Origin of the sequence: Cronobacter sp. EKM101R (assembly GCF_963888145.1) — a bacterium.
GTDB classification, from domain to species: Bacteria; Pseudomonadota; Gammaproteobacteria; order Enterobacterales; family Enterobacteriaceae; genus Cronobacter; species Cronobacter turicensis.
Map to the genome: position 1 here is coordinate 112,552 of NZ_CAWPHW010000012.1, position 57,671 is coordinate 170,222.

A 57,671-nucleotide genomic window follows, 5' to 3' on the forward strand; every position below is an offset into this window, starting at 1 on the left:
CCGAACTGCATCGCGAGATAGAGGCTGGTGGGCGTTTTGCCGCAGCGCGAGACGCCAAGCAGGATCACCTGCGCCTGATCGAGATTGCGCATGGAAATACCGTCGTCGTGCGCCAGGGTGTAATCAATCGCCGCGATGCGCGCGTCATATTTAATGATATTGGCAGGGTTCAGGCCGTGGGTGCGGTGGGCGACCGGCGTCGGGTCGAGCCGCAGTTCTTGCTGGAGCGGCGCCACCAGCGCCTGGACGATATCCTGGCAAAACCCCTGGCTTTGGAGAATTATCTCGCGGACTTCGGGCAGCACGATCGAGTAGAACACCAGCGGGCGCACGCCGGTTTGCTGAAAGATGGCGTCGATCTGTTCTTTCACCGCTTTGGCCCGGCTTTCGTTCTCGACAAACGGCAGGGTAATGCTGTTGATGCTGACCGGAAATTGCGACATCACCGCATGGCCTAATACTTCCGCGGTGATAGCGGTTCCGTCGGAAATATAAAAAACCTGGCGATCGACAACATTATCCATTGTATCTGTCCTTAATTCAGGTTGAGTATCATCTCAAGCATAAAATAATGTTCATGAAGCGCGCATGGCACTTCTCTCATTTTCAATAATGAAACACTGTTTTTATTTTAAATGAATGCAGTGTTTCACTTTTGAAATATCACTGTAAATCATAGTCCAAAAGAGTAAGCCAGCCTAATCAAGCAGTTACCAAATCCGGAATTTATCTGAAAATTTGAAATTTTCAATTTGCTTGAACGATTCACCGTTTTTCCCGCGGCGTTTTCTATGCCAGGCTAAAACGGCTGTCAGGTGTTTCTTAATCCCGTTCAAATATCATAAAAGGATTGCTTCGATGTCCAACAATGGCTCGTCATCGCTCATACTTTGGTATAACCAGCTCGGCATGAATGATGTAGACAGAGTTGGGGGCAAAAACGCCTCCCTCGGTGAAATGATTACTAACCTGTCCGGTATGGGCGTTTCTGTGCCTAACGGGTTTGCGACCACTGCCGTGGCGTTTAATCAGTTCCTCGAAAGCCGTGGCGTTAACCAGCGTATCTATGAACTGCTGGATAAAACCGATATCGACGACGTAACTGAGCTGGCGAAAGCTGGCGCGCAGATCCGCCAGTGGATTATTGACACCCCCTTCCAGCCGGAGCTGGAGCAGGCTATCCGCGAGGCCTATGAGCAGCTCTCCGCCGATGACGCCGAAGCCTCCTTTGCGGTGCGTTCTTCCGCCACTGCCGAAGATATGCCGGATGCATCTTTCGCCGGCCAGCAGGAAACCTTCCTGAACGTGCAGGGCATTGATGCCGTCATGGTGGCGGTGAAACATGTGTTCGCGTCGCTGTTTAACGACCGCGCCATCTCGTACCGCGTGCATCAGGGATACGATCACCGCGGCGTCGCGCTCTCGGCAGGCGTGCAGCGCATGGTGCGCTCCGATCTCGCCGCCTCAGGCGTCATGTTCTCCATCGACACCGAGTCGGGCTTCGATCAGGTGGTGTTCATCACCTCCGCCTACGGCCTGGGCGAGATGGTGGTGCAGGGCGCGGTCAACCCTGACGAATTCTACGTGCATAAACCGGGTCTGGCGGAAGGCCGTCCGGCGATTGTGCGTCGTACCATGGGTTCGAAAAAAATCCGTATGGTCTACGCCGACACCCAGGAGCACGGCAAGCAGGTGCGCATCGAAGATGTGTCGCAGGCCGAACGCGATCGCTTCTCCATCACGCCGGAAGAGGTGCAGGAGCTGGCGAAACAGGCCGTACAGATTGAGAAACACTATGGCCGCCCGATGGATATCGAATGGGCTAAAGATGGCCACACCGGCAAGTTGTTTATCGTGCAGGCGCGCCCGGAAACCGTGCGTTCGCGCGGTCAGGTGATGGAGCGCTACACGCTGCATTCCCAGGGCAAAGTCGTGGCGGAAGGCCGCGCTATCGGCCACCGCATCGGCGCGGGCACCGTGAAGGTGATTCACGACATCAGCGAGATGAACCGTATTCAGCCGGGCGATGTGCTGGTCACCGACATGACCGACCCGGACTGGGAACCTATCATGAAAAAAGCGGCAGCGATTGTGACCAACCGTGGCGGGCGTACCTGTCACGCGGCGATTATCGCGCGTGAGCTGGGCATTCCGGCGGTCGTCGGCTGCGGCGACGCTACCGATCGTATCAAGGATGACGAGAAAGTGACCGTCTCCTGCGCCGAAGGGGACACCGGCTACGTCTATGCCGATCTCCTCGATTTCAGCGTGAAAAGCTCAAGCGTGGATACCATGCCGGATCTGCCGCTGAAGGTGATGATGAACGTCGGCAACCCGGACCGCGCGTTTGACTTCGCCTGCCTGCCGAATGAAGGCGTGGGCCTGGCGCGTCTCGAATTCATCATCAACCGCATGATTGGCGTGCACCCGCGCGCGCTGCTGGAGTTCGACCAGCAGGAGCCGGCGCTGCAAAACCAGATCCGCGAGATGATGAAAGGCTTCGACAATCCGGTGGAATTCTACGTGGGCCGCCTGACGGAAGGCATCGCGACCCTCGGCGCCGCGTTCTGGCCGAAGCGCGTCATCGTGCGTCTGTCTGACTTTAAATCTAACGAGTACGCCAATCTGGTGGGCGGCGAGCGTTACGAGCCGCATGAAGAGAACCCGATGCTCGGCTTCCGTGGCGCAGGCCGTTATGTCGCGGATAATTTCCGTGACTGCTTTGCGCTGGAGTGCGAGGCGGTAAAACGCGTGCGTAATGAAATGGGCCTTACCAACGTCGAGATCATGATCCCGTTCGTACGTACCGTGGATCAGGCGAAAGCGGTAGTGGATGAGCTGGCGCGCCAGGGGCTTAAGCGCGGCGAGAACGGGCTGAAAGTGATTATGATGTGCGAAATTCCGTCCAACGCCCTGCTGGCCGAGCAGTTCCTTGAGCACTTCGACGGCTTCTCGATCGGCTCTAACGACATGACGCAGCTCGCGCTCGGCCTCGACCGCGATTCCGGCGTGGTCTCCGAGCTGTTTGACGAGCGCAACGATGCCGTCAAAGCGCTGCTGTCGATGGCGATCCGCGCCGCGAAAAAGCAGGGCAAATATGTCGGCATCTGTGGGCAAGGCCCGTCGGATCACGAGGATTTCGCCGCCTGGTTAATGGAGGAGGGGATCGATTCGCTCTCGCTCAATCCGGATACCGTGGTGCAAACCTGGCTCAGTCTGGCAGAGCTTAATAAATAACCTTCGATATATTTTAAAAACCCGCCTGATGGCGGGTTTTTTATTTGTAACGGGTAATTTGCACCGCATCACAAATACGGGAAAAAGCAAAAAATCATAAACTGGCTGTGGATTTCTGCAATTGTTGGCGGGCGGTGCGTTCACAATACTTAGGCCTGAAATCGCACCCGTGGTTTGCGTGCGACAAACACGCTTTCTAACGTTGATAAGGCCAATAATAATGAACCTCACCTCTGCTCTTACGACAAAAGATAAAATAGGATACGGCTTAGGCGATATGGCGAGCGCGCTGGTCTGGCAAACCGCCACGCTATTTCTCGCCTATTTCTATACCGATGTTTTCGGCCTGCCCGCCGCGATTATGGGCACCATGTTTTTACTGGTCAGGGCGATAGACGCCTTTGTCGACCCGTGCATCGGCGCGCTGGTCGACCGCACCCGCACCCGGTATGGCCGTTTTCGCCCGTGGCTGCTCTGGTTCGCTATTCCTTTTGGCGTCAGCTGTCTGATTACCTTTTACGTACCGCAGGCGGGCGAAACCACCAAAATCATTTACGCCTGCGTCACTTACAGCCTATTGAGCCTGGTTTATTCCGCCATTAACGTGCCTTATTGCGCTATGCCAGGCTCGCTGACCATGGACCCACGCGAGCGCCATTCACTGCAATCCTGGCGCTTTGGACTTTCGTTTATCGGCGGGCTTATCGTCACCGTTATCGCCCTGCCGATGGTCGACTGGCTCGGCAGCGGCAACCCGCAGAAAGGCTATTTTTACGCGATGGGGCTGATGGGACTGCTGGGCGTGGTGCTCTTTTTCTGCTGTTTTTTCATGACGCGCGAGCGGTATCTGCCTGCGAATGACGCCAATAGCTCAATGCTTAAAGATTTAAAACTGCTGGCGGCCAACAGCCAATGGCGCATCATATTTTTGTTCAATATTTTGTTATTAACGGCAGTGGTCACACGCGGCTCTGCAACGATGTATTACGTGAAATACGTTCTGCTGCGCCCGGATCTGGTGTTTGTATTTATTGTCTCCGGTATGGTGGCGAATCTTACCGGTGCGTTATTATCAGAGCGCCTGCTCGGCAAATATGACCGGGTACGATCCTACCAGTGGACGATTATTAGCTTCGTGGTGCTCGCGGCGCTGATCTTCTTTATTCCCCCAACCGCCGTCTGGTTAATTTTCGCCATCAATATTGTCTTTAGCTTTATTCAGAACCTGACCACGCCGCTGCAGTGGACCATGTTTTCCGACGTGGTGGATTACGAAGAGCACCGCAGCGGACGCCGCCTCGACGGCCTGGTGTTCTCCACGGCGCTGTTCGCCATCAAGCTGGGCCTGGCCCTCGGCGGCGCGGTGGTGGGCTGGATCCTCGGCATGGTCGATTACCTGCCCAATCAGGCCACCCAGAGCGCCAGCGTGCTGACCACCATTAATTCGCTGTTCACGCTTATCCCCTGCGCGCTCTTTTTACTGATGGCGTTGCTGCTCTGCTTCTATCAGCTCAGCAGCCGCCGTGTTGCCGCTATCGCCGCGGAGCTGGTGCAAAAACGCCAGTTACGCGAAGACACCGCTTCTCTCAAGCCTGCCATTCAGGAGTAACCGATGACTATTTATAAGGACCCAACCCGTCCGGTGGCTGAACGCGTCGCCGATTTGCTCGCCCGTATGACGCCGGAGGAGAAATTCGCCCAGATGCACGCTTACTGGCTGGTGCTGTCGCCGGACGGCGATCACCGGGAGCGTACCGATCTGAGCGATGAGTTTTCCGGCGCCACGCAGCAGGCGGCGCTGGCGGAGCGTCTGAAACGCGGCGCAGGGCAGATAACCCGTCCGCTCGGCACCCATATTGTCGCGCCCCGCGAGGGCGTGCGCGCCGCCAACCGGCTCCAGCGGATGCTGGTGGAAGAGACCCGGCTCGGCATTCCCGCCATGTTCCATGAAGAGTGTCTGGTGGGGCTTTTGTGTAAAGACGCGACGCTGTTTCCGTCGTCGCTCAACTACGGCTCGACCTGGGACCCGGCACTGGTGGAGCAGGCCGCGCAGGCGATTGGCTTGGAGGCGCGCGCCGTCGGTTGCCATCAGGGGCTGGCGCCGGTGCTGGACGTGTCCCGCGACGTGCGCTGGGGCCGTACGGAAGAGACCTTCGGCGAAGATCCGTGGCTGGTAGGCCTGATGGCGACGCACTACGTAAAAGGCCTGCAGGGGCCGCAGCGCGATCTGCTGGCGACGCTTAAACATTATGTCGGCCACTCCTTCAGCGAGGGCGCGCGCAACCATGCGCCGGTGCATCTGGGGTATTGCGAGCTCAGCGATACCTTCCTGCTGCCGTTTGAGATGGCGGTGAAGCTGGCGCACGCACGCTCGGTGATGCCCGCTTATCATGATATCGACAACGTGCCGACCCACGCGGATGATTTCCTGCTCACTACGGTGCTGCGCGAACAGTGGGGCTTCGACGGCATTATCGTCGCCGACTACGGCGGCGTGAGCCTGCTGCACCAGCATCACGGCGTGGCGCAGGACGCGGCGCACTCGGCGGCGCTGGCCTTTAACGCGGGTCTGGATATCGAACTGCCGAAAGATGATTGCGCGCGCCATCTGGCGCAGGCGCTGGAGCGCGGGCTTATCACGATGGAAAAAGTCGATGAGATTGTCGCCCGCGTGCTGGGGGAGAAATTCCGTCTCGGGCTGTTTGAACATCCTTACGCCGATGAGAACGACATTATGCTGCAAAGCGACGAGACGCGGCGCATCGCCCGCGAGGTGGCGGCGCGCTCACTGACGCTGCTCGAAAACAACGGCGTGCTGCCGCTTCAGGGTGCGCCGCGCGTGGCGGTCGTCGGGCCGACGGCGGACGATCCGCTGGCGCTGCTGAGCGGCTACAGCTTCCCGGTGCATCTCATCATCAGCGACATGCTGGAGCAGACCAGCCAGGTGACGACGCCGCTGGCAGCGCTTCGCGAACAGCTCGGCAGCGCGATGACCGGTTACGCCCGGGGGTGCCATATCATTGAAAAACGTATGGCGGGCGCGCCGGTCTTCCCGGGGGACAGCGGCGAAAAACCGATGCAGCAGTCGCCCGTCTCCGATGACCTGTCGCTGATCCCGCAGGCAGTGACGCTCGCAACGGAAAGCGACGTGGTGCTGGCGTTTGTCGGCGATCTCTCGGGGCTCTTCCAGAGCGGCACCGTGGGCGAAGGCTCCGACACCGACAGCCTGCAACTGCCGGGCGTTCAGCAGCAGTTGCTGGAAGCGCTGGTGGAGACGGGCAAGCCGGTGGTGGTCGTCATGACCGGCGGTCGGCCGTATCACCTGGGCGGGCTGGAGTCGCGCGTGGCGGCGTGGGTGATGGCCTGGGCGCCAGGGCAGGAGGGCGGTCACGCCATTGCGGATCTGCTTACCGGCAACATTGAGCCGCAGGGGCGGCTGGTCGTGTCGGTGCCGAAAAGCGCGGGCGCGATGCCTTACTATTACAACCACAAGCTCAAGAGCGGCGGCACGCCTTACGCGTTTCATTTCGGTTCACGCTACCCGTTCGGTTACGGCAAAACCTGGACGACGTTCCGCTATGGAGAACTGGACATCGCGCAGACGCACGTGCCGATGGACGGCGTGGTAGAGGCATCCGTGACGGTCACCAACAGCGGCACGCAGCCGGGCAGCGAGGTGGTGCAGCTGTATGTGCGCGATAAGGTGGCGTCTTTGGTGCGACCCGTGCAGGAGCTGAAGGCCTTCGGTCGGGTGACGCTGGCGCCAGGCGAGCGCGCGCGCGTGACGTTCCGCGTGCCGGTGGATATGCTCAATTTCACCCGCCGTGACGGTGTTCGTATCGTGGAGCCTGGCGAGTTTGAAATACGCGTCGGGGCAAACAGCGGCGATATCCGCAGCCGGGGTACGGTGACGGTCGAAGGAGAAACGCACGTGCTCGGACACCACTGGCAAATGCTGAGCGAATGCCGGGTTGAGCAATAATTAATCAGCGGCAGAATAAAAAAAAGCCCATCGTGGGAGATGGGCAAAGACTACACACAGCAATTCTTTGTTTCACTCAGGGGATTTCCATGTTTATAAATCAAGGCGTTGATTTATAACCGTGGATTAATAGTAGGCTTATCCATTTTTTGCGTCGATCAGATTCGTCTCAATAGTTCAGCGTTAATGAATTATTAAGGACTCAAAGGACGGGATTTACGATAAATCACGGGTCTGACCAGTAGGGGAGTGAAATAATTAATAAGGAATACTTAAGTAAAAGGCGGGTTTCCCCGCCTGCATTTAATTTTTTACTTTTTCTTCTTCGCTCTCTTCCAGCGCCTCGATCACAGTTTCTGAATTCTCTTCCGGCAGCGGCGCTTCACTCACCCAGACGGAGAACAATCGCCAGGAAACGGCCAACAGTACCGGACCGATAAACAAGCCAATCATACCGAACGCAATCAACCCGCCGATAACGCCTGAGAGGATCAGCACCATCGGCAGATCGGCGCCCATACGAATAAGCATCGGACGGATAATGTTATCGAGCGTGCCGACCACGGCGCTCCAGACCAGCAGTACGGTGCCCCAGGTGGCGTCGCCGCTCCAGTAGAGCCAGATGATCGCCGGCACCAGCACCGGCAGCGGGCCAAGCTGCACCAGACAGCTTAAGATCATCACCACCGTCAGCAGCGTCGCGTAAGGAATGCCGGAAATCGCAAGCCCGATACCGCCAAGCACGCCCTGCACCAGCGCGGTTACCACTACACCGAGCGCCACGGCGCGGATCGCCTGGCCTGCCAGCACTACCGCCGCATCGCCGCGCTTCGAGGCAAGACGAATGGCGAAGTGACGGATCCCCAACGCGACCTGTTCGCCGCGCCAGTACAGCAGGGCGCTAAACAACAGCATCAGGCCGCAGTGCATCAGCAGTCTGCCAAGATGCGCCGCCTGGCCGATAAACCAGCCGGTCGTCGTGCCAAGATACGGGCGCACTTTCGCCATAATGGCCGAGCCGCCGCTCTCCACGAGGTTATGCCAGCCGAGATAAAGTTTATCGCCGATATACGGGATGCTGTGAAGCCAGGCCAGATCCGGGATCGTCATCTGGCCGGAGGTCAGCCAGTGAATAAACGGACCGCTGCTGTCCACGAGACTGTTAACCAGCAGCGCCACCGGGATAACAAACAGCATGATAAGAATGAGCACCATCACCAGCACGGCAAGTGAGCGTTTGCCCCACAGCATCTTCTGCAGCCGCAGCAACAGCGGCCAGGTGGCGATGACCACCGTGCCTGCCCAGGCGAACCCCAGAATAAAGGGCTGCACAATCCACAGGCAGGCGATGATCATGACCGAGAGAAACAACACGGACAGCAGAATTTGCGGCACGTCCATGGGCTGTCGAAGTTTTACCATAAACCACATTCACCTTTTGTCATTCGCGTTACGCCCCAACGAGCGTTCCCGCCCCTCTCGGGGCGCTCTTATGATGAGTGATTTCCGGTCATTTGGATAGCCGCACCCCTGGAGCATTTCTGGCGGGCGCGACATATAAAAATGTGATACAACCTTGAATGCACAACGCAAACGATAACTTCCAACATCTACATGTCAGGCAGGGTCAAGATCGATGATCCCACAAATTTCTCAGGCGCCAGGGCTGGTACAGACGGTGCTGAATTTTTTGCAGGCACTGGAGCAACAGGGTTTTACCGGCGATACCGCCACCAACTACGCCGATCGCCTCACGATGGCGACCGACAACAGTATCTACCAGCTCCTTCCCGATGCGGTGATTTTCCCCCGCTCAACGGCTGATGTGGCGCTCATGGCGCGCCTCGCCGCCGAACCCCGTTTTAAATCGCTGATTTTTACCCCCCGCGGCGGCGGTACCGGCACTAACGGCCAGGCCCTGAATCAGGGGATCGTCGTCGATATGTCGCGCTACATGAACCGTATTATCGAGATAAACCCGGAGCAGGGCTGGGTGCGCGTCGAAGCGGGTGTCATCAAAGATCAGCTTAACGAATACCTGAAGCCCTACGGCTACTTCTTTTCGCCGGAGCTCTCCACCAGCAACCGCGCCACGCTTGGCGGGATGATCAATACCGACGCCTCCGGGCAGGGCTCGCTGGTGTATGGCAAAACGTCCGATCACGTGCTCGGCGTGCGGGCCATTCTGCTGGGCGGCGATATCCTCGATACCCAGGCGATGCCGACTGCGCTGGCTGAAGAGCTGGGCCGCGCCCAGACGTCGCTCGGGCGCGTTTATCACACCGTACTTGAGCGCTGCCGTGAGCAGCGCGCGCTGATCCTGGAGAAGTTTCCGAAGCTCAACCGCTTCCTGACCGGCTACGACCTGCGCCACGTCTTTAACGACTCACTTTCAGAATTCGACCTGACCCGCATTCTGTGCGGATCGGAAGGCACGCTGGCGTTTATTACCGAAGCGCGGCTCGATATTACGCCGCTGCCGAAAGTGCGCCGCCTGGTGAACGTCAAATATGACTCGTTCGACTCGGCGCTGCGCAGCGCGCCGTTTATGGTCGAGGCGCAGGCGCTGTCCGTTGAAACTGTGGATTCACGGGTGCTGAACCTGGCCCGTGAAGATATCGTCTGGCATTCAGTGAACGAGCTGATTACCGACGTGCCGGATAAAACGATGCTCGGTCTTAATATTGTTGAATTCGCAGGCGACGACGAAGCGCTGATCGACCAGCGCGTTGAGGCATTGTGCGCGCGGCTTGATGAATTCATGGCGCAGGCGCAGGGCGGCATCATCGGCTGGCAGGTCTGCCGGGATCTCGCGGGCGTTGAGCGCATTTACGCGATGCGTAAAAAAGCGGTGGGGCTGCTGGGTAATGCCAAAGGGCTCGCCAAGCCGATTCCCTTTGCCGAAGACACCTGCGTACCGCCGGAGCATCTCGCTGATTACATTGCAGAGTTCCGCGCGCTGCTGGATGGCCACGGGCTGAGCTACGGCATGTTCGGTCACGTGGATGCGGGCGTACTTCACGTGCGCCCGGCGCTGGATATGTGCGATCCGCAGCAGGAAGTCCTGATGAAGCGCATCTCCGATGAGGTCGTGGCGCTTACCGCCCGCTACGGCGGCTTGTTGTGGGGCGAGCACGGCAAAGGCTTTCGCGCGGAATATAGCCCGGCGTTTTTCGGCGAAACGCTCTATGACGAACTGCGGCGCATCAAGGCGGCGTTCGACCCGGACAACCGCCTGAACCCCGGTAAAATCTGCGCGCCGTATGGCCTCGACGCGCCAATGATGAAAGTGGACGCGGTAAAACGCGGCACGTTTGATCGCCAGATCCCGCTCGCGGTGCGCACCTCCTGGCGCGGCGCGATGGAGTGTAACGGCAACGGGCTGTGCTTTAACTTCGATGTGAAAAGCCCGATGTGCCCGTCGATGAAAATCACCAGCAACCGCATTCACTCGCCGAAAGGGCGCGCGACGCTGGTGCGCGAGTGGCTGCGGCTGCTCTCCGATCGCGGCGTTGACCCGCTGGCGCTCGAAAAAGCGCTGCCGCAAAAACGCGCCAGCCTGCGCTCGCTCATTGAGCGCACCCGCAACAGCTGGCATGCCGATCGCGGCGAATATGATTTCTCGCACGAGGTGAAAGAGGCGATGAGCGGCTGTCTCGCCTGTAAAGCCTGTTCCACCCAGTGCCCGATTAAAATCGACGTGCCGGAATTCCGCTCGCGCTTTTTGCAGCTCTACCACACGCGCTATCTGCGCCCTGTGCGCGATCACCTGATAGCGACGGTGGAAAGCTACGCGCCGCTGATGGCCCGCGCGCCGAAAACCTTTAACTTCTTTATGAGCCAGCCGTGGGTGCGCACGCTCTCAGAACGGCATATCGGCATGGTCGACCTGCCGCTGCTCTCCACGCCGACGCTGCAACAGCAGCTGGTGGGGCACCGTAGCGCCGGCATGACGCTGGAGGAGCTGGAGCAGCTGCCGGAGGCCGAAAAAGCCCGCACGGTGCTGGTGGTGCAGGATCCCTTCACCAGCTATTACGATGCGCAGGTGGTGGCCGATTTCGTGCGGCTGTGCGAAAAGCTCGGATTCCAGCCGGTGGTGCTGCCGTTCTCGCCGAACGGCAAAGCGCAGCACATCAAAGGTTTTCTCCAGCGCTTCGCCCGCACCGCGCGGAAAACCGCCGATTTCTTAAACCGCGTGGCGGCGCTCGGCATGCCGCTGGTAGGCGTCGACCCGGCGCTGGTGCTGTGCTATCGCGATGAATATAAACAGACGCTCGGCGAGGCGCGCGGCGAGTTTCACGTGCAACTGGTGCACGAGTGGCTCACCACGGCGCTGGCGGAGCGTCCGGCCGCGCCGGTGGGCGGCGAGTCATGGTATCTGTTTGGTCACTGTACGGAAGTGACGGCGCTGCCAGGCACCGCCGGACAGTGGGCGGCGATTTTCGCGAAATTCGGCGCGAAGCTCGAAGGCGTTAACGTCGGCTGCTGCGGCATGGCGGGGACTTACGGGCATGAGGTGAAAAATCACGCCAACTCGCTCGGTATCTATGAGCTGTCGTGGCATCAGGCGATGCAGCGGCTGCCGCGCGCCCGCTGTCTTGCAACCGGCTATTCGTGCCGCAGCCAGGTGAAACGCATCGAGGGCAGCGGCGTGCGCCACCCGTTACAGGCGCTACTGGGGATGATTGTATGATCTGGCAACGTACCGCGACGCTTGACGCGCTGAACGCCATGGGCGCGAACAATATGGTCGGACTGCTCGATATCCGCTTCACCCGACTGGATGACAATGAAATCGAAGCTACCATGCCGGTGGACCACCGTACGCATCAGCCGTTCGGGCTGCTGCACGGCGGCGCGTCGGTGGTGCTGGCGGAAACGCTCGGCTCGGTGGCGGGTTATCTCTGCACCGAGGGCGAGCAGAACGTCGTCGGGCTTGAAGTCAACGCGAACCACCTGCGCAGCGTGCGTAGCGGCCGGGTGCGCGGCGTCTGCCGCGCGGTCCACGTCGGGCGACGCCATCAGGTGTGGCAGATAGAAATTTTCGATGAGCAAGACCGCCTCTGCTGTTCATCACGCCTGACGACGGCGGTGGTGTAGTTTTCTCACTGGTAAATAAAGCGCCATCGCTGGCGCTTTATTTTCAGTCTTTCTTGACCCGCCTGTCGATTTTTTCCTGATCGCTTTCACTGTTATATACATTTTTTAATTTATCTTTTGATTATGACCTGTGGGTTTCATTTTTATAGTGAAATTCTATTAAACATGTTATTTCACCTTTTTATTTCTATATAAATTTATCAAGGCGTTAGTTAAATCACGCGCGCCGATTTTCTCAGAGGGTTAGATAAATATTTAATCCGGAATAATCCAGCATTGCGATTATTGAGAGTGGTGAATAATAGCGAGGCAGGGCAGGTCATTATCTTACTCTCTTATGCAAGGCGACCCACTGGAAAAGTGGCATGCCAGGCAGGCTTATGTGATAAAATGACAAGGTGATAATGCCTGTCTTCGCTATTTATGGTTCATTAACTATAAGGTTGGCTGACAATGAATACGCTATTTTTTCAATTGTTAATCTTTATTTTCATGCTTGGTTCTTTCCCATTACATGCGGAAGTGTCTGATGAAATGAAGCTTGAACGCGTTGTGATAGTCAGTCGCCACGGAGTAAGAGCGCCAACGAAGTTCACGCCGTTAATGCAGGAAGTTACACCTTACCCCTGGCCTCAATGGGATGTTCCGCTGGGCTGGTTGACGACTCGGGGCGGTGAACTCGTCACCGAATTGGGGCGATATCAAAAAAGCGTATTCGTCGATAAAGGTATTCTGGAAGGTAACGAATGTCCTTCCCCAGAGCAGGTGGCCGTTATTGCAGATACCGATCAGCGCACGCGTAAAACCGGTGAGGCATTTCTGGCTGGATTTGCGCCGGGATGTCAAAATAAGGTTCATTATCAAAAAGAGCACGATAAGAAAGATCCCCTGTTTAATCCAGTAAAAACGGGTCTGTGCTCGTTTAATGTCTCACAGACTCAGGACGCGATTCTGACGCGAGCTGGAGGAAACATTGAACGGTACACCCAGCGTTATGACTCTGCATTCCGTACTCTGGAACAGGTTCTCAATTTCTCACAGTCAGCAGCATGTAAATCAACAAGACAGCCGGGTTGTACACTTCCGGGAGCCTTACCTTCAGAACTCAAAATTTCTTCAGATAACGTATCCTTATCTGGCGCATGGAGTCTGTCTTCTATGCTGACGGAAATATTTCTATTGCAAGAGGCGCAGGGAATGCCAGAGGTCGCGTGGGGGCGAATTCACGGGGAGAAAGAATGGACAGAACTATTAAGTCTGCATAATGCTCAGTTTGACCTTTTGCAAAGAACGCCTGAAGTTGCACGTACCAGAGCAACACCGCTACTTGATTTGATAAGCCGGGCATTAGTCAGTAATGGGTCAACAGAAAATCATTACGGCATTAAATTGCCCGTCTCGTTATTATTTATTGCGGGTCATGATACCAATCTTGCAAATCTCAGCGGGGCATTCGATCTTAACTGGTCTTTACCCGGGCAGCCTGATAATACCCCTCCTGGCGGGGAACTGGTTTTCGAAAGATGGAAGAGAGTAAGTGATAATACAGACTGGATTCAAGTTTCTTTTGTTTATCAGACCCTTCAACAAATGCGAGAGTTTAAGCCTTCTTCATCGTCTCCTTCACCACATAAGACTGTGCTTACGTTGCCCTCATGTCAGGATAAAAATCCTGAGGGGATGTGTTCATTGAAAGGCTTTAATGACATTGTGCAGACAGTACGTGTTCCACAATGTGCGGTAATGGCTGATATAAACCGATAAACAGAATGCGCAGGGCATTCGGAGATTAAGGGCGGTTGTGACAGCCAGGTGAACGTTTAAAAGCAAATTCGGGGGATTTCACGTGTGCATTTTGGGGCAACATAGTCTCAGGAGAGCGTTGACGACGAAATAATGTCCGCATCAGTCCGTATTTGTCCGCAACATCATTTCACTCACCCGCTGAAAAAAATATAAGCATTTGATTTATCCGTATCTATTAAATCTATAACATAAATAGGTATAAACGATACATCTTTTGTTCAGGTGTGGAGTTAACGTGATAATCTCTTCGTTTCGCTTGTTAATGTATTGATAAATCATCGCTTTCGACCGCGATTTTTGCCCGCTGCAGGCTCTCCGGTAGGGTCTATGCTTAATGAAAGTGTTCAAAAAGTGCCGTTTAGGGTAATACCCCTGATCCGCAGAGGTTGAAGTGAGAATTATTACCACTAACATAGCGTTATCGCCCTAAAGGCACTCACTCCAGGAGACAGACCTATGGAATCACAAACCGGTACGTTCAATCCCGCCGAGTTTAACTGGCAGGGCCTGACGATGACCCCAGACGCGGCCAAACATATTCGCGACTTAATGGCGCAGAAACCGGGTCTGCTGGGTGTGCGTCTTAGCGTCAAACAGAGCGGCTGCGCCGGATTTGGCTATGTGCTCGATACGGTCAGCGAGCCGAAAGACGAAGACCTCGTGTTCGAGGCCGATGGCGCGCGGCTTTACGTTCCGCTACAGGCGATGCCGTTTATCGACGGCACCGAAGTGGATTACGTGCGCGAAGGCTTAAACCAGATTTTTAAATTCAATAACCCTAAAGCGCAGCACGCGTGCGGCTGCGGTGAAAGTTTTGGGGTCCAGGCGGAGTAATTATGTCCCGTAACAGTGAAGCAACTGACGATGTGAACACCTGGAGCGGTCCCCTTAACTATAAAGAGGGCTTCTTTACCCGGCTTCAGACCGATGAACTGGCGAACGGCATCAACGAAGAGGTTGTGCGCGCCATTTCAGCCAAACGCAACGAGCCCGAGTGGATGCTCGAATTTCGCCTGAGCGCTTACCGCGCCTGGCTTGAGATGGAAGAGCCGCACTGGCTGCATGCGCATTACGACAAACTGAACTATCAGGATTACAGCTACTACTCAGCGCCCTCATGCGGCCATTGCGACGACGCCTGCGCCTCACAGCCGGGCGCGGTGCAGCAGCCGGGCGGCAATAATAACAGCTACCTGACGCAGGAAGTGGAAGAGGCGTTTAACCAGCTCGGCGTCCCGGTGCGCGAAGGCCGTGAAGTGGCGGTAGACGCCATTTTCGACTCCGTTTCCGTCGCCACGACCTACCGCGACAAGCTGGCGGAGCAGGGCATTATTTTCTGCTCGTTCGGCGAGGCAATCCACGACCACCCGGAGCTGGTGAAGAAATACATCGGCACCGTCGTGCCGTCGAACGATAACTTCTTCGCTGCGCTGAATGCCGCGGTCGCCTCCGACGGCACCTTTATCTACGTGCCGAAAGGCGTGCGCTGTCCGATGGAGCTTTCCACCTACTTCCGTATCAACGCCGAGAAAACCGGCCAGTTTGAACGCACCATTCTGGTGGCGGATGAAGGCAGCTACGTAAGCTATATCGAAGGTTGTTCCGCGCCGGTGCGCGACAGCTATCAGCTCCACGCGGCGGTGGTGGAAGTCATCATCCATAAAGACGCCGAAGTGAAATACTCGACGGTGCAGAACTGGTTCCCTGGCGATAACAACACCGGCGGCATCCTGAACTTCGTGACCAAGCGCGCGCTGTGCGAAGGCGAAAATAGCAAGATGTCCTGGACGCAGTCAGAAACCGGCTCGGCCATCACCTGGAAATACCCGAGCGTTATCCTGCGCGGCGACAACTCCATCGGCGAGTTCTACTCCGTGGCGCTGACCAGCGGTCATCAGCAGGCGGATACCGGCACCAAGATGATCCACATCGGCAAAAACACCAAATCGACCATCATCTCCAAAGGCATCTCCGCCGGGAAAAGCCAGAACAGCTACCGCGGGCTGGTGAAAATCATGCCGACCGCCACTAACGCCCGTAACTTCACGCAGTGTGATTCGATGCTGATTGGCCCCGACTGCGGCGCGCATACCTTCCCGTATGTGGAGTGTCGCAACAATAGCGCCCAGCTTGAGCACGAGGCGACCACCTCGCGTATCGGCGAAGACCAGCTGTTCTACTGCCTGCAGCGCGGGATCAGCGAAGAAGACGCTATCTCGATGATCGTTAACGGCTTCTGTAAGGATGTCTTCTCAGAGCTGCCGCTGGAATTCGCGGTCGAAGCACAAAAATTATTAGCCATTAGCCTTGAGCACAGCGTCGGCTAAGGTAAGAAAAAGGATAAGACATGTTAAGCATCAAAGATTTACAGGTCAGCGTGGAAGAGAAGGCGATCCTGCGCGGTTTAAACCTTGAAATAAAACCCGGTGAAGTGCATGCCATCATGGGGCCGAACGGCTCCGGGAAAAGTACCCTTTCCGCGACGCTTGCCGGGCGCGAAGATTATGAAATCACCGGCGGCGAAGTGCGTTTTAAAGGCAAAGATCTGCTGGAGCTGTCGCCGGAAGAGCGCGCGGGCGAAGGCATCTTTATGGCGTTCCAGTATCCTGTGGAAATTCCGGGCGTCAGTAATCAGTTCTTCCTGCAAACCGCGCTTAACGCGGTGCGCGAATACCGCGGCCAGGACGAGCTTGACCGCTTTGACTTCCAGGATCTGATGGAAGAGAAAATCAAGCTGCTGCAAATGCCGGAAGACTTGCTGACCCGTTCGGTTAACGTCGGCTTCTCCGGCGGTGAGAAAAAGCGTAACGATATTCTGCAGATGGCGGTGCTGGAGCCGGAGCTGTGCATTCTTGATGAAACCGACTCGGGCCTGGATATTGACGCACTGAAAATCGTTTCCGAAGGGGTTAACGCGCTGCGCGACGGCAAGCGTTCGTTCATCATCGTCACCCACTACCAGCGCATTCTGGACTACATCAAGCCGGATTTCGTCCATGTGCTGTATCAGGGGCGGATCGTGAAGTCTGGCGACTTCTCTCTGGTCAAACAGCTGGAGGAGCAGGGCTATGGCTGGCTTACCGAACAGCAGTAACGCGCTGCAACAGTGGCATCGCCTGTTTGAAGCGCAGGGCGGGGAACGTTCGCAGGAGGCACGCGAGCATCTGCAACAGCTGCTGCGCCTTGGCCTGCCGACCCGTAAGCATGAAGACTGGAAATACACGCCGCTCGACGGCCTGCTGAAGCACGATTTCGTCGCACCGGCCGCCGCCGCGCTGAGCCGTGAAGAACTCACCGCGCTGGCGTTGCCCGTCGATGCGCTGCGCCTGGTGTTCATCGATGGCCGCTTTGCGCCGGATCTGAGCGATGCGACCGATAACAGCGGCTTTGAGATTAGCGTCAACGACAGCCGCAGCGGGCTTCCCGCGCCGGTGCAGCCGGAGGCGTTTTTACACCTCACCGAAAGCCTGGCGCAGAGCGTGACGCATATTCGCGTGGCGCGTAATCAGCAGCCGTCAAAAGCGCTGTTGCTGATGCATATCAGCGCGGGCCGCGCGGGCGATGAAATCAACACCGTGCATTACCGTCATCACCTGGATCTCGACGAAGGCGCGCAGGCGACGGTTATTGAACATTACGTCAGCCGTGACGCGCAGCCGCACTTTACCGGCGCGCGACTGACCATGCAGGTAGGCGCTAATGCGCAGCTTAATCACTACAAACTCGCGTTTGAAAACCCGGTGAGCTGGCATTTCGCGCATAACGATCTGGTGGTTTCTCAGGACGCGCACGCCGCCAGCAGCAGCTATCTGCTGGGCGCGGGCGTACTGCGCCATAACACCAGCACGCAGTTGAACGGCGAGAATATTACGCTGCGCGTCAACAGCCTGGCGCTGCCGGTAAATAACGAAGTGTGCGACACCCGCACCTGGCTTGAGCACAACAAAGGCTACTGCAACAGCCGTCAGCTGCATAAAACCATTGTGCGCGACAAAGGCCGCGCGGTCTTTAACGGGCTTATCAAAGTAGCGCAGCACGCCATTAAAACCGACGGGCAGATGACCAACAACAATCTGCTGCTCGGCAGGCTGGCGGAAGTGGACACCAAACCGCAGCTGGAAATCTACGCCGATGACGTGAAATGCAGCCACGGCGCCACCGTGGGCCGTATCGATGACGAACAGATGTTCTATCTGCGCTCGCGCGGTATTAACGAACAGGCGGCGCAGCAGATGATCATTTACGCGTTCGCCGCGGAGCTGACCGAAAGCATCCACGACGAAGCGCTTAAACAGCAGGTGCTGGCGCGTATCGGCCAGCGCTTCGCAGGGGGAGAGGCATGAGTTTTTCTCTACAGCAGATCCGCAGCGATTTTCCGGTGCTGACGCGCGAGGTTAACGGTCAGCCGCTGGTCTATCTCGACAGCGCCGCCAGCGCACAGAAGCCGACGGCGGTGATTGAGGCCGAGGCGGAGTTCTACCGCCACGGCTACGCGGCGGTGCATCGCGGAATCCACACCCTGAGCGCAGACGCGACCCAGCGCATGGAAGCCGTGCGCACTCGCGCGGCGCAGTTTATTAACGCGCGCCTGCCGGAAGAGATTGTGTTTGTGCGCGGCACCACGGAGGGGATTAACCTCGTGGCGAACAGCTGGGGCAACAGCCAGCTGCGCACGGGCGATAACCTGATCGTTACCGCAATGGAGCACCACGCCAATATCGTGCCCTGGCAGATGCTCTGCGCGCGTACCGGGGCTGAGCTTCGCGTGTTGCCGATTAACCAGGATGGCACGCTACAGGTCGACAAACTGCCGTCGCTGATGGACGAGCGCACCCGCCTGCTGGCGGTCACGCATGTCTCTAACGTGCTCGGCACTGAAAACCCGGTCGCTGACCTCATCGCGACGGCGCATCAGGCGGGCGTTAAAGTGCTGGTGGACGGCGCGCAGGCGGTGATGCACCACAAGGTTGACGTACAGGCGCTGGACTGCGATTTCTATCTCTTCTCCGGCCATAAACTCTATGGGCCGACCGGGATCGGCATTCTGTACGCTAAAGAAGATATTCTCCAGGCGATGCCGCCGTGGGAAGGGGGCGGGGCGATGATCGCGACCGTCAGCCTGACCGAAGGCACTACCTGGGCCGCGGCGCCGTGGCGGTTTGAAGCCGGGACGCCCAACACGGGCGGCATCATCGCCCTTGGCGCGGCGATGGATTATGTCGACGCCATTGGCCTTGATAATATCCATGACTATGAGCGCACGCTGATGGCGTACGCGCTGCGCGAGCTACAGGCGGTGCCGGACTTGCAGATTTATGGCCCGGCGGAGCGCCTTGGCGTTATCACGTTCAACCTTGGCAAACATCACGCCTATGACGTGGGCAGTTTTCTGGATAATTACGGTATTGCGGTACGTACCGGCCACCACTGCGCGATGCCGCTGATGGAATTTTACGGCGTGCCTGCGATGTGCCGCGCGTCGCTCGCGATGTACAATACCGAAGATGAAGTGGACCGGCTGGTGGCCGGGCTTATCCGCATTCATCGTTTGTTAGGCTAAAAGGAGCGAGAATGGCTGGTTTGCCGGAGAAAGAAAAACTGCTGCGTAACTTTAACCGCTGCGCCAACTGGGAAGAAAAGTATCTTTATATCATCGAGCTGGGCCAGCGGCTGGCGCCGCTTGATGACGCCGAACGCACCCCCGCGCACCGCATTCAGGGTTGCCAGAGCCAGGTCTGGATTGTCATGACGCCGGGCGACAATGGCGTGATGGAGATGCGCGGCGACAGCGATGCGGCTATCGTCAAAGGGCTTATCGCCGTGGTCTTCGCGCTCTACCAGCAGATGACCGCGCAGGACATCGTGAACTTCGACGTGCGCCCGTGGTTTGAAGAGATGTCGCTGACCCAGCATCTCACCCCGTCCCGCTCTCAGGGTTTAGAAGCCATGATCCGCGCTATTCGCGCGAAAGCGGCCGACCTGAGCTAATCTTAAAGCACGGCTTTCTCCTGTCACGCGCGGCCCTTGCGGGCTTCGCGGATGTTCAGCATTCCGGCCACGCCGGTGAAAACAGGTCGTGCTTATGAAACAGATCTTTTCCTTTCCGCTGCTCGCGCTGCTGCTGATGGGCGCGACGCAGGCATCGGCCGTTGATTACCCGCTCCCGCCGCCCGGCAGCCGTCTGATTGGCCAGAACCAGACGTATCTTGTGCCTGCAAACAGTCAAAATCTGGAGAAAATCGCCGAGCAATACCAGACCGGCGTGCTGTTGCTGCTGGAGGCGAATAATACGGTTGACCCTTATCTGCCGATGCCGGGCAGCGAACTGACGATCCCCACGCAGATGCTGCTGCCTGACACGCCGCGCGAAGGCATTGTGGTTAACCTCGCTGAGCTACGTCTTTATTACTATCCGCCCGGTGAGAACCGCGTGGAGGTATATCCAATAGGCATCGGCCTGACGGGGCGCGAAACGCCGGTGATGACGACGCGTATCATCCAGAAGATCCCTAATCCGACCTGGACGCCGACGGCCGCCATGCGCGCCCGCTCACAGGCGCACGGCGTAACGCTGCCTGCCGTAATACCCGCCGGGCCGAATAACCCGCTGGGGCGTTTTGCGCTGCGTTTACAGCAGGGCGGCGGCGAGTATCTCATTCACGGCACCAATGCCCGCAGCAGTATCGGGCTGCGCGCCAGCTCCGGTTGCATCCGCATGCGCGCGGCGGATATCAAAGCGCTGTTTACCGAGGTGGCGTGGGGAACGCGGGTGCAGATAATCAATGAGCCGGTGAAATACGCCAGCGAGCCGGACGGCAGACGCTACGTGGAAGTGCATCAGCCGCTCTCGCGCAGCGATGCCGACAACCCACAGACGATGCCGGTGGCGATTAACGCTGCTTTCGGACAGTTCATCGACGATGCGGGCACTGACGCGATGGCGGTCGATAACGCGCTGACGCGCCGTGCGGGTTATCCGGTAGCCGTAGACGCGCACAGCGCGCTGCCAGCGCCCGTCAAGACGATACAGAGCGTCAGGGCCGCAGTGACGTCGTCAGGCGGCGAGACGCTCTCTGAGAGCATGAATGCCTCTTCAACGCGTGTAACCGTGCAATAACGCAGTCTCATAACGAGGAATGGCATGTCGCGCCGGAAGGGGAGCGTACGAACAGAGAGAAAAGGTGCGGGGCAGAGGGATGAAAACAGGCAAAAAAAATGGCGCACAATGTGCGCCATTTTTCTTTCACACGGTACTATTACTTACGGTATTTAGTAGCCATGTTGTCCAGACGCTGGTTAGCGCGAGCTGCGTCGTCTTTAGCAGCCTGAACGTCGGAACGCATTGCGTTCACGTCGTTGCTCAGCTGGTCAACTTTAGCGTTCAGAGTCTGAACGTCAGAAGACAGCTGATCGATTTTAGCGTTGCTGGAGCAACCAGCCAGCAGAGTAGAACCCAGGATTACCGCGCCCAGTACCAGTTTAGTACGATTCATTATTAATACCCTCTAGATTGAGTTAATCTCCATGTAGCGTTACAAGTATTACACAAAGTTTTTTATGTTGAGAATATTTTTTTGATGGGAATACGCTTAATTTTGATCGTTCGCTCAAAGAAGCATCGACATTGCGCGGATCATTAAAAAAAATGAAGGAAAACAGGAAACTTTCATCGGATTCATCTTAGAAAAAAACAAACTTAAATAGTGAAATCCGATTTGCTTTTCTATTCACAGCGTCTATTTAAGCCAAATTAAAAGGCGCCTTTCGGCGCCTTTTTAATCATATCTAAAAAAGGGTGGATATTATTACAGGACGTGAACGGACGCTGTATTGGTGGTACCGCTCGGTACCAGCGCGCCAGACACCATCACCACCACATCGCCTTTCTTCGCCAGACCGCTTTCCAGCGCGGCGTCTTTGCCCAGACGGTAGAAATCGTCGGTAGAGGAGATTTCTTTCACCAGCTGCGGCACCACGCCTTTGCTCAGCACCAACTGACGGGCTGTCAGTTCGTTGGTGGTCAGCGCAAGGATAGTGGCATCCGGGAAGTATTTACGCACGGACTTCGCCGATTTACCGCCTTCGGTCGCTACAACGATCAGCGGCGCTTCCAGTTTCTCAGCGGTTTCTACCGCGCCGCGGCAGACAGCTTCGGTGATGCGCAGTTTACGGCTGTCGTTGTTGAACTCCAGACGGCTGGTCATCACGCGGTCGGTACGCTCGCAGATGGTCGCCATGATAGTCACGGCTTCCAGCGGGTATTTCCCTTTCGCGGATTCACCAGACAGCATTACCGCATCGGTGCCGTCGAGGATGGCGTTCGCCACGTCGCCAGCTTCAGCGCGGGTCGGACGCGGGTTCTTGATCATGGAATCCAGCATCTGGGTCGCGGTGATAACCACTTTGCGCGCGCGGATACATTTCTCGATCATCATCTTCTGCGCGAAGATCACTTCTTCAACCGGGATTTCTACGCCCAGGTCGCCACGCGCCACCATGATGCCGTCAGACGCTTCGAGAATTTCGTCGAAGTTGTTCAGGCCTTCCTGGTTTTCGATTTTGGAGATGATCTGGATGTGTTCGCCGCCGTGCGCTTTCAGGTGCTGGCGAATCTCTTCGACGTCAGAGCGCTTACGGATAAAGGATGCCGCCACAAAGTCGACGCCCTGCTCGCAGCCGAAGATCAGGTCTTTTTTGTCTTTTTCAGCCAGTGCCGGCAGCGCGATGGAAACGCCCGGCAGGTTAACGCCTTTGTTTTCGCCGAGGTCGCCGTTGTTCAGCACTTTACAGATCACTTTATCGCCTTCGATGGCGGTGACTTCCATGCCGATCAGGCCGTCATCCACCAGCACGGTGTTGCCGACGGAGAGATCTTTGGTGAAGCCTTCATAGGTCACCGCAACGGTTTCGCTGTTGCCGACAACGGATTTGTCGGTGGTGAAGGTAAAGGTCTGGCCCGCTTTCAGGGAGACGTCGTTGCCGCCTTCCAGTTTGATGGTGCGGATTTCCGGGCCTTTGGTGTCCAGCAGGATAGCGGCCTGTTTGCCGGTTTTCGCCAGAACGTTGCGCAGGTTTTTAATGCGCTGACCGTGTTCTTCGTAATCGCCATGAGAGAAGTTAAGGCGCATCACGTTCATGCCCGCGTCGAGCATTTTGGTCAGCATTTCTTCGGATTCGGTTTTTGGGCCGATGGTGCAAACAATTTTCGTCTTTTTCATGACAGTCTTAATCTTTAGTTGAAGGATATGGAAATCATGCCCGGCGGCGTGCTCTGCCGTTTGGGTAAACTTGTGTTGCGAAAGTTGTGATGCCACAGCCTAAGGATAGGTGACATCAAAAAAGCGTGCAGGAGAAAGTGTGCTTGTGGTTCAGCCAGGGGGCGGGTGAGCGATTGTTCGACGGTAAAGGCGATATCCAATGTGCTGAAACCATTCAAGTTAGAATGCCCGCATTATAGCTTCCACACGCGCAGAAAGGAATTAAAAACGCTGTTTCATAATGGAAAACCTGTCACCGCTTCGTTTCTGTTGCTTATCCGTTAAGGAAGGATGACAAAACGTTATCCTCACGCCTTTATTGTACAACCCACCTGTGAGGGCGCTCGCAAATATAGATAAAATCGCCCGAAATATATTCATCAAGCCAAAACGTTTCGGGATCTCTATTATTGTTTATTAGCGAACCCAAAGAATAATTATTTTCATTTAAATCGGCTTGCTGGGTGTTTAATTTTTATTCATTAATAAACTCGCTGCGCCGGCAATGCCCTACTAATATTTGGCATGAGAAAGAACGCATCGCTTCCATTTTTCCTATTGAAAATAAACAAAGAGTATGTTTTCAGCGTCTCGCTTACCGCCGCTAAATATATTCTTCCCGCCCTCAAATAGCCTGATTTGCGTATTGCAAGGTAAGGATAATCCTAAAAGAGTGTCTCTATAGGAGAGCTAAATGCTTGTAAAGTTTAGCTTTAGTGAAAAGTCACTTAGAGTTACATTTCGTCATACCTTTGATTTATAAGGAAATTTATATTTGGTAAAAATTTGCAATAAGTAACGATGTAGCTACACTAAAACCATCATTCGGACGGCTCAATGGATGGGCAAGATGTCAGATAAATAACTGTCTCGGATAACACATGTCCGAGAATTGACGTGTGCCTAAAACGCGTCGGGTTAATTATTTAATAGCAGCATAACCCTGATACTGATAATTAAGGTAGGTATGGCGATGACGCTTTCTTCATCTGCCAGTAATGGCTACGCCTTTATTTTACCCCCGGAAATACCCACGCAGCAGGGTCCGGAAGGCATTTTGTACGATTTTAACGACGGCGCGAGGCTCCTGCTTCCGGCAGGTGACTGGCGCGTCGAAATAAGCGATGACGAAACGGGGAATATACTTTTTGCGAGTGATATCGCCGAAGGTTGGGTGATTAGCACCAAAAAATACTATGTGCCGTTTCGTTTGCAGGTCTGGAAGAAAGGGCAGAGCGAACCGCTGTTCGATCACGCGCTGGATATGCGCGACAAACCGGTGTTGATCTCCTTTCCCACCGGCACGCTGGGCGACCTCGTGGGATGGGTGCCTTACGCCGAACGCTTCCGTCAGACGTATGGCTGCCAGGTGGAATGCACCATGGCGCAGCCGATTATCGATCTTTTCGCGCCAGTCTACCCGGAACTGCAGTTTTACGCGCCGGAGCGCTGGGCGAGCCAGCGCACCCACCGTGAGCCGCCTTACGCCACCTGGCGCGTCGGGCTTTTCTTTCAGGGCGATCTCGACAAACAGCCGTTTGATTTTCGCGCCGTCGGCCTGCACCGCACGGCCGGGCATATTCTCGGCGTCGACCCGAGTGAAATCGTCCCCGATCTGCGCGTGAATTCCCCGCGCCAGATAGCCGAACCCTACGTCTGCATCGCCACGCAATCCACCAGCCAGGCCAAATTCTGGAATAACGGCAGCGGCTGGCATGAGGTGATCGACTTTCTGAAAGCGCAGGGCTATCGCGTCCTGTGTATCGACAAAGAGCGCGTCGTCGGGCGCGGCTACGTCTGGAACAAAATTCCCCACGGCGTGGAGGATTTCACCGGCAACCTGCCGCTGCGCGACCGCGTGGCGCTGCTTGAGCATGCGGAATTTTTCATCGGTCTTGGCAGCGGGCTCTCCTGGCTTGCCTGGGGCTGCCGCATTCCGGTGGTGCTGATAAGCGGTTTCAGCCTGCCGGCCAGCGAGTTTTACACCCCCTGGCGCGTCATCAACACCCACGTCTGCAACGGCTGCTGGGATGACGTGCGGCTTAATTTTGACCATCAGGACTATTTCTGGTGTCCGCGCCACAAAGGCACGGACCGGCAGTACGAGTGTACGCGTTTTATCACGGGTAAACAGGTGATTGGCCATTTACGTCGGCTTATCTCTCTGAAAAGCAACCCATTCGACATCAAAACAACAGCATTGGCAGACCCAAATCAGCACGCCGCATAGCGGCGACTGAGCGGGTTTCGAGGGCATCAACATGAAGAGAAGTCTTAATTGCAGTTACCGGCTGGTGTGGAGTGAAGTCCAGCGCGCGTTTATCGTGGTCTCCGAGCTCACGCGAGCGAAGGGCAAACGCGCCAGCGGGGCGGTGTTGTTGACGGCAGCGGTAGGAAGCGCGCTTGCCAGCGGCGGAGCGTTCGCGTTCACGCCCGATGTCACCTCGTCGGTGCAGGATGAGCTGGTGCAGAACGGCACCCAGCAGGTTCTGGTCGGCGGGACGACGACAAATCATACTATCGGCGCGCTGGGCAATCAGATTGTCGCAGGCGGCCTTGCACAGAAAACCACGTTAAACGACGGCGGCGTACAGGTTGTTCGCCAGCAGGGCGTGGCGACCGGCACCCTCATCAACGACGGTTTGCAGGTGGTTGAAAAAGACGGCCAGGCGCAGAGAACGGTCATTCTGGACGGCGGCGTGCAACAGGTGGATGGTTCCGCCGTGCATACCGTGGTCGGTAATGGCGGCGAACAGCATGTCCTTGCCAGTGGCACCGCGACTACCACGCTTATTAACAACGGCGGCACGCAGTCTGTTGATGGCACCTCTATCTCCGCCGTCGTCAACGACGGCGGCCATCAGCTGGTTGAGCGCGGCGGTTACGCCCGCAACACCACCGTCAATAACGGCGGCGTCCAGTACGTCAGCGCGGGCGGTTCATCCTCCGATGGCGTGATTTTCGGCGGCGGCATTCAGCAGGTTTCCGGCACCGCGTCCGGCACCAGCATCAACGACGGCGGCAGCCAGCAGGTACAGGTCGGCGGCCAGTCCCGCGATGCGCAAATCAATAACCGCGGCACCCAGGCGGTGGACGGCACGGCTATCTCCGCTATCGTCAAAGACGGCGGCACCCAGCTCGTTAACCGTGGCGGGCTGGCGAAAAACACCCAGGTCAACAGCGGCGGCCTGCAGCATGTGTCGGTAGGCGGAGCGTCTGCTGACGCGCACCTTTACGGCGGCACGCAGCAGCTGGCGGGCACGGCGTCCAATACCCAGATCGATTCCGGCGCCGAACAGCATATCGAGGCGACCGGCCTCTCTGTGAGCGCGACCGTGAACAGCGGCGGCCTGCAGAATGTCGACGGCACCGCGAACTACGCGACCGTTAACGACGGCGGCACGCAGCTGGTGCAGGTCGGCGGCCATGCCAACAGCACCGTAGTGCGCGACGGCGGCATCCAGGACGTGGCCCTCGGCGGCTCGGCGTCTGATTCTATTCTTCTCGGCGGCACCCAGCAGCTCGCGGGCAACGCGGGCGGCACCATCATCGGCGACGGCGGCGTACAGCATGTGAAAACCGGCGGTTCGGCTTTCGGCTCGCTGATTAACGCAGGCGGCCTGCAGAATGTCGACGGCACCGCGACAAACACCACCATCAACGACAAAGGCACCCAGCTGGTTAACAGCGGCGGCCTCGCGGACAACACCGCCATCCACAGCGGCGGCCTGCAATACATCGCCCAGGGCGGCGCGGCGTCAGAAGGCGTTATCTTCGGCGGCGGCATCCAGCAGGTGTCCGGCATGGCGTCCGGCACCAGCGTCAATGAAGGCGGCTCCCAGCAGGTTCAGGTGACCGGCAAAGCGATCGGCACCCAGATCAACAACCGCGGCACCCAGGCCGTTGACGGCACGGCTATCTCCGCCATCGTCAAAGACGGCGGCACCCAGCTGGTGAACAGCGGCGGTCTGGCGAAAGACACCCAGGTCAACAGCGGCGGTTTGCAGCATGTATCGGTAGGCGGGGCATCCGCTGACGCGCACCTCTACGGCGGCGTTCAGCAGCTCGCGGGCACGGCGTCCAACACCCAGATCGATGCGGGCGCAGAACAGCATATCGAAGCGACCGGTAAATCCGTCAGCGCGACCGTCAACAGCGGCGGCCTGCAAAACGTCGACGGCACCGCGAATTTCGCGACCGTTAACGACGGCGGCACCCAGTTGGTGCAGGTCGGCGGCCACGCCAACAGCACCGTGGTGCGCAACGGCGGCGTTCAGGACGTGAAACTCGGCGGCGCGGCCTCTGGCTCCATCCTCCTTGGCGGCACGCAGGAACTGGCGGGCACCGCAGGCGACACCATCATCGGCGACGGCGGCGTGCAGCATGTTCAGGTGGGCGCGAATGCCTCCGGTACGCTGATTAACGCAGGCGGTTTACAGCGTGTTGACGGCACCGCGAAAAGCACGACCATCAATGACAAAGGCATCCAGCTGGTCAACCGCGGCGGTAAAGCGGACAGCACGGCCATCAACAGCGGCGGCCTGCAGTATGTCGCGGAAGGCGCTTCCGCTTCTGACAGCGTCGTCTTCGGCGGCGGCATCCAGCAGGTTTCCGGCAACGCGTCCGGCACCAGCGTGAATGACGGCGGCTCGCAGCAGGTTCAGGTCAGCGGTCAGGCGACCGGCACCCAGATTAACAACCGCGGCACCCAGGCCGTTGACGGCACGGCAATCTCTGCCATCGTCAAAGACGGCGGCACTCAGCTGGTGAACAGCGGCGGTCTGGCGAAAAACACGCAGGTCAACAGCGGCGGTCTGCAACACGTCTCTGTAGGCGGCGCCTCTGCCGACGCGCACCTCTACGGCGGCGTTCAGCAGCTCGCGGGCACCGCGTCCAACACCCAGATTGATTCCGGCGCGGAACAGCATATCGAAGCGACCGGTAAATCCGTCAGCGCAACCGTCAACAGCGGCGGTCTGCAGAATGTGGACGGCACCGCGAACTACGCCACCATCAACGACGGCGGCGTACAGCTGGTGCAAAACGGCGGTCACGCCAACAGCACTGTGGTGCGCGACGGCGGCGTTCAGGATGTGAAACTGGGCGGCGCGGCGTCTGACTCCGTTCTGCTTGGCGGTACTCAGTCCGTTTCCGGCACCGCGGGCCGTACCATCATCGGCAATGACGCTATCCAGCATGTGAAAACCGGCGGTCTGGCTTTCGCTTCGCAGATTAACGCGGGCGGTCTGCAACGCGTCGATGGCACAGCGACCTCGACCATCGTGAAAAACGACGGCATCCAGCTCGTCAACAGCGGCGGTCTGGCGCGCGCCACCACGGTCAACAGCGGCGGCCTGGAGCATATTAACTTCGGCGGCGCGTCTTCCGACGGCGTTATCTTCGGCGGCGGCGTGCAGGTAGTTGCGGGTATGGCGTCCGGCACCAGCATCAGCGACGGCGGTCTCCAGCTCGTCACCAAAACCGGTATGGCGAACGATACCCACGTGAACCGCGGCGGCGTACAGAGCGTTGACGGTACCGTGACGTCCGCGGTCGTGAAAGACGGCGGTACGCAGATAATCAACAACGGCGGTCTGGCGCGCGGCTCTATCGTGACCGACGGCGGCTTGCAACACATCAACAAAGGCGGCGCATCGTCTACCGCGAAAATCTTCGCAGGCGGCACCCAGGTGGTGGCCGGTACAGCTTCCGGCACCAGCATCGGCGACCGTGGCACGCAGCTCGTGCAGGAAACCGGTAAAGCGGTAGACGCGCAGATTAACCAGGGCGGCACCCAGGCGGTTGACGGCACGGCTATCTCGGCGGTCATCAACGACGGCGGCCTGCAACTTGTTAACGTCGGCGGTCTGGCGGCAGGCTCTATCGTTCACAGCGGCGGCGTCCAGCATGTGAAACTGGGCGGCGCGGCGTCTGACGGCACCGTCTTTGGCGGCGGCACGCAGCTGGTTGAAGGCACCGCGTCCGGCACCAGCATCAGCGACGGCGGCGTGCAGCTCATCATGGCGAGCGGCCAGGCGAAAGGCACGCTGGTCAACAGCGGCGGCGTACAGCGCGTAGACGGCCAGTCCTTCGATGCGGTAGTCAACAATGGCGGCCAGCAGATTGTCGACCCGTACGGCTGGTCGCGCAGCACCGTGATTAACGCCGGCGGCTCACAGATCCTGAGCAACTCGGCAGTGGCTATCTCTACCGTGATGAACGGCGGCGAGCAGCACGTTAACAACGGCGCGCAGGCGCTGGCGACCCGTCTGCTGGGCGGCACGCAGAATATCGGCAGCGGCGGCAAGGCCTTCGACACCCGCGTCGAGAAAGGCGGCGTGCAGAATGTTAATTCCGGCGGCTACACCTACGGCGGAACCATCTCCACCGGCGGCAGACAAAACGTCTTTACCGGCGGCACTACCGATTTCACCTTCGTGGATGGCGGCCTGCAGGTCGTTGACGGCACCTCTATTGTCAGCATCGTTAAAAATGGCGGGCGTCAGATAGTCAACAAAAATGCCAACGCTGAAGTCTCGATTGTTATTGATGGCGGCGTGCAGGATGTTTATGGCACCACCACGGGCTCGGAAATCACCAGGGCGGAGCAGCGCGTGTATGAAGGCGCGAACGTCACCTCAACCTGGCTTAACGACAATGCGAAGCAGACCGTCTACAACGGCGCGGTGGTTACCGAAACGCGTAACCGCGGCGGCGAACAAAACCTGCTGAGCGGCGCTCGCGCCGTCAACACGGTGATGGAAACTGGCGCGGTTCAGAACATCGCCGCAGGCGCGACGGCGGTTAACACGTCGCTGATTAACGGCTCCGTGCAAAACGTGCGTGGTACCGCAGACGGCGCAGATTTCTCAGCCAACACGGTGCAGAACGTTTACCGCGGCGGGGTAGCGAAAAACACCGGCCTCTATTCCACCGGTGTGCAGAACATCTACAACGGCGGCCAGACCTTCAATACCAACATTGAGAACGGCGGCATTCAGAACGTGCTGACCGGCGGTACGGCGACCAGCACCACCATCAACCTGGGCGGTACGCAGAACGTCAACAGCGGCGGTACGGTGATTTCGACCATCATCAAGGCGGGCGGGATCCAGAACGTCAATGACGGCGGGATTGTTATCGACAACACCGTGGTCGGCGATCAGGTCGTCAACAACGGCGGTACGGTGGCCTCGTCTACGGTCAGCGAAAACGGCAGCCAGAGCGTGACGCTGGGCGGTACGGCTATCGCGACCACCGTCACCAAAGGCGGCGTACAGTTTATCCGTAAGGGCGGCGTGGCCGACCAGACCATCATTCAGCAGGGCGGTATGCTGGCGGTGGCGGATGCCGCTGAGGCGACCAACATCGACCTCAACAGCGGCGCGGGCATTGTCGCCAGCACCGACACCACCGTTAACGGCACCAACGCGCAGGGTCAGTTCTCCATCGCCAACAAGCTGGCGGACAGCCTGCTGCTGGAAAGCGGCGGCGCGCTCACGGTCGCGGCGGACGGTATCGCCAACAACACCGTGGTGCAGAACGGCGGTAAACTCAGCGTGACGGATGGCGGTATTCTGACCGGCACCACCGAGCTGAAAGACGGCTCCTCCATCGCGGGCAACGTCACCAACACCGGCAAGCTGAGCGTGACCACCGATGAGAGCGACAACACCATTGCCGCGAACATCAACGGTACCGGCAGCCTGTATAAAGAAGGCGACGGCAAACTGACCGTCAGCGGTGTTCTGAACCAGACCGGCGGCACCTGGCTGCAGAGCGGCACGCTGGTGTTTAGCGGCCTGGAAGCGGTGACTGACGTTATTGCGCAGCTTGGCACCTCGCTGCAACTGACCAACGGCACCTCGCTCACCGGTATGATTGACCCGACCGATCTGACGGTAGATGCAGGCTCCACCTGGCTGATGACCGGCAGCTCGCTGCTGGACGACCTGACGCTGGGCGGCACCATCGATTACCAGGCACCGACAGGCGCCTTCGTACCGAAAACCCTGACGGTCACTAATCTGACGGGCAACGGCGGCACTATCACCCTGAACACGCTGTTCCAGGGCGGTACGGCGACTACCGACAGCCTGATCCTTGACGGCGGCACGGCGACCGGCAACACCCGCATCGCCATCCGTAACCAGGGCGGTCTGGGCGCGCGCACGACCGGCGACGGTATCCAGGTGGTGAATGCCATTAATGGCGCGACGACCACTGACGATGCCTTCAGCCTTGCCAACAACCTGCAGGCGGGGGCGTATAACTACAGCCTGCGTCAGGGCGCTGGCAGCGAAAGCTGGTATCTGACCACGGCGTCCGGCAGCGGCAACGAAAACGGCCCGCAGAACTACCGTTCGGCCATGTACCTCTACAGCTCGCTCTATGCACAGGCGATGGACTACGACAGCGCGCTGCTTGGCTCGCTCGACAGCCGTCGTTACGCGGCGCGCAGCCCGTCTGAGGATGGCAGCAACGTGTGGGCGCGCTTCCAGGCAGGCCAGCTGAACCATGAGCATGGCGGTTCGGATCTGCGTAACGGCAACACGCCGGAAAGCAAAGGCGGCTATACCTTCCTGCAGATCGGTAGCGACCTGTGGAGAGGCCAGGCGTCCTCCATGGAATGGGGTGTCGGCATCTACGGTGCGGCAGGTCTTTCCGCCATCGACGTTCAGCGCAGCGAGAAATCGAAAGCGGGTACGGTACGTGACGACGCATACAGCGCCGGTCTGTATGTCAACGGCGTGCATGAGAGCGGCTGGTGGGTGGATGTGGTGGCGCAGGGTACGCGTCATAACTTCGATACCAACCCGCGCGACGGCGACGGTATGAAGACGCACGGCTGGGGTTATGTCGGCTCCTTCGAAACCGGTCTGCCGTTTGATATCGGCAGCGGCCTGGTGCTCGAACCGCAGGTGCAATACCAGTACCGCGGCGTGAACCTGAAAGATGGTGGCGACGATGCCGCTGACGTGCAGTTCGGCGACGGTCACAGCCAGCAGGTACGTGCCGGTCTGCGCTTTGGCAACAACGCGACGCTGAAAGAGAGCGGCAACCCGCCGCCGGTGAGCTGGTGGGTGCGTCCGTCCTTTATCCAGACGTTTGACTCCAAAGGCGACGTGAACGTGAGCGCGCCGGGCGTGGCAGGCAGCGAAGTTTCCTTCAGTCCGGATCAGGACGGCACCGCCGCCGCGCTGGATGTGGGTCTCGACGGCCAGATCCGCGACAACGTGACGCTGGGCGTTCGCGCCGGCTACACCAAAACCATCGACGACGCCGGCACCGGCGGCTACGGTGGCCAGGTGACGCTGAAAGTCAGCTTCTGATAACAGGTAGTAAGAACAGCCGCCCCATACGGGGCGGTTTTTTTTTGCGTGTAATAAAGGAAGAGGGGGAGTGGATGTGATTTTTGCCCGCATTGACGGATGGCGGGTGCGCTCCGCTTACCCGCCCTACAAATAAAAGAAACGCTGAGTGTTTTGTAGGGTGGGTAAGCGAAGCGCACCCACCGTTTTTTTTCCGATCGCAAAGTGGACGGTCAGGTGGATGGTTTTGCTCCGGCTAAAAAAAATCGGCCCAAGAGGGCCGATTTTCCGCCGGGAGCCGGGATTGCAAAGGGGGCGGCGGCGAGCCCCCTTTGCACGTTCGCGTGAAACGAGCATCCATATAAAGGGAACATTATGGCGAACGGAACGTGTTCACCGCTCTGGTATATGTCACCCGGCCTAGGCGTTCTCCATAATGCTGGATGGCGGGTGCGCGTTGCTTACCCGCCCTACGATATTGGGCCGCACGTAAGATGTAGGGTGGGTAAGCGAAGCGCACCCACCGTATCAATTACACTCTCACCATAACCATCACACGCCCAGCCGATCGCGCAGGCTGTAATACGCCGCACCCATCGCGGTAAACGGGATCTGGAACGAACGCCCGCCGGGGAACGGATAATGCGGCAGCGTCGCGAACGCGTCGAAACGCTCGGCGTCGCCGCGCAACGCCTCGGCGATAAGCCTGCCCGCGAGATGCGTACACGTCACCCCGTGACCGCTGTCGCCCTGCATATAATAGATGTTGTTCTCAAGCCGCCCGAACTGCGGCATCCGCGAGAGCGTCAGCAGGAAATTGCCTGTCCAGCGGTAATCAATCTTCACGCCTTTAAGCTGCGGGAACGTCTTCAGCAGCTTCGGCATAATCAGCCGGTCGATATCATCCGGGTCGCGCGCGCCGTACACCACGCCGCCGCCGTAAAGCAGCCGGTTATCCGCCGTCAGCCGGTAATAATCGAGCAGATAATTACAATCCTCGACGCAATAATTATTCGGCAACAGCGACGCCGCCACCTCCGGGGCCAGCGGCTCGGTCGTCACCACCTGGGTGCCGCACGGCATACTGCGCCGCGCGAGCGCAGGCTCAAGACGCGTGCCGAGATAGGCGTTGCCCGCCACAATCACATAGCGCGCCGTCACCTGGCCCTGCGCGGTTTTCACCACGGCAGGCTGGCCGTGCGTAATGCTCACCGCCGCCGACTGCTCGAAAATCTTGCCGCCCAGCGAGCGAATCGCTTCCGCCTCGCCGAGCGCCAGGTTCAGCGGATGAATATGGCCGCCGTTGCGATCGAGCAGCGCGCCGGTGTAACGACGGCTCGCGATCTCCCCGCGCACCGCGTCGGCGTCCAGCAGCTCAAGGCCGCGATTGCCGTAGCGCTCCCAACTGGCTTTCTGCTCCATCAGGCCGAGATACTGCTTACGGTTCAGCGCCACAAACATCCCGCCGGGACGGTAATCGCACTGAATATCGTAACGCGTAATGCGCTCGCGGATGATCTCGCCGCCTTCAAACATCATGCTGCCGAGCATCCGCGCCGTGTCCACACCGTAACGCGCTTCGATAACGTCGATATCGCGGCTGTAGGAGTTCACCACCTGGCCGCCGTTACGCCCGCTCGCGCCAAACCCAATCCGCGCGGCCTCCAGCAGCACCACGTCATAACCTTGCTCCACCAGATGCAGCGCCGATGAAAGCCCGGTATAACCGCCGCCGACAATACAGACATCGCACTGGAGCGACTCCGTAAGCGTCGGGAAGGGCGCGTGCGGATTGGCGCTTGCGGCGTAGTAGCTGTTTACATGTTCAGTCATGATCTTGCTCCAGGCTCATCCAGATGGTTTTCAGTTCGGTGAATTTTTCCAGCGCGTGCAGCGATTTATCGCGCCCGTTGCCGCTCTGCTTATAACCGCCGAACGGCACTGTCATATCGCCGTCGTTATAGTTATTGATAAACACCGAACCGGCCTTCAGACGGCGAGCCATGCGGTGGGCGCGGGAGAGCGAACGGGTCCAGACGGCGGCGCCAAGCCCGTAGTCGCTGTCGTTGGCAAGCTGCAACGCCTCCTGCTCGCGGGTAAAGGACGTCACCGCCAGCACCGGGCCGAAAATCTCCTCGCGGGCGACGCGCATCTGGTTATCCACGTCGGTAAAAATCGTCGGGCCGACGCAGGCCGGGTGCGCCTGTGCGCGGCCATCCAGCCACAGCGTCGCGCCCTGTTCCTGGCCGAGCTCAATATAGCGGCGCACACTGGCGGCGTGGTCGTCATCAATCAGCGTGCCCATGGTGGTCTGCGGATCGAGCGGATCGCCGGGCGTGAAGCTTTGCGCATGCGCTTCCAGGCGCGCCAGGAACGCCTCTTTAATGGACGCCTCCACTAACAGGCGCGTACCGGCGATGCAGACCTGGCCCTGGTTATAGAAGATCCCGGCGGCGGTCGCCGCGGCGGCCTGGTCGAGATCCGGGCAGTCGGCGAAGACGATATTGGCGCTTTTGCCGCCTGCTTCGAGCCAGACGCGCTTCATGTTCGATTCACCCGCGTCTTTAAGAAGCTGTTTGCCGGTGCGGGTGGAGCCGGTAAAGGTCATCACATCCACATCGGGGTGCAGCGAGAGGGCCTGTCCCGCCTCGTGCCCAAAGCCCGGTATCACGTTCAGCACGCCGTCCGGCAGCCCCGCTTCACGCGCAAGCCCGGCAAGCCGTAGCGCCGAGAGCGGCGATTTCTCAGACGGTTTGAGCACCACGCTGTTACCGGCGGCAAGCGCCGGGCCGAGCTTCCAGCAGGCGAGCAGCAGCGGGAAATTCCACGGCACCACGGCCGCCACCACGCCGACCGGTTCGCGCACGATCATCGCGAGCGACGCGCTATCCGTGGGCGCCACCTCGCCATACAGTTTATCGACCGCTTCGGCGTACCAGCGCAGCGCGCGGGCGGAGCCTGGAATATCATCACGCAGGCTATGGCGAATCGGTTTGCCGGTGTCGAGCGACTCCAGCAACGCCAGCTCCTCGTGATGCTGCTCCATTAGCGCGGCCATACGCATCAGTACCGCTTTGCGCGTGGCGGGGGCGGCCTGCGACCAGTCGCCGCGCTCGAACACCGCGCGGGCGCTCGCCACCGCGGCGTCGACGTCACGCTTCGCGCCGCGCGCCACCTCAGCAAGCGGCTGTCCGGTGGCAGGGTTGACCACGGTAAAGGTGTCGCCGCTCGCGGCCTGGCGGTAGTCGCCCTGATAAAATAACCGGCCTTCAATGGACAGCTGCGCCGCCTTATCCTGCCAGTAGCGTAAATGATGAAATTCCATAGCCTCTCCTGTCATAACAAAGGGTTAGCGCGTGTAAGGCGGCGGTTCCGCCTGAATTTTCGACGCAGAAGCCCGCAGGCGAAAAAAGCCCGTTTAGCTCAGGTCAGATGCGGCCCGTGTCAGGCGCGCCCGGCGTCTTCTTCTAACCGAACGCGCTGAACGGTTATCAGAAGGTGGTGGGCGTATGCGCGCTGATGATGCGGCAGATCCCGGCCGAGGTATTGCTGAAGCTGTGAGGTATGCCGGTGTTGATGGCATAGCTCTGGCCTGCGGTCAGGTGGAACGTCTGGCCGTTGACGGTCAGCACGATTTCCCCTTCCAGCAGGGTGCCAATCTCTTCACCCTGATGTTTAATCCTCTCCCCGGTCGTGGTGCCGGGCTGGTAGGTTTCAAACAGCATCGCCAGCGTGCGATGCGGATCCCCGTTATGAATCAGCTTCATCGAGACGCCCTGGCTGCCTATCTCAATCAACTCGTCCTGATTGATGACGACCTGCGGTTCGTCCGGTTTTTCTGGTTCGGCAAAAAATTCCGACAGCGAGAGCCCGTACACCTTCAGCAGCTTTTGCAGCGTGCTGATGGCCGGACTCACTTTGTCCTGTTCAATGGTGCTGATAGCGCTGTGCGTAAGCCCGGAAAGTTCAGCGACGCGGCGCTGCGACAAACCCAGTTGCTGGCGGATCTGCGCTAAACGCTTCCCCGGCGCCAGGGTGACATCGCTCATAGAGTCTCTTCCTTTATAGTAACGTCAGGCGGGTCGGGGCTTTTCGGCCCGAAACCCCCGACAGGCGGTAATAAAACCTTCAAACAACAGCCGCGAGAGTGCGTATTCGCTGCTGTTCCATTCCGGGTGCCACTGCACCCCCAGTGCAAACGGGTGATCGATAACGCTTGCGGCTTCCACAAGGCCATCCGGCGAGCGCGCTTCGACGCGCAGCGGCGCGCCCAGCGTGCGTGCGCCCTGGCCATGCAGCGAATTTACCCAAAACGTGTTGCAGCCCGGTATCAGTTTGCCAAGTAGCCCACCCGGCACCACCTGCACCTCATGAGACGGCGCGTATTGCTGATCCAGCGGAAGCTCAGGATCCTCGCGGTGTTCCAGCAGTTCCGGCTCGTCAAACAGCCGACGATACAGCGTCCCCCCGGTGGCGACAACCAGTTCCTGAAGCCCGCGACAGATGGCGAAAAGGGGGATGCGCCTTTCCAGCGCGCGCTCAATCAGCGCGATGCTCAGAGTGTCCCGCCCGGGATCGGCGGCAGGCTCATCGCCGTTTTCACCATACAGGTGCGGCTGGACGTTGCTGGGGCTGCCCGGCAGCATAATGCCGTCAAGTTCAGCGAGCAGCTGATCGAGAAGAACGGGTTCAGCAACGATATGAGGCAGGGGCACCGGCAAGCCGCCAGCGTTCAGCACGGCGTTAATGTACTTCTCTTGCAACGTCTGGCTTGGGTGCCCCTTGATACTGTTTCTGCACATCACGACGCCTATCATCGGCCTGTTAAATATAATGCCCATACATTCCTCTCGCGCTGGACTAAATTATGCACAAACGCCACGTTTGCGCCGCCATATGGTCAATATTTTCTCAATCTAGCAGCGCTGTAACTAAAATTCAAACCGCATTTAACATTTGAAAAACATTTCTGTTGCATCTAGATTCTAAAAGTGGAAATTATATCGAACGGTCTGATTGCGCAGACCGGCATCTGCAATAACGGCGGTGAATCATGGAAACCCATATCGTGGCAGTAGAAAATGTTGTGCATCACAGTGAAGAGAGGCGAACCAGTGCGTTTGCGCGCGAAGTGAATGCCTACCTGGAGCGTTATCCGTTGACGGAGTATGTCGACGTGATGTTGACGGATCTCAACGGCAGTTTTCGCGGCAAACGCATTCCCGTGACGGGCCTTTTGAAAATCGAGAAGGGCTGTTATTTCCCGGCCTCGGTTTTTGCGATGGATATTCTGGGCAATGTCGTGGAAGAGGCGGGGTTAGGGCAAGATCTCGGCGAGCCGGATCGCCGCTGCGTGCCGGTCGCGGGAAGCCTGGTGCCGTCCGCCACCGACCCGGAGTATCTCGGCCAGCTCCTGCTGACCATGCAGGATGAAGATGGTACTCCCTTTGACGTTGAGCCGCGCAACGTGCTTAACCGACTCTGGCAGCAGTTGCGCCAGCGCGGTCTGCGCCCCGTGGTAGCGGTAGAGCTGGAGTTCTATCTCATTGACCGCCAGCGCGACGCCGAAGGCTATCTCCAGCCGCCGTGCGCGCCCGGCACCCAGGATCGTAATACCCAAAGCCAGGTCTATTCCGTCGATAACCTCGACCGCTTCGCCGATGTGTTAAGCGATATTGACGAGCTGGCGCGCATGCAGCGGATCCCCGCCGATGGCGCGGTGGCGGAAGCCTCGCCGGGCCAGTTTGAAATCAACCTTCACCACACCGACAACGTCTTGCAGGCCTGCGATCATGCGCTCGCGCTCAAGCGTCTCGTGCGGCTGGTGGCCGAAAAACACGGGATGCAGGCCACCTTTATGGCCAAACCCTATGAAGAGCACGCCGGTAGTGGGATGCACATTCATATCAGCATCGTCGATGACAACGGACAGAATGTGCTGGCGCTCCCCGACGGCGACGATTCCGTTCTGCTTAAGCAGGCGCTCGCCGGGATGATCGACATGATGCCCGCCTCGATGGCGCTGCTGGCGCCAAACGTCAACTCCTACCGCCGTTTCCAGCCGGGGATGTATGTCCCGACGCAGGCCTCCTGGGGCCATAACAACCGCACCGTGGCGCTGCGCATTCCGTGCGGCGATCGCGACAGCCACCGCGTGGAATATCGCGTGGCGGGCGCGGATGCGAACCCTTATCTCGTGATGTCTGCGGTGCTTGCAGGTATAGTGCACGGCCTGGAAAACGACTTGCCGCTGCCCGAGGCGGTGGAAGGCAACGGTCTGGAGCAGGAAGGAACGCCATTTCCTATCCGCCAGAGCGACGCCCTGTACGAATTCCAGGTTCATCCGGCGATGCGCGAGCGGCTGGGCGCCCGGTTTTGCGAGGTGTTTCACGCCTGCAAAAACGACGAGCTTATCCAGTTCGAGCGGCTCATCACCGAAACGGAAATTGAGTGGATGCTGAAAAACGCCTGACGGCTGGCCTGAAACTTCTCCCGCGCGTATGGCAGGCGGGCGTTATCCAGGCTACAGGTTGTTTATACCCAAAGCGGATTCAGTACGCACCATGCCGCGCCACAGAAGGCCGCGGCAAAAGCTCGCCGGGCCTGTCGCGCCGGCGTTTCCGGTGTCGCGTGAAGGAATAGCGCGCGGCAGCGGCTTACAGACGACGTTCAGGATACGTTACGAGGATAATGAGATGGTGCCACTTTATGTCTGTCCGCTGCGCGCGGGCACCCGCCTGAGCCGCAGTCACTACGGGCCCGCCCCTGAGGCTTTGCTTCATCCGCGTTTTCAGCGCGCGTCACGACGACTCCCTCCGGCCTCTGTTTCACGACGAATCACAGAGACGAAAGGGGGAACGCGCGATGGCGATTAACTACGATCTCAATGTTGACGCGGCGCGTCCGCAACTGCGTAAATCGCTCAAACTCTGGCAGGTGGTGATGATGGGCCTGGCCTATCTGACCCCGATGACCGTGTTCGACACCTTCGGCATTGTCTCCGGCATCAGTAACGGTCACGTGCCAGCCTCTTATTTGCTGGCGCTGGCGGGCGTGCTGTTTACCGCCATCAGCTACGGCAAACTGGTCAAACGCTTCCCGACGGCGGGCTCCGCCTATACCTACGCCCAGCAGGCGATTAACCCGCATGTGGGGTTCCTGGTGGGCTGGTCGTCGCTGCTCGATTATCTGTTCCTGCCGATGATCAACGTCCTGCTGGCGAAGCTCTATCTCTCCGCGATGTTCCCGGACGTGCCGCAGTGGATCTGGGTGGTGCTCTATGTGGGCATCATGACGCTCGCGAACCTGAAAAGCGTCAACCTGGTGGCGAACTTCAACACGCTGTTTGTCACGGTGCAGGTGGCTATCATCGCGGTGTTTATTTTTCTTGTGATCCATGGCCTGCATAAGGGCGAGGGCACAGGCACCATCTGGTCGGTACAGCCGTTTGTCAGCGAAAACGCGCAGCTGTTGCCGATTATCACCGGGGCGACCATCGTCTGTTTTTCGTTTCTCGGTTTCGACGCCGTAACGACGCTGTCGGAAGAGACGCCGGATGCAGGCAAGACCATTCCGCGCGCGATTTTTCTGACGGCGCTCTACGGCGGCGTGATTTTCATCGCGGCCTCGTTTTTTATTCAGCTCTTTTTCCCGACGATGGGGCGCTTTAAGGAGCCGGACGCGGCGCTGCCGGAGATTGCGCTCTATGTGGGCGGCAAGCTGTTCCAGTCGGTTTTCCTGTGCTGTACGTTCGTCAACACGCTGGCGTCCGGGCTGGCGTCGCACGCCAGCGTGTCGCGCCTGCTGTATGTTATGGGCCGCGATAACGTGTTCCCGGAAAAGGTCTTCGGCTATGTGCACCCGAAATGGCGCACGCCGGCGCTGAACGTGATTCTGGTGGGCGTCGTGGCGCTGAGCGCGCTTTCGTTTGACCTGGTGACCGCGACGGCGCTGATAAACTTCGGCGCGCTGGTGGCGTTTACGTTTGTGAACCTTTCGGTGGTGAATCACTTTTTCCTGCGGGAAGGGCGCAACAAAGGCTGGAAGAACCGGATTAACTACCTGATCCTGCCGCTGGTGGGCGCGCTGACGGTCGCGGTGCTGTGGCTGAATCTTGAGAAGAGTTCGCTGACGATGGGGCTTATCTGGGCCGCGCTGGGGCTGATGTACCTGACCTGGCTTACCCGCCGCTTCCGTCGTCCGCCGCCGATGTTTAAGGGCGAGTAGCTCGTTAACCGGTGATGAAGTGGTGGGTGCGCTTCGCTTACCCACCCTACAAAACATGTGGCGCTGATGTGGCTGGTTTTGCTCCGGCTAAAAAAAAATCGGCCCAGGAGGCCGATTTTCCGCCGGGAGCCGGGATTGCAAAGGGGGCGGCGGCGAGCCCCCTTTGCACGTTCGCGTGAGGGAAGCGCCCATATAAAGGTGGCATTATGGCGAACGGAACGCGTTCACGGGCCTGGCATATTCCCAGGCCCCGGCTCTTTTGCTGAAACAGGAGTGAAAACCTGGTGGTGGGTGCGCTTCGCTTACCCACCCTACAAGAGAAGCTCAACCGTTACCGTACTTACCGTAGGGCGGGTAAGCGAAGCGCACCCGCCATAAAACACCCGCCAAAACCCAACGCTTACAGCGCTTCCTTATCAATCCCCAGGCGCTTCATCCTTGAAAGCAGCGTTGTGCGCTTCACGCCAAGACGCGCGGCGGCGCCTTTCGGCCCGGCGATGACGCCGTTGGTTTCCTTCAATACCCGTGTTATCCGCGCCACCTCGTTTTCACCGTCGCGTATCTCAACCGTCGGCGCCGCGACGGCTTTTTTCGCCGGGCGCAGCGTCAGCTCCGGCAGTGAAAGCTGCAACACATTGCCGCGCGTCAGCAGCACCGCGCGCTCAATCACATTCTCCAGCTCGCGCACGTTGCCCTGCCACTCCATCTGGCTTAAGACATGCAGCGTTTCGGCGGGAATACTGTCGATACTGCGCCCCAGGCGGCGCGCGATTTTAAAGGTGAACGCTTTCACCAGCAGCGGAATATCCTCCGGGCGCTCGCGCAGCGGCGGCAGATGGATCGGAAACACGTTCAGACGGTAATAGAGATCGCTTCGAAACTCGCGGTCCGCCACCATCTGGCGTAAATCGCGGTTGGTCGCGGCAATCAGCCGCACGTCGGTCTGGATGACTTTGTTGCTGCCGAGCCGCTCGAATTCCTGCTCCTGCAAGACGCGCAGCAGTTTCGGCTGCAAATCCAGCGGCATATCGCCCACCTCATCCAGAAACAGGCTGCTTTTGTCGGCAAGTTCAAAGCGGCCGATGCGCTGGGCGCTGGCGCCGGTAAACGCGCCGCGCTCGTGACCGAACAGATCGCTCTCCAGCAGGCCTGCGGGCATCGCCGCGCAGTTCAGCTTCACCATGCGCCGCCCGTTGCGGTCGCTCAGATTATGAATGGCGCGCGCGATAAGCTCTTTGCCGGTGCCGGTTTCGCCCAGGATCAGCACCGTGCTGTCGCTTTTGGCGACCATCTCCACCTGCTTCATCACGGCCATCATCGCATCCGAGCGCCCGATGATTTCGCCAAAATCCGCCGGGACATTATTAATCTGCTCCGTCAGCGCCAGGTTCTCATCCACCAGCCGTTCTTTGAGACGATGAATCTCCTGGTACGCCAGCGCGTTATCCACCGCAATCGCGATGCGCTCGGCAATCTGGCGCAGCAGTTTTAAGTTGGCGGCGGTAAAAATATGCTCCTCGCACTGCGCGAGCTTCAGTACGCCCAGCATCTTCTCGCCAAACATCAGCGGCAGCAGGCAGATGGTCTGGATCTGGTTATCCCACATCTCAAACAGCATCTGTTCGTAAGGCGCCAGATCGTCGCGCTGATGCAGATTCACCAGCAGCATTTCACGCGAGCTAAATACGCGCGCCGAGAGCGTGCCTTTCTCCAGCACTTCGCTCTGGTCGTGCAGCGGCGCGGCTTCATCGACATAGTGCGTGGACCAGATAGTCAGCTTGCCTTTGCGCGCAGCCGGCAGAACGATACTGATGGAGTCGATACTAAAATAGCGGTGGATCTCGTGCGAAATCTCGGTCACCAGTTCATCAAGATGCAGTTTGGAGAGCACCGCGTTAGTGATGGCGACCAGAATGCGAAAGTCGTCGCGCTCGCGGCACAGCAGCGCGTAATCCTGGCTGTTGCCAAGGCGGGTCTGGATTTGCTCCGCCGCCACGCTCACGATTTGCGTCAGCGTCTGAAGCCTTGAAAACTCTTTTTCGCTAAAGCTTGCGGGCGAGTGGCGAATAAATTCGCAGCCGCCGAAAATATGCCCTTCGGCGGCGAGCGGCGCCAGACAGTAGTAGCCAAACGCCGGGTAGAGCGGGAGTGCGGCGAGCTGCGGCCAGGTGTCGGCGAATTCGTCATACCGGCAGTGCAGCACTTCGGGACGGGAGAGCAGCCGACGCACCGGCCCGTGGGAGAGCACCGTTTCATCTTCATACGTCACGGCATTCCCGACGCTGTCGACGCTGTAAAAACAGGTGCGCTGATGTTTCGGGTGATAAAGCAGAATGTTGACCCGATCCGCTAAGCCGGAGGCGTTGAGCAGCGATTTCAGCGCCTCCGCCAGCGCGCAGAGATCGGGCTGGCGCATCAGAGTGCGAGTGATATCGAACAGCCCTTGCTGGCCGAGATCGCTCATGGGTGTGTATGACATTAGGCTCATCCAGAATGATTTCGCAAAAGGCGAAAACGTAAATCAATATTGTAGGCACAGCCTGTTTATCAGGTTCTTGCGCAAAAACAGGGTTTAACAGATCCGGGGTAAAGGTTCGCTATGCGGCAGATCAAGCGTGCGCTTGACGCCATAAATTCCGGCGAGACGCACCCCTTTTTGCGCCACCACCTCACCAATCATAGTCGCATCCTGCCCAAGCGGATGCGCGCGCAGCGCCGCCAGCGCGTGTTGCGCCGCCTCGCGCGCCACGCCTATCACCAGTTTTCCCTCGTTAGCGAAATTCAGCGCATCCAGACCGAGCAGCTCGCAGACGCCGCGCACGGCGGGTTTCAGCGGCAACGCACGCTCCTGTAACTCAATGCCGCAGCCCGCGCTTGCCGCGAACTCATGCACCACGGCGTTGACCCCGCCACGAGTGGCGTCGCGCAGGGCTTTCACGCCCGGTACGGCGCGCAACTGCTGAATCAGCGGCGAGAGCAGGGCGCAGTCGCTCGCCAGTTCTCCTTCAAGCCCCAGCTGTTCACGCAGGTTAAGGATAGTCGCGCCGTGATCGCCAAGGGTGCCGGAGACCAGCAGCACGTCGCCGGGCGCCAGTTGCCGCGCGCCCCAGTGAATATCAGCGGGGATAGCCCCAAGCCCGGCGGTATTGATAAAGAGTTTATCCGCCGCGCCGCGCGGCACCACTTTGGTGTCGCCGGTGACTATCTGGATGCCTGCCGCGCGCGCCGTCGCGGCCATGCTGTGGGCCACTTTTTCAAGCGTCGCCATCTCCAGACCCTCTTCAAGAATAAAGCCGCAGGAGAGCCAGCGCGGCACGGCGCCGCTTACCGCGACGTCATTGGCCGTGCCGCAAATCGCGAGCTTGCCGATGTCGCCGCCGGGAAAGAACAGCGGGTCGATAACATAGCTGTCGGTGGAAAACGCCAGCCGGTCGCCGCTTGCCGTCAATTCGGCAAGCGGCAGGCGCGCCTGATCTTCCTGCTCCGCCAGCCACGGATTTTCAAATGCCTGCATAAACAGGCGGTCGATCAACTGCTGCATCGCCTGGCCGCCGCTGCCGTGGGCGAGAGTAATAGTGTTCATGCGTCGCACTCCTCTGAACGATACTGATACCAGGCGGCGCAGGCTCCTTCGGAGGAGACCATCAGCGCGCCGAAGGCGTTTTGCGGGTTACAGCGGGCGCCGAAGAGCGGGCACTGGGCCGGTTTACAGCGGCCTGTCAGCACTTCGCCGCAGCGGGCGTCGGGGGAATCGTTGACCTGCTGCGGCGCGGGCGCGAAATGCGCCTCGGCGTCAAAGGCGCGAAACGCCGGGCGAAGCCGCACGCCGGAGTGGCGGATCACTCCCAGCCCGCGCCATTCGCTGTCGCCCTCGACGTGAAACACCGTGTCGATCGCCTGCTGCGCCGCCGGGTTGCCCGCGTCCGGCACCACGCGGCGGTACTGGTTTTCCACGCGGCTTTCTCCGGCGATGCGCTGCTCGACCAGCATCAGCACGCCCTGTAACAGATCCAGCGGCTCGAAACCGGCCACTACCAGCGGGCGCGCGAAACGCCCGGCGATGAAATCATACGGGTCGGTGCCTATCACCATGCTGACATGCCCTGGCGCCAGAAACGCGTCAATCTGGTTATCCGGCTGCTCCAGCAGGCTTTGCAGCGTCGGGATAAGCGTAATGTGCTGGCAGAAAAAGTAAAAATTACGCACGCCGCGCGCTTTCGCCTGAATAAGCGTGAGCGCCGTGGCGGGCATGGTGGTTTCAAAGCCTAAGCCGAAAAACACCACGTCTCGCTCTGGCTGCTGTTCGGCGATTTTCAGCGCGTCCATCGGCGAATAGACGATACGCACGTCCGCGCCTTCGGCTCTCGCCTGGAGCAGCGAGCCGTTTTTGCCCGGCACGCGCATGGCGTCGCCGAAGGTGCAGAAGATTACGCCGGGGCGGCGGGCGATTTCGGTGGCGTTGTCGATGCGTCCCATCGGCAGTACGCAGACCGGGCAGCCGGGGCCGTGGATAAACTCGATGTTCTCCGGCAGCAGGCGGTCGAGGCCGAATTTAAAAATGGCGTGGGTGTGGCCGCCGCACACTTCCATAATGCGCAGCGGTTTCTGCGCCGTGTGGCTTAAGCGCGGCGCGCGCTCGCACAGCCGGTCCATCAGGCGCAGCACCCGTTCCGGGTTGCGGTATTCATCGACATAACGCATCAGCGGTTCTCCTCGCCATACAACAGCGCGCCGACATCCGGCTCGACCTCAAACATCGATTGCAGCGCCTCCAGCGTGTCACGCGCCTCGCGCTCGTTAATCAGGCTCATGGCGAAACCGACATGCACCAGTACCCACTGGCCGAGGCGTGGCTGGCCGTTATCATCATGCGTGCCTACCAGCGTTAAATCGACGTCGCGCCGCACGCCGCACACCTCGACGCGGGCGAGATTATCGGTGAGCAGTTCGCAGACCTGCCCCGGAATGCCTATGCACATCGCTGTTCCTCCAGCCAGGCGAGCCACGCGTTCATGCCGTCGCCGCGCGTGGCGGAGACCAGCAGGATAGTGATGTTCGGGTTGACCTGGCGCGCGTATGCCATGCATTGCTCGACATCGAAGTTCAGGTACGGCAGCAGATCGATTTTATTGAGTAACATGAGAGAGGCGGCGGCGAACATATGCGGGTACTTAAGCGGCTTATCTTCGCCCTCGGTCACGGAGAGCACCGCCACTTTGTGACGCTCGCCAAGATCAAACCCCGCCGGGCAGACCAGGTTGCCGACGTTTTCAATAAACAGCACGCCGTTATCGGCAAGCGGCAGGCGCGCCATCGCGTCCTGAACCATCTGCGCGTCGAGATGACACCCTTTGCCGGTATTGACCTGTATCGCCGGGGTGCCGGTGGCGCGAATGCGCTCGGCGTCGTTCACCGTCTGCTGATCGCCTTCGATAACGGCGCAGGGCGTGGTGTCGCGCAGGCGTTTGAGCGTCTCGGTGAGCAGCGTCGTTTTGCCGGAACCGGGGCTGGAGACCAGATTCAGCGCCAGCTGACCGCGCGCGGCGAGCCGCTGGCGGTTGCGCTGCGCAATCTGGTTGTTTTTATCGAGCACATTAATCTCAATCTCCACCATTTTGCGCTGGCTCAGGCCAGGCGCATGGGTGCCCGCTTCGCCGTGGCCGTAATCGAGATCGCCATCAGGCGCTACGTCAGGCGAGAACGCGTTGAGGCTTATTGTGGAGATGGGCGCCACGGCGCGCGGCGCGGCGGCAAAGGGGGCGGCGCGAAATGGCGAATGCGGGTTGCGCTCATCGCCTTCTATATAAAGGTTGCCGTGCTGGCAACCGCAGGTCGTACACATCTTCTACTCCTGTTCTATTTCCAGACGCTTGATTTGCACGCTGTCATCGGCATCGATGCGCAGATCCGCGCTGTGACAATGCGGACAGCGGCGTACCAGCATCGTGAGTAACTCGACATTCCGCTGGCAGTGGGGGCACCAGCACTGCGCCTCCTGCTGGCTTAAATGCAGCGCGCAGCCCTCGGCGCGGGTGTCGCGACACGCCAGATCAAAGCAAAACTCCAGCGCGCTGCGCTCGACGCAGGAGAACGCGCCGATTTCCAGCCACACGCCGGTGACCTTGCGTGCGCCTAGCTGCTGCGCCTGCTGTTCAATAATTTCCACTGCCCGCTGGCAGAGGGTGAGTTCGTGCATAACGCCTCCGGTACGCTTTGCGTTTGCGATGCCATAAGCAATGCAATAACGGTGCCAGCGCGGGAGAAGGGTGGAGGAAGGCTGTCGCGGCGGGTGTCGAGCCTGTCGAAATGACATGTCATGACAGACGGCGTGATGTGACGTTTCAGAATTAATCTTTTAAAAACAGCATTTTAAAAAATGGCATGGTTCCTGCTATAGAGGGTTATCTCTGTTAAATGAGCTAACCACTATGATCCTGTCCGAACTAAGCCAGAAGGCGGAGTTTATCGCCGACCGTCACCGCGCGTTACAGACGCACTGGCACACCTACTGCAATACGCTGGTCCAGGCCATTACGCTGTCGCGTCAGAAGCTGCATCACTCGCTCGGCTGCGAGCCGCAAAACGGGCTGTGCTTCTTTCTGTTTGAGCATTTCGCCATCCGCGTGGAGCAGGCCGAAGGCTTTCACAGCCGCACCATTAACTACCTGATAGCCCGCCGCGACGGCAGCGAAGAGACGCTGCTCGCCACCGCACAGCTTGACGCGAAAGGCATGCTGGACGGCGCGGTGGATATCCGCGACCGCGACCGGGTGCTGGCGCACTACCTCGACAAAATCGGCGCGCTGTACGACGGGTTGTATGACGCCGTCCAGCACGACACGCCGCTGCAGATCAGCGAGATCCTGGCGGCTCGCGACGCGTCGTCACATTAACCGGGCGACGTGTCGCCGACTGTCGAAATCGTCCGTCGTCGTCACTTTTCGTCAAAAATGTCCATCACCTGAGGAACACCTGGTGAACCGTTTTATCATTGCCGACTCCACGCTTTGCATCGGCTGCCACACCTGCGAGGCCGCCTGTTCAGAGACACACCGCCTGCATGGGCTGCAATCCAGGCCGCGCCTGACGGTTATGCGTAACCAAAAAGATTCCGCCCCACAGCTTTGCCACCACTGCGAAGACGCGCCCTGCGCGCAGGTCTGTCCGGTGAACGCCATCACGCGCGAGGCGGGGGCGATTCAGCTTAATGAAAGCCTGTGCGTGAGCTGCAAACTCTGCGGCATCGCCTGTCCGTTCGGCGCGATTGAATTCTCCGGCAGCCGCCCGCTGCATATCCCCGCTAACGTCAACAGCCCGAAAGCGCCCCCCGCGCCGCCTGCGCCTGCGCGCGTCGGCGCGTTTCTCGACTGGACGCCTGGCGTACGCGCGGTTGCGGTGAAGTGCGATCTCTGCCAGTTCGACGCTGACGGCCCGGCCTGCATACGCACTTGTCCGACCGGCGCGCTGAAGCTTGTCGATAACCACGACATCGCCCGCGCCAGCCGCCGTAAACGCGAGCTGACCATTAACGCCGATCTCGGCGACTTATCGCTGCTGCTGCAACCGCGCGGAGGAGAATAATGAACGCGATTTTCTTATATCAGGGCGCGCTGGCGGCCTTTGGCGCCGGGTTTGCGCTCGCGCTGCTGAGCGCCTGGCATAAGCCGCTCAGCGCACGGCTTGCCGGCCTTGGCGGCGCGCTGGGTTGCCTGTGCGCGCTGGCGACGGGCGGCGGGCTGCTGCTCAACGTGAATGACGGGCCGCTTACGACGCATATCGGCTCGCTCGCGGTGCATCTCACCGCCTTTAACGCTATCTGGCTTGCGACACTCGGCCTGCCGGGCTTCTTTATTTGCCTGTTTACGCTTATCACCCCGCGCGACGGGCAGGCGCGCGCCAGCGGGGCGCTTATCAACCTGCTGCTTGGCGCCGCGACGCTCGCGGTTACCGCCCAGAGCCTCGCGACGCTGGTGGCGATGGCGGAAATCATGGCGCTTGCCGCCGTGTTTCTGACCGGCGACAGCGCGGGCGGCAAGCTCTGGTTTGCACTGGGGCGTCTCGGCACGCTGCTGCTGGCGCTCGCCTGCTGGCTGCTGTGGCGACAGTACGGCACGCTCGACATGCTGGCGTTAAGTTCGCTCACTGCCGGGCAGCCGTTTAGCGCCATCACCTGGCTGCTGGGACTGACGGGCTTCGGGCTGCTCGCAGGCGTTATCCCGCTGCACGGCGGCGTGGTGCAGGGCCATGCACAGGCCGCCGCGCCCGCCGCCGCGCTCTTCTCGGCCGTGGTGCTGAAAGTGGGGCTCTACGGCATCCTGGTCTTTTCGCTGATGAACGCCGCGCTGCCGCTCTGGTGCGGCGTGCTGGTGCTGCTGCTCGGCATGGTGACCGCGTTTATCGGCGGGCTTTACGCGCTGCTTGAGCACAACATCCAGCGGCTGCTGGCGTACCACACGCTTGAGAACATCGGCATTATTTTGCTGGGGCTCGGCGCGGGGCTTGTCGGCATTTCGCTTGGCGAGCCTGCGCTGGTGGCGCTCGGCCTGGTGGGCGGGCTTTATCATCTCTTCAACCACAGCCTGTTTAAAACCACGCTGTTTCTCGGCGCGGGCGCGGTCTTTCACCGCACCGGCCTGCGCGATATCGAAAAGCTCGGCGGCATCGGCAAAACCATGCCGCTTATTTCGATCTCCATGCTGGTGGGCCTGATGGCGATGGCCGCGCTGCCGCCGCTGAATGGCTTTGCGGGCGAGTGGGTGATTTATCAGGCGTTCTTTGACCTGGGCGCGCAGCCGCTGTTTATCGCGCGCTTGCTTGGACCGCTGCTGGCGGTGGGGCTCGCGATTACCGGCGCGCTGGCGGTGATGTGTATGGCGAAGGTCTACGGGGTGACGTTCCTCGGCGCGCCGCGCACGCAGGCCGCCGCGCAGGCGACCGACGCGCCCTGGTTCATGCGCTTCTGTGTTGCGATGCTGGCGCTGTGCTGCGTGGCGGGCGGCGTCGCCGCGCCGTGGCTGTTGCCGCTGCTGGGCCGCGCCGTCCCGCTGCCGATCGTCACCTCTGGCACCACCGTGTCGCAGCCGGTGATCACGCTGCTGCTCGCGGGCTCGCTGCTGCTGCCGTTCCTGCTGATGATCCTCTTCAAAGGCGATCGCCTGCCGTCGCGCACGCGCGGCAGCGCCTGGGTTTGCGGCTACGACCACGAACCTGAGATGGTCATTACCGCGCATGGTTTCGCCCGGCCCGTTAAGGCCGCCTTCGCGCCGCTGATTCAGTTGCGCCATATCCTTAATCCGGCGCGCCTGCTGCCGGGCTGGCAGAGCGCCAGCCTGCCAGTACTGTGCCGTCGTCTGGCGGTGGTCGAACTGGCCGTGCTGCTGGTCGTCGTGATTTCACGGGGAGTGTGAGATGCAAAACCTGATTTTCCCTCTTTTACAGGCGCTGGCGCTCTTTGCCTGCGCGCCGCTGCTCTCGGGCGTCACCCGCGTGGCGCGCGCGCGCCTGCATAACCGTCGCGGTCCCGGCGTGTTGCAGGAGTATCGCGATCTGCTGAAACTGCTGGGCCGCCAGAGCGTGGCGCCCGCGGCGTCCGGCTGGGTGTTCCGGTTCACGCCTTACGCCATGCTGGCCGTCATGTTCACCATCGCCGCCGCGCTGCCGGTCGTCACCGTCCGCTCGCCGCTGCCGGGCGCGGGCGATCTCATTACGCTTCTCTACCTCTTCGCTATCGCGCGCTTCTTTTTCGCGATTGCCGGGCTTGATACCGGCAGCCCGTTCACCGGGATCGGCGCAAGCCGCGAGGCGATGCTGGGCGTACTGGTGGAGCCGATTCTGCTGCTCGGCCTGTGGGTCGCGGCGACGGTGGCGGGTTCAACGCACATCAGCCTGATCGCCGCGCGAGTTTATGACTGGCCCGTCGCGCACAGCCTGACGCTGGTGCTGGCGCTCGCCGCCTGCGCCTTCGCCACGTTTATCGAAATGGGCAAGCTGCCGTTCGATCTCGCCGAAGCGGAGCAGGAGTTACAGGAAGGCCCGCTGTCGGAGTACAGCGGCGCGGGCTTTGCGCTGCTGAAATGGGGCATCAGCCTCAAACAACTGGTGGTGCTGCAAATGTTCGTCGGCGTATTTGTGCCCTGGGGCCAGATGCTGACTTTCAGTCTGAGCGGCATGGCGATAGCCCTGGCGTTGGCCGTCGTCAAACTGCTGGTGGGCGTGCTTATCATCGCGCTCTTTGAAAACAGCATGGCGCGTCTGCGCTTTAACGCCGTGTCGCGCGTCACCTGGACCGGTTTCGGCCTGGCCTTTTTAGCTTTCGTCTCCTTGCTGGCGGCGTGATAAGAGAACTGAACAATGTCTGAAGAAAAAACAGGGCAACATTATCTGCGCGCGCTGCATGAGGCGTTTCCCGGCGTGGTGCTCGATGAAGCCTGGCAAACCAAAGACCAGCTGACGGTCACGGTGAAAATCAATTATCTGCCGGAAGTGGTGGAGTTTCTTTACTACCAGCAGGGCGGCTGGCTGTCGGTGCTGTTCGGCAACGACGAGCGCAAGCTCTGCGGCAGCTATGCGGTCTACTACGTGCTCTCGATGGAGCAGGGGGTGAAGTGCTGGATAACGGTGCGGGTCGAGGTGGATGCGAATAAACCGGAGTTCCCGTCCGTGACGCCGCGCGTGCCCGCCGCCGTGTGGGGCGAGCGCGAAGTTCGCGATATGTATGGTTTGGTTCCGGTCGGCCTGCCGGATGAGCGTCGCCTGGTGCTGCCGGATGACTGGCCGGACGACCTGTATCCGCTGCGCAAAGACAGCATGGATTACCGCCAGCGCCCGGCGCCGACCAGTGATAAAGAGACCTACGAATTTATCAACGAACTGGGCGACGCCAAAAATAATGTGGTGCCCATCGGCCCGCTGCATGTCACCTCCGACGAGCCGGGCCACTTCCGGCTGTTCGTGGATGGTGAAAACATCATCGACGCCGACTACCGGCTCTTTTACGTCCACCGCGGCATGGAGAAACTCGCCGAAACCCGCATGGGCTACAACGAAGTGACGTTTCTCTCCGACCGCGTCTGCGGCATCTGCGGCTTTGCCCACAGTACGGCCTATACCACGTCGGTGGAAAACGCGATGGGCATTCAGGTGCCGGAACGCGCGCAGGCGATCCGCGCTATTTTGCTGGAAGTCGAGCGGCTGCACAGCCACCTGCTGAACCTCGGCCTGGCGTGTCACTTTGTCGGCTTCGACTCCGGCTTTATGCAGTTTTTCCGGGTGCGCGAAACGTCCATGAAGATGGCGGAGATCCTGACCGGCGCGCGCAAAACCTACGGCATGAACCTGATTGGCGGCATTCGCCGCGATCTGCTGAAAGATGACATGATCCAGACCCGTCAACTGGCCCAGCAGATGCGCCGGGAGGTGCAGGATCTGGTGAGCATTCTGCTCAGCACGCCGAATATCGAACAGCGCACGGCGGGCATTGGCCGTCTCGACCCGCAGATCGCCCGCGATTTCAGTAACGTGGGACCGATGGTACGCGCGAGCGGCCACGCCCGCGACACCCGCGCCGATCACCCGTTTGTGGGCTACGGGCTGCTGCCGATGGAAGTGCACAGCGAGCAGGGGTGCGACGTGATCTCTCGCCTGAAAGTGCGCATCAACGAGGTGTTCACCGCGCTCAATATGATTGACTTCGGGCTGGATAACCTGCCCGGCGGGCCGCTGCTGGTGGAAGGGTTTACCTATATCCCGAACCGCTTCGCGCTCGGTTTTTCCGAAGCGCCGCGCGGCGATGACATTCACTGGAGCATGACCGGCGACAACCAGAAGCTCTACCGCTGGCGCTGCCGCGCGGCGACTTACGCCAACTGGCCGACGCTGCGCTATATGCTGCGCGGCAATACGGTGTCGGACGCGCCGCTGATTATCGGCAGCCTCGACCCGTGCTACTCCTGCACCGATCGTATGACGGTGGTGGATGTCCGCAAGAAGAAAAGCCAGGTGGTGCCGTACAAAGAGCTGGAGCGCTACAGCATTGAGCGCAAAAACTCGCCGCTGAAATAGACGGCCGCGGTGGGTGCGCTTCGCTTACCCACCCTACGGGATACCGCGCATGTGATCGTAGGGCGGGTAAGCGGCAGCGCACCCGCCGGATAAAACCGTCGCAAAGTGACCCCAGGGCGGGTAAGCGGCAGCGCACCCGTCGGATAAAACCGTCGCAAAGTGACCGTAGGGCGGGTAAGCGGCAGCGCGCCCGCCGGGTAGAACCGTCGCGCAGGCGACAGGAGACAACATGTTTACCTTTATCAAAAAAGCCTTAAAAACCGGCGTGGCGACGCAGCCCTATCCGCTGCAACCGATGCCGGTCGATAAAAATTTTCGCGGCAAGCCGCAGCACAATCCGCAGCAGTGTATCGGCTGCGCGGCCTGCATCAACGCCTGCCCGTCCAATGCCTTAACGGTCGAAACCGACCTTCAGCACGACCGCCTCGACTGGCAGTTCAATCTTGGCCGCTGCATCTTTTGCGGCCGCTGCGAAGAGGTCTGCCCGACGGCCGCCATTCGCCTGACGCCTGAATATGAGCTGGCGGTCTGGCGTAAAGAGGATTTTCTCCAGCAGGCGAGCTTCGCGCTCTGCCGCTGCCGCGTCTGCCAGCAGCCGTTCGCGGTACAAAAAGAGGTGGATTACGCGATAGCGCTGCTGGCGCACAACGGCGATGAACGCGCCGAGCGCCACCGCGCGAGCTTTGAAACCTGTCCTGACTGCAAACGCCAGCAGGGCCTTGCGCCCTCAGAGCTTATCGACCTGACCCGCGAAATGAAGGAGGCGGTGTGATGAACCTGCTTGGCCCACGCGATGACAACAACATTCCTGTGCCCGTGACGGTGGAAGAATCCATCGCGCGCATGAAAACGTCGCTACTGAAAAACATCAAGCGCTCGGCGTATGTCTACCGCGTCGACTGCGGCGGCTGCAACGGCTGCGAAATCGAAATTTTCGCCACGCTCTCGCCGCTCTTTGACGCCGAGCGCTTCGGCATCAAAGTCGTGCCGTCGCCGCGTCACGCCGACATTCTGCTGTTTACCGGCGCGGTGACCCGCGCCATGCGCTCGCCCGCGCTGCGCGCCTGGGAATCCGCGCCCGATCCGAAAATCTGCATCTCTTACGGCGCGTGCGGCAACAGCGGCGGCATTTTTCACGATCTCTACTGCGTCTGGGGCGGCACCGACAAAATCGTTCCGGTGGATGTCTATATCCCCGGCTGCCCGCCGACGCCCGCCGCAACGCTCTACGGCTTTGCGATGGCGCTCGGCCTGCTGGAGCAAAAAATCCACGCCCGCGCGCCTGGCGAAGAGGACAACCAGCCTGCCGCCATTTTGCACCCGGAGATGGTGCAGCCGCTGCGCGTGCGTGTCGATCGCGCCGCGCGCCGCCTGGCGGGATATCGCTACGGGCGTCAGATTGCCGATGACTATCTGCGCCATCTGACGGCAGGCGAGCAGAGCGTGGCGGGCTGGCTGTCGCAGGAGAACGATCCGCGCCTGAGTGAAATCGTCGCGCAGCTTGACGCGGTGGTGGCGCAGGAGCGTATCGGATGAACGAAACCGTGGTGTTCAGCCGCCTCTCGCGCAAGTTCGTCGATGAAAACGACGACACCCCGCCGCAGGCGCAGCAGGTTATCTACTACAGCCTGGCAATAGGCCATCATCTGGGCGTGATCGACTGCCTGAAAGCGTCGCTGGTCTGCCCGTTTGAGGCATACGAGGCGTGGATTGCCACCCTCGCGCCCGGCGAGGCGCAACGCAAAATGCAGGGCGTGCCGCGCTACGGGGAAATCGTTATCGACCAGAATCATGTCTCGCTGCTGGCGCGCGCGTTTGACGAGGCGCTGTCGCGCCAGAATGCGCAGCAGCAGACGTGGAGCCGTGAGTTGCTCGGGCTGTTGCAGGCCATTCAGCGTGAACCGGCGGTCTATGTGATGGTGAGGAGGGATCGTGACTGACGTTTTATTGTGTGTCGGAAACAGCATGATGGGCGACGACGGCGCAGGGCCGCTGCTCGCCGAAAAATTCCGCGCCGCGCCGCAGGGCGATTGGGTGCTGGTGGACGGCGGCAGCGCGCCGGAGAATGATATCGGCGCTATTCGCGAACTGCGCCCGGCGCGGCTGTTGCTGGTGGATGCCACCGAGATGGGGCTTAACCCTGGCGAGATCCGCATTATCGACCCGGAGGATATCGCCGAGATGTTTATGATGACGACCCACAACATGCCGCTGAATTATCTGGTGGATCAGCTGCGCGAGGATGTGGGCGAGGTGATTTTTCTCGGCATCCAGCCCGATATCGTGGGGTTTTATTATCCGATGACCGACCCGGTGAAACGCGCGGTCGACACCGTGTATGACCGTCTGGCGCAGTGGACCGGCCACGGCGGGTTTGCGGCGCTGGCGGTGGAGGAGAGCGTGTAGCCGTCGTCGGGATGGCGGGTGCGCTGCGCTTACCCGCCCTACGTCAAGTGTTACCCCAAAATTGTAGGATGGGTAAGCATCGCGCACCCACCATTTGCGTTTTGGATAAATACCGGGGAAAGGGAAATATACCAGGTCGGTGAATACGTTCCGTTCGCCATAATGCCGCCTTTATATGGGCGCTTTCCTCACGCGAACGTGGAAAGGGGGCTCGCCGCCGCCCCCTTTGCAATCCCGGCTCCCGGCGGAAAATCGCCCCGTTGGGACGATTTTTTTTAGCCGGAGCAAAACCATTCACATTAGCGTTGCTTTTCTTTCAAGAAGGATAAGCGAAGCGCACCCACCTTTAATTTTATCGGGCTCATTCATCACCTCAACCCTTATAAATCAACGCCTCCCGCCTTCAGGAACCTTCCGAAACCGCCTGATATCCACCAGGAATCCTCTGAATAAAAAAAGCGCGGTTCTGCATCGTATACAGTAGAAGCAGTGGAGGGAGAAACTGATGAACAGACAAGATATTTATTCGTTCAAGAACTTTGATTTTCTGGCGAGCAGCTTTGCTCGTATGAACGTAGCAGGACGCCGTATCGATATTGACGCCGTGACCGGCAACATGAGCGAGGCGCAGTCCGCCTGGTTCCGCGAACGTTACAATCACTACCGTAAACATGGGCTGCAACTGACTCTCAGCGTCGCCCACGGTGAAACGGAGCTGTGCGCGTAACGCAGTAAAAAACGTACGACCGACGAAGCGGGTAATCAGACCCGCTTTTTTGTTGCCTGAAACCCGTCACTTTCATCGTCATAAATGTCGATGACACCTCCGGTTAAATACCTCTCAAAAATTAAACCGTTTAAAATCAGTTAATTAAATTCTGGCATGGATCGTGTATTAACGAGTGGGTTCAACCCACAGCCGGAGATCATGATGAACCGCTTCATCATTGCTGATTCAAGTAAATGTATAGGATGCCGCACCTGCGAGGTAGCGTGCGTGGTGTCGCACCAGGAAAACCAGGACTGCGCCGCGCTTACCCCGCAAACCTTTCTGCCGCGCATTCATGTCGTCAAGGGCGTGAATGTTTCTACCGCCACCATGTGCCGCCAGTGTGAAGACGCGCCGTGCGCCAGCGTCTGCCCGAACGGCGCTATCAGCCGCGACGGCGATTTTGTTCACGTCCACCAGCAACGCTGCATCGGCTGCAAAACCTGCGTCGTGGCATGCCCTTACGGCGCGATGGAAGTCGTGGTGCGCCCGGTGGTACGCAACAGCGGCGCGGGCCTCAACGTGCTGGCCGAGAAAGCCGAGGCCAACAAATGCGATCTCTGCCATCACCGCGCCGAAGGCCCGGCCTGCATCGAGGCGTGCCCGACTAACGCCATCGTCTGCATCGATCGTAACCGCCTGGAAGCGCTCAGCGCCGAACGCCGCCGCCGCGCCGCGCTCGATGGCCTCTCATCTCTGGCTTTTTAAGCCGCCGATTTCACTTTTAACAGGTCTGTTACTGATGAAAAAAATCACCAGCGTCTGTCCGTACTGTGGTGCGGGTTGCAAACTCAAGCTCGTCGTGGATAACAACAAAATCGTTCGCGCCGAGGCCGCCGAAGGCGTCACCAACCAGAACCAGCTCTGCCTGAAAGGCTATTACGGCTGGGATTTCCTTAACGATACCCAGCTTCTGACGCCGCGCCTCACCCAGCCCATGATCCGCTACCAGAAAGGCGGCGCGCTTCAGGCGGTCTCCTGGGAAGAGGCGATACGCTACACCGCAGAGCGTCTGTCGGCGATTAAAGAGCAGTACGGCCCGCGCGCTATCATGACCACCGGCTCTTCGCGCGGCACCGGCAATGAAACCAACTACGTGATGCAGAAATTCGCCCGCGCGGTGCTCAACACCAATAACGTCGACTGCTGCGCGCGCGTCTGTCACGGCCCGTCCGTGGCGGGGCTTCAGCAGACGCTGGGCAACGGCGCGATGAGCAACTCCATCGGCGATATTGAAAACTCCAAATGCTTGCTGGTGTTTGGCTATAACTGCGCCGATTCGCACCCGATCGTGGCTCGTCATGTGCTGAAAGCCAAAGAAAACGGCGCGAAGGTGATTGTATGCGATCCGCGCAAAATCGAAACCGCGCGCATCGCCGATCAGCATCTGCAAATCAATAACGGCTGCAACATGGCGCTGGTGAACGCCTTTGGTTATGTGCTGCTTGAAGAAGCGCTGTACGACAAAGAGTATGTGGCGCGCTACACCGAAGGGCTGGAAGCGTACCGCGAGACAG

General features: G+C 59.3%; 44 protein-coding genes and 1 other RNA gene (2 of these 45 only partly in view). 29 read left to right on the plus strand and 16 right to left on the minus strand.

The window, feature by feature from the left end; all coding sequences use genetic code 11:
* A protein-coding gene (gene ppsR / locus AACV31_RS09170; protein WP_007760455.1) for a posphoenolpyruvate synthetase regulatory kinase/phosphorylase PpsR crosses the window boundary here: on the minus strand, positions 1-524 show its 5' portion. 310 nt of this gene lie to the left of the window's left edge; the window shows 524 of its 834 coding nt (coding positions 1-524); the start codon lies at positions 522-524; the stop codon falls past the left edge of the window.
* Between the two features lie 334 nt (positions 525-858).
* Between ppsR and ppsA the strand changes: the two genes are divergently transcribed.
* The 3 genes from ppsA to AACV31_RS09185 all read left to right on the plus strand — a co-directional run bounded on the left by ppsA (position 859) and on the right by AACV31_RS09185 (position 7,219).
* The gene (gene ppsA, locus AACV31_RS09175; protein ID WP_165153710.1) at positions 859-3,237 is read left to right on the plus strand and encodes a phosphoenolpyruvate synthase; all 2,379 of its coding nucleotides are present in this window, start codon (positions 859-861) and stop codon (positions 3,235-3,237) included.
* Between the two features lie 220 nt (positions 3,238-3,457).
* Positions 3,458-4,846 (plus strand): MFS transporter, encoded by a 1,389-nt coding sequence (locus tag AACV31_RS09180; protein ID WP_041923478.1) that lies wholly within the window; start codon positions 3,458-3,460, stop codon positions 4,844-4,846.
* A gap of 3 nt (positions 4,847-4,849) precedes the next feature.
* On the plus strand, positions 4,850-7,219 hold the full coding sequence (locus AACV31_RS09185) for a glycoside hydrolase family 3 N-terminal domain-containing protein (protein ID WP_165153712.1): 2,370 nt from the start codon (positions 4,850-4,852) through the stop codon (positions 7,217-7,219).
* Between the two features lie 15 nt (positions 7,220-7,234).
* On the opposite strand, the gene rprA is transcribed toward AACV31_RS09185, so the two are convergent.
* Both rprA and ydiK read right to left on the minus strand, forming a co-directional pair.
* An RNA gene (rprA, locus tag AACV31_RS09190) (antisense sRNA RprA) lies at positions 7,235-7,342 on the minus strand.
* Positions 7,343-7,522: 180 nt separating this feature from the next.
* Positions 7,523-8,641: an AI-2E family transporter YdiK gene (ydiK, locus tag AACV31_RS09195; protein ID WP_007760467.1), complete on the minus strand. Its 1,119-nt coding sequence runs from the start codon at positions 8,639-8,641 to the stop codon at positions 7,523-7,525.
* A gap of 214 nt (positions 8,642-8,855) precedes the next feature.
* Here ydiK and ydiJ point away from each other — a divergent pair, with 214 nt between their 5' ends.
* The 10 genes from ydiJ (at position 8,856) to ldtE (ending at position 21,242) form a co-directional block, all read left to right on the plus strand.
* On the plus strand, positions 8,856-11,912 hold the full coding sequence (ydiJ, locus tag AACV31_RS09200; protein WP_165153714.1) for a D-2-hydroxyglutarate dehydrogenase YdiJ: 3,057 nt from the start codon (positions 8,856-8,858) through the stop codon (positions 11,910-11,912).
* Positions 11,909-12,319 carry a 1,4-dihydroxy-2-naphthoyl-CoA hydrolase gene (menI, locus tag AACV31_RS09205; RefSeq protein ID WP_041923479.1) on the plus strand — a complete coding sequence of 137 codons (411 nt, stop codon included), beginning with the start codon at positions 11,909-11,911 and terminating at the stop codon, positions 12,317-12,319. Before ydiJ ends, menI begins: the two co-directional genes overlap by 4 nt.
* A gap of 453 nt (positions 12,320-12,772) precedes the next feature.
* Positions 12,773-14,083 carry an AppA family phytase/histidine-type acid phosphatase gene (locus AACV31_RS09210; protein ID WP_165153716.1) on the plus strand — a complete coding sequence of 437 codons (1,311 nt, stop codon included), beginning with the start codon at positions 12,773-12,775 and terminating at the stop codon, positions 14,081-14,083.
* A gap of 498 nt (positions 14,084-14,581) precedes the next feature.
* Positions 14,582-14,959 (plus strand): Fe-S cluster assembly scaffold SufA, encoded by a 378-nt coding sequence (sufA, locus tag AACV31_RS09215; RefSeq protein ID WP_007760477.1) that lies wholly within the window; start codon positions 14,582-14,584, stop codon positions 14,957-14,959.
* 2 nt (positions 14,960-14,961) lie between these two features.
* Positions 14,962-16,452 (plus strand): Fe-S cluster assembly protein SufB, encoded by a 1,491-nt coding sequence (gene sufB, locus AACV31_RS09220; RefSeq protein WP_007676415.1) that lies wholly within the window; start codon positions 14,962-14,964, stop codon positions 16,450-16,452.
* A gap of 20 nt (positions 16,453-16,472) precedes the next feature.
* Positions 16,473-17,219, plus strand: coding sequence for a Fe-S cluster assembly ATPase SufC (gene sufC / locus AACV31_RS09225; RefSeq protein WP_007760479.1), 747 nt, complete (start codon positions 16,473-16,475; stop codon positions 17,217-17,219).
* Entirely contained in the window at positions 17,194-18,468 is a 1,275-nt protein-coding gene (sufD, locus tag AACV31_RS09230; RefSeq protein WP_105538592.1) for a Fe-S cluster assembly protein SufD, read from the plus strand. The genes sufC and sufD overlap by 26 nt, the downstream gene beginning before the upstream one ends.
* Entirely contained in the window at positions 18,465-19,685 is a 1,221-nt protein-coding gene (sufS, locus tag AACV31_RS09235; RefSeq protein ID WP_165153718.1) for a cysteine desulfurase SufS, read from the plus strand. Before sufD ends, sufS begins: the two co-directional genes overlap by 4 nt.
* Positions 19,686-19,696: 11 nt before the next feature.
* A complete protein-coding gene (sufE, locus tag AACV31_RS09240; RefSeq protein WP_007760487.1) occupies positions 19,697-20,113 on the plus strand; it encodes a cysteine desulfuration protein SufE in 417 nt (138 codons plus the stop codon).
* A gap of 94 nt (positions 20,114-20,207) precedes the next feature.
* Positions 20,208-21,242: a L,D-transpeptidase LdtE gene (gene ldtE / locus AACV31_RS09245; protein ID WP_165153720.1), complete on the plus strand. Its 1,035-nt coding sequence runs from the start codon at positions 20,208-20,210 to the stop codon at positions 21,240-21,242.
* A gap of 139 nt (positions 21,243-21,381) precedes the next feature.
* Here ldtE and lpp read toward each other — a convergent pair whose 3' ends face one another.
* The 3 genes from lpp to ynhH form a co-directional block, all read right to left on the minus strand.
* Entirely contained in the window at positions 21,382-21,618 is a 237-nt protein-coding gene (gene lpp, locus AACV31_RS09250; RefSeq protein ID WP_002443218.1) for a murein lipoprotein Lpp, read from the minus strand.
* A 312-nt stretch (positions 21,619-21,930) separates the two neighbouring features.
* A complete protein-coding gene (gene pykF, locus AACV31_RS09255; protein ID WP_007760491.1) occupies positions 21,931-23,343 on the minus strand; it encodes a pyruvate kinase PykF in 1,413 nt (470 codons plus the stop codon).
* Positions 23,344-23,357: 14 nt separating this feature from the next.
* The gene (gene ynhH / locus AACV31_RS23165) at positions 23,358-23,561 is read right to left on the minus strand and encodes a protein YnhH (RefSeq protein ID WP_445227745.1); all 204 of its coding nucleotides are present in this window, start codon (positions 23,559-23,561) and stop codon (positions 23,358-23,360) included.
* Between the two features lie 788 nt (positions 23,562-24,349).
* On the opposite strand from ynhH, the gene AACV31_RS09265 reads away from it, so the two are divergent.
* Complete coding sequence (locus tag AACV31_RS09265) at positions 24,350-25,612, plus strand: autotransporter strand-loop-strand O-heptosyltransferase (protein ID WP_075197821.1); 1,263 nt, start codon at positions 24,350-24,352, stop codon at positions 25,610-25,612.
* A gap of 31 nt (positions 25,613-25,643) precedes the next feature.
* Entirely contained in the window at positions 25,644-32,714 is a 7,071-nt protein-coding gene (locus AACV31_RS09270) for an AIDA repeat-containing protein (RefSeq protein ID WP_165153722.1), read from the plus strand.
* Positions 32,715-33,245: 531 nt separating this feature from the next.
* Here AACV31_RS09270 and AACV31_RS09275 read toward each other — a convergent pair.
* The 4 genes from AACV31_RS09275 to puuD form a co-directional block, all read right to left on the minus strand.
* Entirely contained in the window at positions 33,246-34,526 is a 1,281-nt protein-coding gene (locus AACV31_RS09275) for an NAD(P)/FAD-dependent oxidoreductase (protein WP_007760519.1), read from the minus strand.
* Positions 34,519-36,018: an aldehyde dehydrogenase PuuC gene (puuC, locus tag AACV31_RS09280; protein ID WP_165153724.1), complete on the minus strand. Its 1,500-nt coding sequence runs from the start codon at positions 36,016-36,018 to the stop codon at positions 34,519-34,521. The genes AACV31_RS09275 and puuC overlap by 8 nt, the downstream gene beginning before the upstream one ends.
* 166 nt (positions 36,019-36,184) lie before the next feature.
* Positions 36,185-36,742 carry an HTH-type transcriptional regulator PuuR gene (gene puuR, locus AACV31_RS09285; protein ID WP_007696881.1) on the minus strand — a complete coding sequence of 186 codons (558 nt, stop codon included), beginning with the start codon at positions 36,740-36,742 and terminating at the stop codon, positions 36,185-36,187.
* A gap of 24 nt (positions 36,743-36,766) precedes the next feature.
* Entirely contained in the window at positions 36,767-37,534 is a 768-nt protein-coding gene (gene puuD / locus AACV31_RS09290; protein WP_007760522.1) for a gamma-glutamyl-gamma-aminobutyrate hydrolase, read from the minus strand.
* Between the two features lie 212 nt (positions 37,535-37,746).
* On the opposite strand from puuD, the gene AACV31_RS09295 reads away from it, so the two are divergent.
* Together AACV31_RS09295 and AACV31_RS09300 are read left to right on the plus strand one after the other, a co-directional pair.
* Complete coding sequence (locus tag AACV31_RS09295) at positions 37,747-39,165, plus strand: glutamine synthetase family protein (protein WP_165153726.1); 1,419 nt, start codon at positions 37,747-37,749, stop codon at positions 39,163-39,165.
* A 392-nt stretch (positions 39,166-39,557) separates the two neighbouring features.
* A complete protein-coding gene (locus AACV31_RS09300; RefSeq protein ID WP_007760527.1) occupies positions 39,558-40,919 on the plus strand; it encodes an APC family permease in 1,362 nt (453 codons plus the stop codon).
* 400 nt (positions 40,920-41,319) lie between these two features.
* Here the strand turns inward: AACV31_RS09300 and flhA are convergent, their stop codons facing one another.
* The 6 genes from flhA to hypA form a co-directional block, all read right to left on the minus strand.
* Entirely contained in the window at positions 41,320-43,398 is a 2,079-nt protein-coding gene (flhA, locus tag AACV31_RS09305; RefSeq protein WP_165153728.1) for a formate hydrogenlyase transcriptional activator FlhA, read from the minus strand.
* A 93-nt stretch (positions 43,399-43,491) separates the two neighbouring features.
* Positions 43,492-44,502, minus strand: a complete 1,011-nt coding sequence (gene hypE / locus AACV31_RS09310; RefSeq protein WP_165153730.1) for a hydrogenase expression/formation protein HypE — start codon at positions 44,500-44,502, stop codon at positions 43,492-43,494.
* Positions 44,499-45,620, minus strand: coding sequence for a hydrogenase formation protein HypD (gene hypD, locus AACV31_RS09315; protein WP_165153732.1), 1,122 nt, complete (start codon positions 45,618-45,620; stop codon positions 44,499-44,501). The genes hypE and hypD overlap by 4 nt, the downstream gene beginning before the upstream one ends.
* The gene (locus AACV31_RS09320) at positions 45,620-45,898 is read right to left on the minus strand and encodes a HypC/HybG/HupF family hydrogenase formation chaperone (protein ID WP_007760555.1); all 279 of its coding nucleotides are present in this window, start codon (positions 45,896-45,898) and stop codon (positions 45,620-45,622) included. The genes hypD and AACV31_RS09320 overlap by 1 nt, the downstream gene beginning before the upstream one ends.
* Entirely contained in the window at positions 45,889-46,761 is an 873-nt protein-coding gene (hypB, locus tag AACV31_RS09325; protein ID WP_105596608.1) for a hydrogenase nickel incorporation protein HypB, read from the minus strand. The genes AACV31_RS09320 and hypB overlap by 10 nt, the downstream gene beginning before the upstream one ends.
* Positions 46,762-46,764: 3 nt before the next feature.
* Positions 46,765-47,115: a hydrogenase maturation nickel metallochaperone HypA gene (hypA, locus tag AACV31_RS09330; protein ID WP_015741037.1), complete on the minus strand. Its 351-nt coding sequence runs from the start codon at positions 47,113-47,115 to the stop codon at positions 46,765-46,767.
* Positions 47,116-47,347: 232 nt separating this feature from the next.
* Here hypA and hycA point away from each other — a divergent pair, with 232 nt between their 5' ends.
* The 12 genes from hycA to fdhF form a co-directional block, all read left to right on the plus strand.
* Positions 47,348-47,812: a formate hydrogenlyase regulator HycA gene (hycA, locus tag AACV31_RS09335; protein ID WP_075197809.1), complete on the plus strand. Its 465-nt coding sequence runs from the start codon at positions 47,348-47,350 to the stop codon at positions 47,810-47,812.
* Between the two features lie 82 nt (positions 47,813-47,894).
* Positions 47,895-48,500, plus strand: coding sequence for a 4Fe-4S dicluster domain-containing protein (locus AACV31_RS09340; protein WP_004385377.1), 606 nt, complete (start codon positions 47,895-47,897; stop codon positions 48,498-48,500).
* Positions 48,500-50,326: a formate hydrogenlyase subunit 3 gene (gene hycC, locus AACV31_RS09345; RefSeq protein ID WP_165153734.1), complete on the plus strand. Its 1,827-nt coding sequence runs from the start codon at positions 48,500-48,502 to the stop codon at positions 50,324-50,326. The genes AACV31_RS09340 and hycC overlap by 1 nt, the downstream gene beginning before the upstream one ends.
* 1 nt (position 50,327) lies before the next feature.
* A complete protein-coding gene (locus tag AACV31_RS09350; RefSeq protein ID WP_105581982.1) occupies positions 50,328-51,254 on the plus strand; it encodes a respiratory chain complex I subunit 1 family protein in 927 nt (308 codons plus the stop codon).
* Positions 51,255-51,269: 15 nt separating this feature from the next.
* Entirely contained in the window at positions 51,270-52,979 is a 1,710-nt protein-coding gene (hycE, locus tag AACV31_RS09355; RefSeq protein WP_105539308.1) for a formate hydrogenlyase subunit HycE, read from the plus strand.
* Between the two features lie 229 nt (positions 52,980-53,208).
* On the plus strand, positions 53,209-53,751 hold the full coding sequence (locus AACV31_RS09360; protein WP_007760608.1) for a formate hydrogenlyase complex iron-sulfur subunit: 543 nt from the start codon (positions 53,209-53,211) through the stop codon (positions 53,749-53,751).
* The gene (locus AACV31_RS09365; protein ID WP_165153736.1) at positions 53,748-54,515 is read left to right on the plus strand and encodes an NADH-quinone oxidoreductase subunit B family protein; all 768 of its coding nucleotides are present in this window, start codon (positions 53,748-53,750) and stop codon (positions 54,513-54,515) included. Before AACV31_RS09360 ends, AACV31_RS09365 begins: the two co-directional genes overlap by 4 nt.
* A complete protein-coding gene (locus AACV31_RS09370; protein ID WP_165153738.1) occupies positions 54,512-54,919 on the plus strand; it encodes a formate hydrogenlyase maturation HycH family protein in 408 nt (135 codons plus the stop codon). The genes AACV31_RS09365 and AACV31_RS09370 overlap by 4 nt, the downstream gene beginning before the upstream one ends.
* Entirely contained in the window at positions 54,912-55,385 is a 474-nt protein-coding gene (gene hycI, locus AACV31_RS09375; protein ID WP_165153740.1) for a hydrogenase maturation peptidase HycI, read from the plus strand. Before AACV31_RS09370 ends, hycI begins: the two co-directional genes overlap by 8 nt.
* Before the next feature lie 505 nt (positions 55,386-55,890).
* On the plus strand, positions 55,891-56,112 hold the full coding sequence (glgS, locus tag AACV31_RS09380; protein WP_007760620.1) for a cell surface composition regulator GlgS: 222 nt from the start codon (positions 55,891-55,893) through the stop codon (positions 56,110-56,112).
* A 204-nt stretch (positions 56,113-56,316) separates the two neighbouring features.
* Positions 56,317-56,862, plus strand: a complete 546-nt coding sequence (gene hydN, locus AACV31_RS09385; protein WP_007696973.1) for an electron transport protein HydN — start codon at positions 56,317-56,319, stop codon at positions 56,860-56,862.
* A 34-nt stretch (positions 56,863-56,896) separates the two neighbouring features.
* Positions 56,897-57,671, plus strand: partial view of a formate dehydrogenase subunit alpha gene (gene fdhF / locus AACV31_RS09390; RefSeq protein ID WP_165153742.1) — the 5' portion only. 1,376 nt of this gene lie beyond the right edge of the window; 775 of the gene's 2,151 nt are visible here — the first part of the coding sequence; the start codon lies at positions 56,897-56,899; its stop codon lies off the right edge, out of view.

Excerpts from the sequence above, each read along its gene's own strand:
- lpp (WP_002443218.1), bottom strand. The coding sequence starts at position 21,618 with ATGAATCGTACTAAACTGGTACTGGGCGCGGTAATCCTGGGTTCTACT.
- hypD (WP_165153732.1), bottom strand. The coding sequence starts at position 45,620 with ATGCGTTATGTCGATGAATACCGCAACCCGGAACGGGTGCTGCGCCTG.
- sufC (WP_007760479.1), top strand. The coding sequence starts at position 16,473 with ATGTTAAGCATCAAAGATTTACAGGTCAGCGTGGAAGAGAAGGCGATC.
- AACV31_RS09265 (WP_075197821.1), top strand. The coding sequence starts at position 24,350 with ATGGCGATGACGCTTTCTTCATCTGCCAGTAATGGCTACGCCTTTATT.
- AACV31_RS09295 (WP_165153726.1), top strand. The coding sequence starts at position 37,747 with ATGGAAACCCATATCGTGGCAGTAGAAAATGTTGTGCATCACAGTGAA.
- sufB (WP_007676415.1), top strand. The coding sequence starts at position 14,962 with ATGTCCCGTAACAGTGAAGCAACTGACGATGTGAACACCTGGAGCGGT.
- hypB (WP_105596608.1), bottom strand. The coding sequence starts at position 46,761 with ATGTGTACGACCTGCGGTTGCCAGCACGGCAACCTTTATATAGAAGGC.
- hypA (WP_015741037.1), bottom strand. The coding sequence starts at position 47,115 with ATGCACGAACTCACCCTCTGCCAGCGGGCAGTGGAAATTATTGAACAG.
- sufA (WP_007760477.1), top strand. The coding sequence starts at position 14,582 with ATGGAATCACAAACCGGTACGTTCAATCCCGCCGAGTTTAACTGGCAG.
- AACV31_RS09275 (WP_007760519.1), bottom strand. The coding sequence starts at position 34,526 with ATGACTGAACATGTAAACAGCTACTACGCCGCAAGCGCCAATCCGCAC.
- puuR (WP_007696881.1), bottom strand. The coding sequence starts at position 36,742 with ATGAGCGATGTCACCCTGGCGCCGGGGAAGCGTTTAGCGCAGATCCGC.
- ppsA (WP_165153710.1), top strand. The coding sequence starts at position 859 with ATGTCCAACAATGGCTCGTCATCGCTCATACTTTGGTATAACCAGCTC.
- AACV31_RS09210 (WP_165153716.1), top strand. The coding sequence starts at position 12,773 with ATGAATACGCTATTTTTTCAATTGTTAATCTTTATTTTCATGCTTGGT.
- AACV31_RS09180 (WP_041923478.1), top strand. The coding sequence starts at position 3,458 with ATGAACCTCACCTCTGCTCTTACGACAAAAGATAAAATAGGATACGGC.
- hycC (WP_165153734.1), top strand. The coding sequence starts at position 48,500 with ATGAACGCGATTTTCTTATATCAGGGCGCGCTGGCGGCCTTTGGCGCC.
- AACV31_RS09300 (WP_007760527.1), top strand. The coding sequence starts at position 39,558 with ATGGCGATTAACTACGATCTCAATGTTGACGCGGCGCGTCCGCAACTG.
- menI (WP_041923479.1), top strand. The coding sequence starts at position 11,909 with ATGATCTGGCAACGTACCGCGACGCTTGACGCGCTGAACGCCATGGGC.
- AACV31_RS09320 (WP_007760555.1), bottom strand. The coding sequence starts at position 45,898 with ATGTGCATAGGCATTCCGGGGCAGGTCTGCGAACTGCTCACCGATAAT.
- hydN (WP_007696973.1), top strand. The coding sequence starts at position 56,317 with ATGAACCGCTTCATCATTGCTGATTCAAGTAAATGTATAGGATGCCGC.
- sufD (WP_105538592.1), top strand. The coding sequence starts at position 17,194 with ATGGCTGGCTTACCGAACAGCAGTAACGCGCTGCAACAGTGGCATCGC.
- puuC (WP_165153724.1), bottom strand. The coding sequence starts at position 36,018 with ATGGAATTTCATCATTTACGCTACTGGCAGGATAAGGCGGCGCAGCTG.
- puuD (WP_007760522.1), bottom strand. The coding sequence starts at position 37,534 with ATGGGCATTATATTTAACAGGCCGATGATAGGCGTCGTGATGTGCAGA.
- sufS (WP_165153718.1), top strand. The coding sequence starts at position 18,465 with ATGAGTTTTTCTCTACAGCAGATCCGCAGCGATTTTCCGGTGCTGACG.
- hypE (WP_165153730.1), bottom strand. The coding sequence starts at position 44,502 with ATGAACACTATTACTCTCGCCCACGGCAGCGGCGGCCAGGCGATGCAG.
- AACV31_RS09350 (WP_105581982.1), top strand. The coding sequence starts at position 50,328 with ATGCAAAACCTGATTTTCCCTCTTTTACAGGCGCTGGCGCTCTTTGCC.
- hycA (WP_075197809.1), top strand. The coding sequence starts at position 47,348 with ATGATCCTGTCCGAACTAAGCCAGAAGGCGGAGTTTATCGCCGACCGT.
- AACV31_RS09270 (WP_165153722.1), top strand. The coding sequence starts at position 25,644 with ATGAAGAGAAGTCTTAATTGCAGTTACCGGCTGGTGTGGAGTGAAGTC.
- glgS (WP_007760620.1), top strand. The coding sequence starts at position 55,891 with ATGAACAGACAAGATATTTATTCGTTCAAGAACTTTGATTTTCTGGCG.
- ydiJ (WP_165153714.1), top strand. The coding sequence starts at position 8,856 with ATGATCCCACAAATTTCTCAGGCGCCAGGGCTGGTACAGACGGTGCTG.
- AACV31_RS09370 (WP_165153738.1), top strand. The coding sequence starts at position 54,512 with ATGAACGAAACCGTGGTGTTCAGCCGCCTCTCGCGCAAGTTCGTCGAT.
- hycE (WP_105539308.1), top strand. The coding sequence starts at position 51,270 with ATGTCTGAAGAAAAAACAGGGCAACATTATCTGCGCGCGCTGCATGAG.
- pykF (WP_007760491.1), bottom strand. The coding sequence starts at position 23,343 with ATGAAAAAGACGAAAATTGTTTGCACCATCGGCCCAAAAACCGAATCC.
- AACV31_RS09185 (WP_165153712.1), top strand. The coding sequence starts at position 4,850 with ATGACTATTTATAAGGACCCAACCCGTCCGGTGGCTGAACGCGTCGCC.
- AACV31_RS09360 (WP_007760608.1), top strand. The coding sequence starts at position 53,209 with ATGTTTACCTTTATCAAAAAAGCCTTAAAAACCGGCGTGGCGACGCAG.
- sufE (WP_007760487.1), top strand. The coding sequence starts at position 19,697 with ATGGCTGGTTTGCCGGAGAAAGAAAAACTGCTGCGTAACTTTAACCGC.
- ydiK (WP_007760467.1), bottom strand. The coding sequence starts at position 8,641 with ATGGTAAAACTTCGACAGCCCATGGACGTGCCGCAAATTCTGCTGTCC.
- flhA (WP_165153728.1), bottom strand. The coding sequence starts at position 43,398 with ATGTCATACACACCCATGAGCGATCTCGGCCAGCAAGGGCTGTTCGAT.
- ldtE (WP_165153720.1), top strand. The coding sequence starts at position 20,208 with ATGAAACAGATCTTTTCCTTTCCGCTGCTCGCGCTGCTGCTGATGGGC.